Origin of the sequence: Paraburkholderia caffeinilytica, from assembly GCF_051027425.1 — a bacterium.
Lineage (GTDB): Bacteria > Pseudomonadota > Gammaproteobacteria > Burkholderiales > Burkholderiaceae > Paraburkholderia > Paraburkholderia caffeinilytica_A.
In genome coordinates, this window is record NZ_CP186554.1 from 1 (window position 1) to 48,732 (window position 48,732).

53 protein-coding genes and 1 pseudogene are annotated in these 48,732 nt (G+C 60.3%); 17 read left to right on the forward strand and 37 right to left on the reverse strand.

The features are described from left to right. The first annotated feature begins 486 nt into the window (after nt 1-486). From ACOSV0_RS36905 to ACOSV0_RS36935, 7 genes are all read left to right on the forward strand, one after another. Nucleotides 487-1,680, forward strand: a complete 1,194-nt coding sequence (locus ACOSV0_RS36905) for an AlbA family DNA-binding domain-containing protein (protein WP_434116263.1) — start codon at nt 487-489, stop codon at nt 1,678-1,680. Between the two features lie 22 nt (nt 1,681-1,702). Further along, nucleotides 1,703-2,758, forward strand: coding sequence for a TraB/GumN family protein (locus ACOSV0_RS36910; RefSeq protein ID WP_434116265.1), 1,056 nt, complete (start codon nt 1,703-1,705; stop codon nt 2,756-2,758). 15 nt (nt 2,759-2,773) lie between these two features. Next, a complete protein-coding gene (locus tag ACOSV0_RS36915; RefSeq protein WP_434116268.1) occupies nt 2,774-4,648 on the forward strand; it encodes a phage integrase family protein in 1,875 nt (624 codons plus the stop codon). Nucleotides 4,649-4,776: 128 nt separating this feature from the next. Continuing rightward, nucleotides 4,777-5,235 (forward strand): hypothetical protein, encoded by a 459-nt coding sequence (locus ACOSV0_RS36920; protein ID WP_434116270.1) that lies wholly within the window; start codon nt 4,777-4,779, stop codon nt 5,233-5,235. Next, complete coding sequence (locus ACOSV0_RS36925; RefSeq protein WP_434116271.1) at nt 5,222-5,497, forward strand: type II toxin-antitoxin system RelE/ParE family toxin; 276 nt, start codon at nt 5,222-5,224, stop codon at nt 5,495-5,497. The genes ACOSV0_RS36920 and ACOSV0_RS36925 overlap by 14 nt, the downstream gene beginning before the upstream one ends. Nucleotides 5,498-5,763: 266 nt before the next feature. Next, complete coding sequence (locus tag ACOSV0_RS36930; RefSeq protein WP_434116273.1) at nt 5,764-6,252, forward strand: helix-turn-helix domain-containing protein; 489 nt, start codon at nt 5,764-5,766, stop codon at nt 6,250-6,252. Nucleotides 6,253-6,546: 294 nt separating this feature from the next. Further along, nucleotides 6,547-6,864: a hypothetical protein gene (locus ACOSV0_RS36935; protein ID WP_434116275.1), complete on the forward strand. Its 318-nt coding sequence runs from the start codon at nt 6,547-6,549 to the stop codon at nt 6,862-6,864. Here the strand turns inward: ACOSV0_RS36935 and ACOSV0_RS36940 are convergent. Beyond that, nucleotides 6,861-7,049: pseudogene (locus ACOSV0_RS36940) on the reverse strand (SOS response-associated peptidase family protein); the annotation flags it as partial. The gene ACOSV0_RS36935 and the pseudogene ACOSV0_RS36940 overlap by 4 nt on opposite strands. A gap of 239 nt (nt 7,050-7,288) precedes the next feature. On the opposite strand from ACOSV0_RS36940, the gene istA reads away from it, so the two are divergent. After that, nucleotides 7,289-8,839 carry an IS21 family transposase gene (gene istA / locus ACOSV0_RS36945; protein WP_434116276.1) on the forward strand — a complete coding sequence of 517 codons (1,551 nt, stop codon included), beginning with the start codon at nt 7,289-7,291 and terminating at the stop codon, nt 8,837-8,839. A 15-nt stretch (nt 8,840-8,854) separates the two neighbouring features. After that, the gene (istB, locus tag ACOSV0_RS36950) at nt 8,855-9,604 is read left to right on the forward strand and encodes an IS21-like element helper ATPase IstB (RefSeq protein WP_434116278.1); all 750 of its coding nucleotides are present in this window, start codon (nt 8,855-8,857) and stop codon (nt 9,602-9,604) included. Nucleotides 9,605-9,619: 15 nt separating this feature from the next. Here istB and ACOSV0_RS36955 read toward each other — a convergent pair whose 3' ends face one another. Continuing rightward, nucleotides 9,620-10,441: an SOS response-associated peptidase family protein gene (locus ACOSV0_RS36955; protein WP_434116280.1), complete on the reverse strand. Its 822-nt coding sequence runs from the start codon at nt 10,439-10,441 to the stop codon at nt 9,620-9,622. A 99-nt stretch (nt 10,442-10,540) separates the two neighbouring features. Here ACOSV0_RS36955 and ACOSV0_RS36960 point away from each other — a divergent pair, with 99 nt between their 5' ends. After that, nucleotides 10,541-11,152: a hypothetical protein gene (locus tag ACOSV0_RS36960; RefSeq protein WP_434116282.1), complete on the forward strand. Its 612-nt coding sequence runs from the start codon at nt 10,541-10,543 to the stop codon at nt 11,150-11,152. A 228-nt stretch (nt 11,153-11,380) separates the two neighbouring features. After that, nucleotides 11,381-12,208: an FkbM family methyltransferase gene (locus ACOSV0_RS36965; RefSeq protein ID WP_434116283.1), complete on the forward strand. Its 828-nt coding sequence runs from the start codon at nt 11,381-11,383 to the stop codon at nt 12,206-12,208. Nucleotides 12,209-12,227: 19 nt separating this feature from the next. Here the strand turns inward: ACOSV0_RS36965 and ACOSV0_RS36970 are convergent, their stop codons facing one another. The 9 genes from ACOSV0_RS36970 to ACOSV0_RS37010 all read right to left on the reverse strand — a co-directional run bounded on the left by ACOSV0_RS36970 (nt 12,228) and on the right by ACOSV0_RS37010 (nt 16,108). Then, the gene (locus ACOSV0_RS36970) at nt 12,228-12,494 is read right to left on the reverse strand and encodes a hypothetical protein (protein WP_434116285.1); all 267 of its coding nucleotides are present in this window, start codon (nt 12,492-12,494) and stop codon (nt 12,228-12,230) included. Further along, the gene (locus tag ACOSV0_RS36975; protein ID WP_434116303.1) at nt 12,491-12,973 is read right to left on the reverse strand and encodes a DUF2778 domain-containing protein; all 483 of its coding nucleotides are present in this window, start codon (nt 12,971-12,973) and stop codon (nt 12,491-12,493) included. Before ACOSV0_RS36975 ends, ACOSV0_RS36970 begins: the two co-directional genes overlap by 4 nt. A gap of 245 nt (nt 12,974-13,218) precedes the next feature. Next, nucleotides 13,219-13,536, reverse strand: coding sequence for an XRE family transcriptional regulator (locus ACOSV0_RS36980; RefSeq protein WP_434116287.1), 318 nt, complete (start codon nt 13,534-13,536; stop codon nt 13,219-13,221). A 19-nt stretch (nt 13,537-13,555) separates the two neighbouring features. Continuing rightward, the gene (locus tag ACOSV0_RS36985; protein WP_434116289.1) at nt 13,556-14,098 is read right to left on the reverse strand and encodes a hypothetical protein; all 543 of its coding nucleotides are present in this window, start codon (nt 14,096-14,098) and stop codon (nt 13,556-13,558) included. Between the two features lie 346 nt (nt 14,099-14,444). Further along, nucleotides 14,445-14,855, reverse strand: coding sequence for a hypothetical protein (locus ACOSV0_RS36990; RefSeq protein ID WP_434116291.1), 411 nt, complete (start codon nt 14,853-14,855; stop codon nt 14,445-14,447). Continuing rightward, entirely contained in the window at nt 14,852-15,076 is a 225-nt protein-coding gene (locus tag ACOSV0_RS36995) for a DUF3717 domain-containing protein (protein WP_179743684.1), read from the reverse strand. The genes ACOSV0_RS36990 and ACOSV0_RS36995 overlap by 4 nt, the downstream gene beginning before the upstream one ends. Nucleotides 15,077-15,119: 43 nt before the next feature. Continuing rightward, on the reverse strand, nt 15,120-15,314 hold the full coding sequence (locus ACOSV0_RS37000; protein WP_434116293.1) for a hypothetical protein: 195 nt from the start codon (nt 15,312-15,314) through the stop codon (nt 15,120-15,122). Continuing rightward, nucleotides 15,311-15,625 (reverse strand): hypothetical protein, encoded by a 315-nt coding sequence (locus ACOSV0_RS37005; RefSeq protein WP_434116295.1) that lies wholly within the window; start codon nt 15,623-15,625, stop codon nt 15,311-15,313. The genes ACOSV0_RS37000 and ACOSV0_RS37005 overlap by 4 nt, the downstream gene beginning before the upstream one ends. Nucleotides 15,626-15,694: 69 nt before the next feature. Then, the gene (locus tag ACOSV0_RS37010; protein ID WP_434116296.1) at nt 15,695-16,108 is read right to left on the reverse strand and encodes an antirestriction protein; all 414 of its coding nucleotides are present in this window, start codon (nt 16,106-16,108) and stop codon (nt 15,695-15,697) included. A gap of 221 nt (nt 16,109-16,329) precedes the next feature. Here ACOSV0_RS37010 and ACOSV0_RS37015 point away from each other — a divergent pair, with 221 nt between their 5' ends. Continuing rightward, a complete protein-coding gene (locus tag ACOSV0_RS37015) occupies nt 16,330-18,318 on the forward strand; it encodes a ParB/RepB/Spo0J family partition protein (protein ID WP_434116297.1) in 1,989 nt (662 codons plus the stop codon). Between the two features lie 267 nt (nt 18,319-18,585). Here the strand turns inward: ACOSV0_RS37015 and ACOSV0_RS37020 are convergent, their stop codons facing one another. Further along, on the reverse strand, nt 18,586-19,071 hold the full coding sequence (locus ACOSV0_RS37020; RefSeq protein ID WP_434116298.1) for a conjugal transfer protein TraD: 486 nt from the start codon (nt 19,069-19,071) through the stop codon (nt 18,586-18,588). Between the two features lie 218 nt (nt 19,072-19,289). On the opposite strand from ACOSV0_RS37020, the gene ACOSV0_RS37025 reads away from it, so the two are divergent. Both ACOSV0_RS37025 and ACOSV0_RS37030 read left to right on the forward strand, forming a co-directional pair. Next, nucleotides 19,290-22,118 carry an AAA family ATPase gene (locus ACOSV0_RS37025; RefSeq protein ID WP_434116299.1) on the forward strand — a complete coding sequence of 943 codons (2,829 nt, stop codon included), beginning with the start codon at nt 19,290-19,292 and terminating at the stop codon, nt 22,116-22,118. Nucleotides 22,119-22,978: 860 nt separating this feature from the next. Then, complete coding sequence (locus tag ACOSV0_RS37030; RefSeq protein WP_434116301.1) at nt 22,979-23,746, forward strand: replication initiation protein; 768 nt, start codon at nt 22,979-22,981, stop codon at nt 23,744-23,746. Between the two features lie 188 nt (nt 23,747-23,934). Here the strand turns inward: ACOSV0_RS37030 and ACOSV0_RS37035 are convergent, their stop codons facing one another. The 10 genes from ACOSV0_RS37035 to virB11 all read right to left on the reverse strand — a co-directional run bounded on the left by ACOSV0_RS37035 (nt 23,935) and on the right by virB11 (nt 33,222). Continuing rightward, on the reverse strand, nt 23,935-25,239 hold the full coding sequence (locus ACOSV0_RS37035) for a DUF1173 domain-containing protein (RefSeq protein WP_434116302.1): 1,305 nt from the start codon (nt 25,237-25,239) through the stop codon (nt 23,935-23,937). A 15-nt stretch (nt 25,240-25,254) separates the two neighbouring features. Beyond that, the gene (locus tag ACOSV0_RS37040; RefSeq protein ID WP_434116221.1) at nt 25,255-25,785 is read right to left on the reverse strand and encodes a PH domain-containing protein; all 531 of its coding nucleotides are present in this window, start codon (nt 25,783-25,785) and stop codon (nt 25,255-25,257) included. Then, nucleotides 25,782-27,437, reverse strand: coding sequence for a type IV secretion system DNA-binding domain-containing protein (locus tag ACOSV0_RS37045; RefSeq protein ID WP_434116223.1), 1,656 nt, complete (start codon nt 27,435-27,437; stop codon nt 25,782-25,784). Before ACOSV0_RS37045 ends, ACOSV0_RS37040 begins: the two co-directional genes overlap by 4 nt. A 2-nt stretch (nt 27,438-27,439) precedes the next feature. Further along, on the reverse strand, nt 27,440-28,654 hold the full coding sequence (locus tag ACOSV0_RS37050; protein WP_434116225.1) for a hypothetical protein: 1,215 nt from the start codon (nt 28,652-28,654) through the stop codon (nt 27,440-27,442). A gap of 272 nt (nt 28,655-28,926) precedes the next feature. Beyond that, nucleotides 28,927-29,511 carry a phospholipase D family protein gene (locus ACOSV0_RS37055; protein WP_434116227.1) on the reverse strand — a complete coding sequence of 195 codons (585 nt, stop codon included), beginning with the start codon at nt 29,509-29,511 and terminating at the stop codon, nt 28,927-28,929. After that, nucleotides 29,501-30,466, reverse strand: coding sequence for a hypothetical protein (locus tag ACOSV0_RS37060; RefSeq protein WP_434116229.1), 966 nt, complete (start codon nt 30,464-30,466; stop codon nt 29,501-29,503). The genes ACOSV0_RS37055 and ACOSV0_RS37060 overlap by 11 nt, the downstream gene beginning before the upstream one ends. Nucleotides 30,467-30,473: 7 nt before the next feature. After that, nucleotides 30,474-31,121 (reverse strand): hypothetical protein, encoded by a 648-nt coding sequence (locus ACOSV0_RS37065; RefSeq protein WP_434116231.1) that lies wholly within the window; start codon nt 31,119-31,121, stop codon nt 30,474-30,476. Next, a complete protein-coding gene (locus ACOSV0_RS37070) occupies nt 31,118-31,465 on the reverse strand; it encodes a hypothetical protein (RefSeq protein WP_434116233.1) in 348 nt (115 codons plus the stop codon). The genes ACOSV0_RS37065 and ACOSV0_RS37070 overlap by 4 nt, the downstream gene beginning before the upstream one ends. Continuing rightward, nucleotides 31,455-32,225: a lytic transglycosylase domain-containing protein gene (locus ACOSV0_RS37075; RefSeq protein WP_434116235.1), complete on the reverse strand. Its 771-nt coding sequence runs from the start codon at nt 32,223-32,225 to the stop codon at nt 31,455-31,457. Before ACOSV0_RS37075 ends, ACOSV0_RS37070 begins: the two co-directional genes overlap by 11 nt. Beyond that, on the reverse strand, nt 32,212-33,222 hold the full coding sequence (virB11, locus tag ACOSV0_RS37080) for a P-type DNA transfer ATPase VirB11 (RefSeq protein WP_434116237.1): 1,011 nt from the start codon (nt 33,220-33,222) through the stop codon (nt 32,212-32,214). Before virB11 ends, ACOSV0_RS37075 begins: the two co-directional genes overlap by 14 nt. On the opposite strand from virB11, the gene ACOSV0_RS37085 reads away from it, so the two are divergent. Further along, a complete protein-coding gene (locus ACOSV0_RS37085) occupies nt 33,197-33,514 on the forward strand; it encodes a hypothetical protein (RefSeq protein WP_434116239.1) in 318 nt (105 codons plus the stop codon). The two genes, virB11 and ACOSV0_RS37085, sit on opposite strands and share 26 nt — an antisense overlap. Here ACOSV0_RS37085 and ACOSV0_RS37090 read toward each other — a convergent pair. The 10 genes from ACOSV0_RS37090 to ACOSV0_RS37135 all read right to left on the reverse strand — a co-directional run bounded on the left by ACOSV0_RS37090 (nt 33,484) and on the right by ACOSV0_RS37135 (nt 42,596). Further along, on the reverse strand, nt 33,484-34,737 hold the full coding sequence (locus ACOSV0_RS37090) for a TrbI/VirB10 family protein (RefSeq protein ID WP_434116240.1): 1,254 nt from the start codon (nt 34,735-34,737) through the stop codon (nt 33,484-33,486). The two genes, ACOSV0_RS37085 and ACOSV0_RS37090, sit on opposite strands and share 31 nt — an antisense overlap. Continuing rightward, on the reverse strand, nt 34,734-35,510 hold the full coding sequence (locus ACOSV0_RS37095; protein ID WP_434116242.1) for a TrbG/VirB9 family P-type conjugative transfer protein: 777 nt from the start codon (nt 35,508-35,510) through the stop codon (nt 34,734-34,736). The genes ACOSV0_RS37090 and ACOSV0_RS37095 overlap by 4 nt, the downstream gene beginning before the upstream one ends. Before the next feature lie 17 nt (nt 35,511-35,527). Further along, on the reverse strand, nt 35,528-35,896 hold the full coding sequence (locus ACOSV0_RS37100) for a TrbG/VirB9 family P-type conjugative transfer protein (RefSeq protein ID WP_434116244.1): 369 nt from the start codon (nt 35,894-35,896) through the stop codon (nt 35,528-35,530). 43 nt (nt 35,897-35,939) lie between these two features. Further along, nucleotides 35,940-36,647, reverse strand: a complete 708-nt coding sequence (locus ACOSV0_RS37105) for a type IV secretion system protein (protein WP_434116246.1) — start codon at nt 36,645-36,647, stop codon at nt 35,940-35,942. Further along, entirely contained in the window at nt 36,641-37,732 is a 1,092-nt protein-coding gene (locus ACOSV0_RS37110) for a type IV secretion system protein (RefSeq protein ID WP_434116305.1), read from the reverse strand. Before ACOSV0_RS37110 ends, ACOSV0_RS37105 begins: the two co-directional genes overlap by 7 nt. 1 nt (nt 37,733) lies before the next feature. Next, nucleotides 37,734-38,042: a hypothetical protein gene (locus tag ACOSV0_RS37115; RefSeq protein WP_434116307.1), complete on the reverse strand. Its 309-nt coding sequence runs from the start codon at nt 38,040-38,042 to the stop codon at nt 37,734-37,736. A 186-nt stretch (nt 38,043-38,228) separates the two neighbouring features. Beyond that, nucleotides 38,229-38,879, reverse strand: a complete 651-nt coding sequence (locus ACOSV0_RS37120; protein ID WP_434116248.1) for a type IV secretion system protein — start codon at nt 38,877-38,879, stop codon at nt 38,229-38,231. 302 nt (nt 38,880-39,181) lie between these two features. After that, complete coding sequence (locus tag ACOSV0_RS37125; protein WP_434116249.1) at nt 39,182-41,701, reverse strand: hypothetical protein; 2,520 nt, start codon at nt 41,699-41,701, stop codon at nt 39,182-39,184. Nucleotides 41,702-41,900: 199 nt separating this feature from the next. Further along, nucleotides 41,901-42,185 (reverse strand): VirB3 family type IV secretion system protein, encoded by a 285-nt coding sequence (locus tag ACOSV0_RS37130; protein ID WP_179741880.1) that lies wholly within the window; start codon nt 42,183-42,185, stop codon nt 41,901-41,903. Nucleotides 42,186-42,194: 9 nt separating this feature from the next. Continuing rightward, nucleotides 42,195-42,596: a mating pair formation protein gene (locus tag ACOSV0_RS37135; protein WP_252889399.1), complete on the reverse strand. Its 402-nt coding sequence runs from the start codon at nt 42,594-42,596 to the stop codon at nt 42,195-42,197. Between the two features lie 210 nt (nt 42,597-42,806). Here ACOSV0_RS37135 and ACOSV0_RS37140 point away from each other — a divergent pair, with 210 nt between their 5' ends. Continuing rightward, nucleotides 42,807-43,664, forward strand: a complete 858-nt coding sequence (locus ACOSV0_RS37140) for a helix-turn-helix domain-containing protein (protein WP_434116252.1) — start codon at nt 42,807-42,809, stop codon at nt 43,662-43,664. Between the two features lie 8 nt (nt 43,665-43,672). Here ACOSV0_RS37140 and ACOSV0_RS37145 read toward each other — a convergent pair whose 3' ends face one another. The 3 genes from ACOSV0_RS37145 to ACOSV0_RS37155 are packed head-to-tail and all read right to left on the reverse strand — an operon-like array spanning nt 43,673 to nt 47,012. After that, nucleotides 43,673-44,704 (reverse strand): glycosyltransferase family 9 protein, encoded by a 1,032-nt coding sequence (locus ACOSV0_RS37145; protein ID WP_434116254.1) that lies wholly within the window; start codon nt 44,702-44,704, stop codon nt 43,673-43,675. A gap of 23 nt (nt 44,705-44,727) precedes the next feature. Next, entirely contained in the window at nt 44,728-46,524 is a 1,797-nt protein-coding gene (locus ACOSV0_RS37150) for an ATP-binding response regulator (protein WP_434116255.1), read from the reverse strand. Beyond that, complete coding sequence (locus ACOSV0_RS37155; protein WP_434116257.1) at nt 46,521-47,012, reverse strand: molybdopterin-dependent oxidoreductase; 492 nt, start codon at nt 47,010-47,012, stop codon at nt 46,521-46,523. The genes ACOSV0_RS37150 and ACOSV0_RS37155 overlap by 4 nt, the downstream gene beginning before the upstream one ends. A gap of 203 nt (nt 47,013-47,215) precedes the next feature. On the opposite strand from ACOSV0_RS37155, the gene ACOSV0_RS37160 reads away from it, so the two are divergent. Then, on the forward strand, nt 47,216-47,488 hold the full coding sequence (locus ACOSV0_RS37160) for a hypothetical protein (RefSeq protein ID WP_434116258.1): 273 nt from the start codon (nt 47,216-47,218) through the stop codon (nt 47,486-47,488). Nucleotides 47,489-47,599: 111 nt separating this feature from the next. Here ACOSV0_RS37160 and ACOSV0_RS37165 read toward each other — a convergent pair whose 3' ends face one another. Then, a complete protein-coding gene (locus ACOSV0_RS37165) occupies nt 47,600-48,247 on the reverse strand; it encodes a hypothetical protein (protein WP_434116260.1) in 648 nt (215 codons plus the stop codon). Next, nucleotides 48,244-48,555 (reverse strand): hypothetical protein, encoded by a 312-nt coding sequence (locus ACOSV0_RS37170; protein ID WP_434116261.1) that lies wholly within the window; start codon nt 48,553-48,555, stop codon nt 48,244-48,246. Before ACOSV0_RS37170 ends, ACOSV0_RS37165 begins: the two co-directional genes overlap by 4 nt. Nucleotides 48,556-48,732 lie beyond the last annotated feature (177 nt).

A 48,732-nucleotide genomic window follows, 5' to 3' on the forward strand; every position in this document is an offset into this window, starting at 1 on the left:
TTGTAGCTTTGTAGCTTTGTAGCTTTGTAGCTTTGTAGCTTTGTAGCTTTGTAGCTTTGTAGCGCTTTGCCGTTACAACGTTATAGCGCTACAACCCTATAGCGTCATAGCGTTATAACCTCGCGAGTTTTGAGACACGCTGGGCACAGCCTGGATTGATCCGCGGAGGGGAGCGCACGGAGCTGGGCCTGCAGGCGCGGACGCGCGCGTTACCGACGGGAAGGCGTTCGTCTCAGTCACCTGCGGGAGAGTGTTGGCCCCGAGGCGTTGCCTACTAGCCCCGTCAACAGAAACGGAGGATAACCGGGTCGCGCGTTGCGCCCGGCTGAGAACGGCAGAGCGGGCAGGGTGGAGCAGCACCCTTGTCTGATAACTCCCATTATCAGCCTTGCGTTTAATGCCTATAATCTGCCGAATGCGCGTTACACCGCCCTGCCCGCCCAGTTTTATAAGGGTTTACCCTATAACCCCACCCGGAGCCCCGCCTTGATCCCCCGTGCCCGCCTCGACGCCGTCACCGAAGCCGACCTGCAGGCCCTCATTGACCACGGCGTGCGCGAAAGCCGTACGCTCGACTACAAGCGCGACTGGCCGGCCGACCGCGACGCCCGCCTCGAGCTCGCCAAGGACGTGTGCGCGTTCGCGAACTCGCTCGGTGGCGACCTCGTCTTCGGCATGCGCGAGGAGGGCGGCGCCGCGGTAGAGGTCGTGCCGCTGCGGCTCGCCAACCTCGACGCCGAACTGCTGGCGCTGACCAATGCGCTGCGCGACCTGCTCGAGCCGCGCGTGAGCGGCGGCCTGCACCCCCATCCCGTGCCGCTGGCCAGCGGTGGCCACGCGATCGTGCTGCGGGTCGCGCCAAGCCCTGGTGCACCGCATCGCGTGACGAAAGACAACCATTTCTACGCCCGCACCTCGGTCGGCAAGGAACCCATGGACATCCACGGTATCCGCAATGCGTTTGCGGCCAACGTGTCGCTGGCGCAGCAGGTGCTGGCGTTCCGCGATCAGGCGCTACAGCGAATTGTCCGACACACAGGGCCTGCTCCTGAACTCGCATTGCCGGCCTTCGTGTGCCACGTGGTGCCGGTCTCAGCGATGACCCGTCCCGATGGCCACGACGTCGACGCGCTGCGCGCAGCGGCCGTGAAACTGCAACCAGCGTCACCCAGCGGACATGCGCTGGAGCGGCCCATCATCAATCTGGATGGCGTCGTCTGCATGGCCGATCGCAATGCCGATGAGATGCAGACCGGCTATGCACAGCTGTACCGGGACGGATGCGTCGAGCTCGTCGATGGCGACCTGTTCCGCAGCGGCTACAGCCAGCGCGAGAACGAAGAACAGCCGGTGGTGTTTCCGGAGATCTACGAGCGGCCGCTCGTGCGTTATGGATTCCGGGCGATCGCCGACACACTGGCAACGCTGGGCGTCCCCGCGCCGGCCTATCTGATGCTGAGCTGGGTCGTGGCGTCCGGCACGCCGATCGCCGTGATGCGCAACCGGCATCACGCGGATTTCAGGCCGTTGCCAATACACCTCACGCAACTCGTGGCGCCCCCTGTCTACCTGGAGGATTTCGATGTTGACCCGCTGACCGTGTTGCGCCCCGCCTTCGATGTGTTGTGGAACGCCGTTGGCGTGGCGCACACGCAGACGGATTTTGAAGCGGCGAACTGACTGCCCACACCCGGAGACATGCATGCGCAAGTGGTTCATGAAGCTGGCCGGTGCCAGGCCTCACGCAGGAAAGACAACCGTCCGGGAGGAGCTCTGCACGCGGGAAACGGCACACAAGACCCAGCCGTGGCGCCCGGCCACCCTGATCCTCGGAGCGGCACTCGGATGGCTCGCGGCCAGTCCCGTGCAAGCGGCACCACCGGCCGGCGCCGATGCTCCGGCCTCTGAGCCGAAGCCCGCGACTGCGGGCGTCTGGGCGCTGTCGGTGACCGCGCCTAACGGGCAGAAGGACATCCTGATGGGCTCCATGCACGTCGCTGATCGGCACCTGCGGCAACCTGACCGGCGCGTGATCAGACAGGCCCGGGTCGTGGTCACCGAGCACCCGGGATTCGGCGACGCCACGGTGCCCGCTACACCGTGGCGCAAGGGGCTCGAACCCGCCGATATCGAGGCCCTGCGCGAGCACTTCAGCTGCAAGCTGCCGATCCGCGACGACACGCTGGTCAACACCATGATCGAGTGGCACCTCGCCCAGCCCACCCCGGTTGCGGCCGCGCAGCTGGCGGCCGACGGGTGCGATTCGGTGGGGTATGAGTCCCGCGACACGATCATCCAGCTGGCGCAGCAGCGCTACGGGGTCACGCTCAGGCATCTCGAGACGGACAGGGACGCCGTCGGGTTCGAGAAACGCGTGCCTTGGGACACCAGCGCCCGCAGCATCCACTTCGCACTGTCGAACGGATACGCGATCCTGCAGGCCGATGTGGTCGACGCGCTGAACAACGGCGACTACACGAAGGTGGACAGGATTGTGCGGCGGTCCCTCGCGGCCGCCGGCATGGACGCCGGGACGTTCTACAACGTGATGGTCCGCGAGCGCAACGCGGCCTGGATGCGGACCCTGCCGCCGCTGCTCGATGCCGGCGGCGCATTCGTGCTGGTCGGGGCCGAACACCTGCCTGGTCGCGACGGCCTGATTACTCTCCTCAGGCAGCGTGGCTATACCGTACAGCCCGTGCAGCTGCCCTCCGGAACCGGCACCACGGCCGAGGCCTACGGCCCGGATCCGGATTAGGCCCGGAACACTGCCATGGCAAACCAGCCCCAGCTGCTGACCGTCCCGCCGCGGCGCACCTATACCCGTGCCGATTTCACGGCGCTGCGCGCGTTCGTCCAGCAGATCCCGCCCGCGACGATCGCGCGCCTGTACTACGATCCCGACATCGCGCCGCACGCGGCTACGCCCGAGACGATGGCGCATTTTCTGCGCACCATGCGTGACGAGCTGGTGCAGCTCGCGCTGCTGCACGGCTCGCCGGTCCTGGCCGATCACCTCAAGACATCGATCCGCAAACACGGCAGCGCGAAACTCACCGCCGTCTCATTGCGTATGGTCGAGGACGCCTCCCGGCTCGCAGCCGCAATGCCGGCGCCGCTGCACGCCGTCGGTTTCTGGTTCCGGCCACTGATCGCGCAGCGGCTGGCAGGGGAGGGCATCATGACCCTGCAGGCGCTGGTCGACTACTGCAACACGCACGGCGGCAGCTGGTGGCGATCCGTGCCGCGCATTGGCCCGCTGCGCGCGCGAATCCTGGTGGCCTGGCTGCGCCGGCATGAGGCAACGCTCGGTATGCGGATCGCAGCCGACGTCGACACGCGATCCGGCTGGCCCATCGTGTCGGCTAATGAGACAGTGGTCATCGGCGGCGATCCGGCCGCGCCACGGCTCGCCCCGTTCGAACGGATGGCGGTGCCGACGGAGCTGTCCGGCGGCGACGGCCCCGGTGGTGTCAGTGCGCGCGGCACCAATCGCGCCGGGGCCTTCGCGTTCATCAGCGCGCCGCACGATCTGGCCGCCTTGCACGCGTACCTGCATCGGTACCGCGACCGACCGGCAACCTTGCGCGTCTATACACGCGAGCTCGAACGTTTCGTGCTGTGGGCCGTGATCGTGCGCGGGGTGGCAGTATCGTCGGCAACTGTTGAGGATTGCGAAGCGTACAAGGATTTTATGGCGCAACCGTCACCGGCGTTCACCGGCCCGAAGCGGCCGCGCACCAGCGGCCGCTGGCGGCCGTTCACCGGCACGCTCTCGGCCGACAGTCAGGCGTACGCGGTGCGCGTGCTGCGGGCGGCGTTCCGGTGGCTGGTCGAGGTGCGCTATCTGGCGGGCAATCCGTGGCATGCGGTCCACGATCCTGCGACCGTCACCCAGGAGCTGCGCGTGCAGGTCGATCGCGCCCTGCCGGCGACACTCTGGGCGCAGCTGCGACACGCGCTCGATGACGCCTGCGCGGACACGTCATCGGTACCGGCTGCGACACCGGACGCGCGGCAGTGGCGGGCCGCCCGCGCGGCGATCCTGCTGATGGGCGACTCGGGTGTACGGCGTAGCGAGGCGGCCCAGGCCACCCGCAAAAACCTGCAGCCGGCCGACGCCTCCGCCGGCAGTGCGGCCGGTGATTCGGCGCGGATCTGGACGCTCACCCTGGTCGGCAAGCGGCGCCGGCAGCGCACCGTGCCGGTCAGTCCCGACACCGTTGCGGCGCTGCGCGCACACTGGCGCGATCGCGGCCGCGACTTCGACGCCCGCGACGCGCACGGCCCGTTGATCGCGCCGCTGGTCGTGCCAGCCACGCGCGATGCGCAGCGCAGGCACACGGACATCAATGAAATGCCCTACGCGGTCGACGCACTGGGACGCCTGGTCCGGACCGCGATAAAGCGGCTGGCGGTGCAGGGCACGCTCCCGGCCACATGCTCGACGGACGATCTTGCCCAGCTGGCCACCACGTCCGCGCACGCGTTCCGGCATACATTCGGCACCCAGGCAATCAAGCAGATGCCGCCGAACGTCGTACAGGCGATTCTCGGCCATACGTCGCTGCAGACCACTTCGATCTACACGCGCGCCGAGCGACGGCAGATGCTGGATGCTGCCGAGCGGTTTTACTCAGCTGACTGAGTAGACATCGCCCAGTGGGGGCGCCAAGTGGCCGTATCGGGAGTGTATGACCAGCAGACGTCGGACTCGACAATGATTCATTCCACGATATATTATTAGTCGTGGAAACATTATTTATAGGTTGCGACATGAAAACGCTAGATGTGTCCCAGGCTACGGCCGCCGCTCACGCTGGTGGCGTCCTGTCGGCCATCCTGAAAGCCGAGGGTGATTCCTTCTATGTCGAACTGGAAACCAGAACGGCCGGCACCGCCGTGCTGGTCACCTCGAACAACCGTCGCCCGCGCGCGTTCCGCAACCCGGTCAAGGCGCTCGAAGTGATCCGCGAACTCGGATTGCAGAGCGGGCGGTTTTCGCTCGAAGCCTGGCGGCCGGATGAAATCGCGTTAGACCGGCAGGGCAGGCCCGATCGTGCCGAGGCGATGAAGGCCACGCATGCGAGCGCCGCCGCTTACGACAAGTGGGTGCGCCAGCAGGTACAGGAGGCGATCGATGACCCGAGTCCGACGATCGCGCACGACGACGTAATGAAGAAGGCCGACGCACGCATCGAGGCGATGCGGAAGGGCAAGCGTGCGAAGTCTTGAATGGAAGGTACAGGCAGAAAACGACCTGTTTGACATACTCGACTACATCGGTCGCGACAACCCCGATGCGGCCGTGGCGCTTGTGCAGAAGATCCGCACCAAGGTTGACGGCCTGCGCGAGCGCCCGACGCTGTACCGCGCCGGGCGCATCCGCGGCACCCGTGAAATGATCGTTCATCGCAACTACATCGTGTTCTATCGCACGAGCGATGAAGTGGTGACGATCCTGCGCGTGAAACATGCACGCCAGCAGTGGCCGTGATAGGGAGGGGCGGCCGTGGATGCTGGCCGGGGCGGCCTGAACGTCTACACCGGGAGGTGCCAGTACCCTGCCAGGGGAAGCACCGAAGGCCTCCCAAAGTAAATGCTATACGGAGCAGATACACCTGAGTAGACGCAATGGCGAATACTCAGCAGATAAGGCGGGGGGAGTCCTGCCAGACGCCCCCTGTCCTGTCCCGAAGGCTTGTCAGATGAAGGCGGCGCCGCGATACTTCACTCAACGCATCTGACGCAGGGGAAAACGAAATGGCCGCAGCCACCAAACCACTAGCTACAACCGCTATCGACAAGAGCGTGGCGGCAAAGTGGTCCGCGCCGCTCGCAAAGGCTGGCTGGACCTCGTTTCCCAACATCATTTTCGAACGTCAGCAGGCGCTCGGTCTGACGCCGCTCGATATCAACATCCTGCTGCATCTGGCGGGTTACTGGTGGAAGCCCGGCGAAAACGCGCATCCATCGAAAGCGACGATCGCCAAGGCCATCGGCGTTTCGCCCAGGACAGTGCAGAAGCGCATTGCGGCGATGGAGGCTGCCAAGTTTATCCAGCGTATCTACCGCAAGACCGGCGTGGGCGACAACGACACGAACGAGTACGACTTTAGCGGCCTGATCGAGGCGGCCAAGCCCTTTGCCGAGGAAAAGATCGCTGAGCGCGAGCGTCGGCAGAAGGAGCAGGCAGACCGCCTCACGCGCAAGAAGCCCCTGGCAATCGTCAAGGGCGGCAAAGCAGATTAACGATTACACGGTGTAGCTCAATGGATCGAGCGCCGGCGCTTATACCGCTCGCGGAGAGCGGCTGTTCGATGAGTTGGTTAGCACCTCCATCGTACAGCGTCGGAGATCCGGGTTCAAATCCCGGCATCGTTTCCCTTTTCACTGCCTCCAATCGGCCTCATACAGCCGAAAAGTCAATGAAACGGACGGACACATACGCCCTGTGTCGCACCCATGAAAACGTTTCGCTGGTAACCAAGCACTATATCGTGCGCGCAAGCACGCGATCGACCTTTCGTAACCCTGAAAAACAATATGGACAACAAAGATCTGAACCTTCGTGCGGGCCTGGGTGCCTTCGCGGATGAGAATGGCAACACCTCGGTAGACCTTGAAACGTTCGACGTGGTGAATCGTAACGAAGACCTCATCCTGTTGCTGATAGCAACAGGTATCTCTTTTACCCGGCCCACAGATGAATTGATTGGCGCAGAAGCGGGCATGCAACACCCGCCCATTGAAGAGCGGATCGTGGACGACGATCTGCTGGCCGCAGCCCGGCGCGTCGCAGCGAGGGTCGCGGCCAGCTGGGTAACGGACAAAGACGTTAAGCGCTATAAGGCAAGAACCTAAGCAGCCAGCCGATGCTCGTAGTAGGGTCGCTCGCGATCATCGAGGATCGCATATTGCGCGGCAAGGTTCGCCGGATCTGGACTGAGCCACGCGTCGACGTTCCCGGGCTTGATTGGGACGATGCAGCGATCGTGGCCAGCAGCGGCTACCTCTGGCGGAGGCTCGTCAGTGATCGCGGCAAAAGACTGCGTATTTCGGCGAAGCCGAACAGGGATTTCGGTTGATGACGAACAAGGTTTTTGCTGGATGACGAACAGTCATTTCGGTTGAAGCCGAACAAGAACGCAGGTGTTCCGAAACGGCTGTTCGGCTTGCCGAAATGAGCGTTCGGCAGACCGAAACGGATCGTCGGTTTCAGGTTGGCGGTGCTGCGTGTGGACCAACCCGCTGGCATTAAGGTAGCTCCCTTTGGGAGATATCGACGATGCCGGCTCACCGGACAACCATGCGCAGAATCAAGGAAGTACTCCGCCTGAAGTGGGCATGCAATCTCACTCACAGACAAATACAGGGCGCGCTGGGCGTCGGCCTTGCGACGATCACGCAGTACCTCCGGCTTGCCAATGCCGCCGGACTCGACTGGACAGCAATCGAGCCGCTGGACGAGGATGAGCTTGAGCGGCGGGTGCTGTCGCCGGCAGCACCGCCCGTCGTGGCGAAGCGGATCGAACCGGATTGCAGCGCGATTCATCGCGAACTGCGCCGCAAGGGCGTGACGCTGCAACTGCTGTGGGAAGAATACGTCGAGGCCCATCCCGGCGAACGCACGTACGGCTATACGCAATTCTGGCGGCGGTACAAGGACTATGCGCAGACGCTCAAGCGCTCGATGCGCCAGCAGCACCGCGCCGGCGAGAAACTGTTCGCCGACTTCGCCGGGCAGACCATGCCGATCCTCGATCGCACCGGCGGCGTCGCGTTTGAAGCCCATATCTTCGTCGCCGTACTCGGCGCATCAAATTACACGTATGCCTGTGCGACGCGCTCGGAGACAACATCGGAGTGGATCGGCGGGCTGATCGACGCGATGGAATTCTATGGCGGCGTTCCTGAGATGCTCGTCCCGGACAATCCTCGGGCGCTAATTGCAAAGCCAGATCGATACGAGCCGGGGCTCGGCAGAACCGCGCAGGACTTCGTCAATCACTACGCAACCGTGATGCTGCCAGCACGGCCGCGCAAGCCACAGGACAAGGCAAAGGTCGAAGTCGGCGTGCAGATCGTGGAGCGATGGATTCTCGCCCGGCTGCGCAATCATCGCTTCTTCAGCCTCGCCGAACTGAACCGGACCATCGGCAAGCTCATCGCTGATCTGAACCAGCGCCCGTTCAGCAAGCTCGAAGGCAACCGTCGTCAATGGTTCGAACGACTGGATCAACCGGCATTAGGCGCGTTGCCGGCCCGTCGGTATGAAATCGCCTCGTTCCAGAAGTGTCGCGTCAACATCGATTACCACGTCGAGGTCGACCACCACTACTACAGCGTGCCGCACGGCCTCGTTCGTCAGGAGGTTTATGCGCGCGTCACACGCCATGGTGTCGAAGTCCTGCATGGCGGCAAACGCGTCGCCGCCCACGCGCGCAGTCGTCTCAAGGGCAAGCACACCACGCTGCCTGAGCACATGCCGGTGGCCCATCGCGCCCACATGGAATGGACGCCCGGTCGCCTTCTGAACTGGGGCGCATCAATCGGTCCCGGCGCCGAGACGATCGTCAACCACCTGTTGACCAATCGACCGCATCCCGAGATGGGTTACCGGGCCTGCCTCGGACTGCTGAGCCTCGCCCGCAAGTATGGCAAGGAGCGGCTGGAGACTGCCTGCCAGCGGGCGCTCGTCATCGGCTCGCCGACGCGCCGCTCCGTACTGTCGATCCTCAAATCAGGCCTGGACCGGCAGTCGGCGCTCCCGTTACAGCTCACCTCATGGCAATCCCCCGAACACGAGAACGTGCGCGGGTCCGACTATTACCACTGACCTCAGGAGGTCACGATGTTGATGCAGCAAACCCTCTCCCAGCTCAAAGCTCTCAAGCTCGACGGCATGGCCCGTGCCTTCGAGGAGCAGGTCTCGCTGACCGCCAGTTCGAGTCTGTCCTTCGAAGAGCGCTTTGGTATCGTCGTCGACCGCGAACTCGCGTGGCGCGACACGCGGCGGCTCGAACGCCTGATGAAGGCGGCAAAGCTGAAGAACCCGCAGGCCTGCATTGAAGACATTGAATACCGTCAGAGCCGCGGGCTCGATCAGCGCATGGTCGCAACGCTTGCCGGCTGTGACTGGATCCGCAACGCCCAGAACATCATCCTGAGCGGCCCGACCGGTGCGGGTAAAACGTGGGTGGCCTGCGCGTTTGCCCAACAGGCTTGCCGGCAGGGATTCTCCGTACTCTACGTGCGCGTCGCCCGTCTGTTCGAGGAACTGAAGATCGCGCATGGCGACGGCAGCTTTACCCGGCGGCTGGCACAACTCGCGAAGATGGACGTCCTCTTGCTGGACGACTGGGGTTTGCAGGATCTCGATCAGGGAGCCCGCAACGATCTGCTCGAGGTGCTCGACGATCGCGTGGGCACACGCTCAACAATCATCACCAGCCAGTTGCCGCTCGAACACTGGCATGCGTGGCTGCAGGATCCAACACTGGCCGACGCCATTCTCGATCGCCTCGTTCATCAGGCACACAAGCTGCCATTGAAGGGAGAATCCATGCGCAAAAAGAACAAACCCGATGACACCGTAGCCTGATTCCGAACACTCACGCTACAATTCATGCACTACGCAGTACCGCCCTCCAGCTTGTTCGGCTTCGCCGAAACGCCTGTTCGCCATCCCCGAAATACGCACAAAAGACCAAAGATCAGGTTCGCCTGGTATCGCCGTGCGCGACCATAGGCACGCGACCAGCATCTGTTGCGCCGGCGTCGGATCGAATTGCAAAACCAGCTTTTCCCCATTGCGATCGACATGCTCGTAGAAACGATTGACGATCATGATGCCGTGGTTGTAGCCGAAGAGCTTTCCCCAAACCCGCTGCAGGTTGTTCCGTCGGGCATTGTAGGTCCCTGGCTTTTCCTTCTCCATCTCCTCGGTCCAGCCCGGCAACCGGCAGCGATAACGCATCGGGACCACAACACGCTGACCATCCTGAACGATCATGACCGGCGCATACCAGCCAGGATAGATCCGCGAATCGGCATCCTTCAGGGTCGTGCGCTTCAGGTCAGCGAGCCGGCGCACCGCGGCGTCGATCTTGCTGGAGGCGATCCGTTTGCTTTCAGCAGCGGCTTTGGTCGCCTTCGTTTCCAGACTTCGCTCCGCCTTGGCGAGTCGAGTACGCTGCTCAAAAACCTCCTGTTCGAGCCTGGTTTTCCGCTGCGCATTGTTCCCGGCAATCAGCGCCTGGACACGCCGCTCGCCATCGGTCTGAGCCTGCGAAAACGCCACCTCCATGGCCAGCGGGGCCTTCATGTCGCGCCCGCCGTGTTCCCAGTACAGCTCTGCGAACTCCCGCAAGCTCAGGACTGCGCCGAACATCTTGACGTACTTTTTGTAGTCCGCCTCGATCTGGGCCGAATAGCACACAGCTACCTCCACATACGGGTATGCGAACTGATGGTATCGCATTGAACTCCGGGGAGATTATACTGTATATTTGTACAGTGTTTTTTTTCAATCATCGATATGTCCCGCAAGCCTGAGTGCAAGCCTCCCACAATCTACGAGCTGCGCGACCTCTGGCACCGCTACCGCGGCAATGGTGTAGTCCAGCGTCTGATCCTCGAGATCCAGCACCTGCGTGGATTCGTGTGCGAGATTCAGGCACTTTACGAGGTCATCCAGCGATGCTGGTACGAAGAGACGGGCGAACAGCTGGTTGCACTGGGATGTCTACGCACTGAGTTGCAGGCGGAACTCTTCCGCGCCGGTGTCGTCACCGACGCACCGAAACCCCGGCCGCTGCCGGCATTCATACCGCCATCCCGGTATGACCTGCGCGGACTGTCCGAGCACTCTCGCGGCGACGAATCCATCCAGACCCTGATTGAGGAGATCTGGCACGCGCGTTCGTTCGTCCTGCGTGTGGAGGAGCTGCGCCTGGTCATCGAGCGCTGCTGGCGTGCGGAAACGGATTGCGACCTGGCCGCGCTGGTCGAACTACGGTCGCGCATCGAGGTTGAAAAAGAACGCGCCGGCGTTATCGTGTCGGCCGAGCCTGCGCAGCGTGAACAACACGGATTGACCGCGCGCATTGCTCTCGATTTTGACGGCCTACCTGAGGAGGGCCGCAGCTGATGCAGACACAAATGCGTTGAATGAAGACGCCGCCCCGCCCGCGGTTTGTCCAGATATTTTCATTGCCGTTCTTACTCTTTGGACTCCCAAATGGATCCCGACCCGCCCGCATGACAGAATAGCGCCCATGCGGAATAGGGAATCTCATTTTCACCGCTAATTTAGCGGCAAAATCTTCGGCGCCGAATAAAGTGCCGTAACACGACAACATTTTCAGGGCCACAGATCATGTCCTTTCCGCTCCGTCCCATCGCTTTTGTTCTTGCCGCATCCAATCACGGCAGCATGATCGTGAATCGCAATGACCGTCACGTCGACGACAAGAGCCGCCCCTATGGGGTTGGCTTCCAGATACTCGACAAGTCAGGCTTTGATGAAAGCGAAGTAAGCCTGATGCTGGCATTGCTGAACTGCCGACACAAACATTTCGGCAGCGGTGTCGTCGCGGTGGACGGAGGCGCCAATATCGGTGTGCATACGATTGAGTGGGCACGCCATATGTACGGCTGGGGGCACGTCCTGGGATTCGAGGCGCAAGAGGTTTTGTATTACGCCCTGGCGGGTAACGTGGCGTTGAATAACTGCATGAATGCGCGCGTCAAGCTTGCTGCGCTCGGCGGGCAGTGCGGCGAGCTGGTTGTACCGCAGCCAGACTATTTCATGCCCGCGAGCTTCGGCAGCCTGGAACTGCGCCCCAAGCCTGACAACGAATTCATCGGGCAGCACATTGCTTACGATGCCGCAGCCGGCAACGCCGTTCCGATGGTCAGCCTGGATTCCCTTGGTTTAGAACGCTTGGACCTTCTGAAACTGGACGTCGAGGGAATGGAGCTCGAGGTGTTGGGTGGTGGCCGGTCTGTGCTTGCGAAGCACCGCCCGATCATGCTTATCGAAGTCCTGAAATCTGATCGTGCGGCAATCGAAGAATTTCTCCGCGGCTTTGGCTACCGTGTTTTTCCCGCTGGGCGCCTGAACATCGTCGCAGTGCACGCGGCGGACCCGACACTCAATCAGATCACCGTCAAGAACGGTGAGCCAATTGTAGCGACGGAGTAATGAGAGCCGCCGAGCGGTCTCAGGCAGACCGGCGCCTCACCGCAATGCTGGCGATCGCGACCAGAGTCAAGGCTATAAGAAAGCTGATGAACAACATCGTCGCAATCAGAATATTTCCATCGCCCGTAATGCCTATTGCGTTACAGAATCTGAACAGCGGCTCAAACGCAGCCCAGCCGCGACCGTCAAGGAACCATTCGTTGACACGTCCATTGCGCGCTATACCCAAATAGACGGGGAAGGTCAGAACCAGGGCGGCCGCGCCGCATATAGTCGCCCGTTTCATCGAACGGTTACCCTTCCGTAGTAATCGATCTGCGTGCCTGGTATCTTCGCCGGCGTCTGCGACTTGAGGTATGCACGCAATTGATTGAACTGCAAGGGATGCGGCAGCGTGATGCATCCCTCGCTAATCCCCCAGTACCCGACCGGATGCAGCCGGAAATTGCCACGCCGCACACCATTGACTACGGTGAAGTCATCAATCACACCATCGTTTCTATACAGCGAAAACCACTCTGCCCGATGTGTGCCATTCAGGGTGTCCGCGATTATGTCGTTCACAGGACCATGACGACCGCCGCTTTGACGGGCAACGATGTAATAGGTGCCCGTTGGCAACGGCCCGTCCTTCGCAACCGATGTCGACCCCGGATCGTTGACATATCGCCCATTGCCGGAAAATGCTGGGACGCTACCGAAACCGGGACAAAATAGGGCCGACATGTGTTGTCGATTAAGTGTGAAAAAACATTCGGCCGGCACGATTCCTCCGCAAGGTGTATTGGATACATCAGACGAAACAAGAATAGCAGACCAGTTCAATCTCGGAAAACTGGTGTCTTTCCGGGCCTGTTCAGCGCATCGCATCGACAGCATGTTCGAGTATCCTGAAAGCCTCTCAGGTTCTGGCCGGCCTCGAAATATAGCCAGGACGTTCAGCCGGCGCGTCTCAGTGCGCCGGCTCTCTTTTTTCGCGTAACATGGTGACAGCAAAACGTAACGCCTTGTCATTCGTCATCGGGCGCTGATTCAGCCATACCACTCAACCCCAATTCAAGAGTTTTGCCGCGCCAGATCGCGCCAAGGCCCGCCATATCACAGAGGATTGCCCACGCTATGTAGGGAACTGGCGTTTCTCCGCTTATCCAGCGTCTGACCTGGCGGCCGCCATGCTCACTCAAGCCGAGTACCCTGGCAAGAGCCCGGCCCGACAGACCGATGCGCCGCACCACCTCCTGAACTTCAGCGCCTCGAGGCCGCTCCCAGCCCTCATCCGCCGGGAGCAAACACTCGGCCCGAATGGGTGTATGAATATCAATCGTCATTTTTCTATCGCCTTTTTTCTTAGTCGTACTTCCTGGATCGGGCGGATCTTCGCGCCCGGTCGATCGCGTCCGCAGCGACCTTTTCCTCCAGCCGTAATCGATGCGCGCGGAACTCATGTTCTGGCCACCGCTCTTCGCATTCCCCGAGCGCCTTGACTGCCTGATCGCGAGTCATCGGGTGCGTGTACCCCGGCCATTGTTCGTACACATCGCCGCCGGCACTCGCCGCCGCCCGTATACGTACGACACGCTGGATGATCCAGTCGTCCGTCCAGATTACGGGGGCCGCCGAAGCTTCAATGGCATCAGCGCCAACCTCCGGCAGGTTGCGCTCATCAAAGTGTCGCTCTCCGGTCGACGTGTCGAACAGCGTAACGATCGCGTCGCCGAATCGTTCCTGCAGGTCAACTGCATCTCGCCATGCCTTCCCTGGATCGTCGTATTCCGCCGGCGTATCGCCAAGCTGCGCGTGCCTGAACCCGACCGCCCCCCACTGGTCAAAGCTGAGCACCACATCGACGTAGCGGTTCGCGTCGTCATCCCAGACCTGCACTCGAAACATGGTGCCCTCCTGATCCTGATCGATTCATTGCTGCGTCTGTCCTCGATCCAGCCCCCACGGCTTCGCCGCGGTGGAAACACGCAGCCTACGGCTGCTTGACGACCCCGCCCACAGTTACACTGAGCCTCACCGGATCGCCCCTCCGCTACCGCTGCGGGTCGGCGCTCTCCCCACGCCTACCGGCGCGGGTCCCCGTGCGCCTCGATCCGGGCGCGCAGGCGCGCGCGATGCGCTCCCGGCCAATACAAGTCCTGGTTTAGCAGGAAGGGGGTTGCCCGGCACAGATGCTTGCGATCGGGCTGGCGAACCAGAGCCTGTCAGCCTCGGACACAGACACACCTAGCCATTACCAGCCAACGTAGTTCAGCAAAAGCTCCGCGATCAACTTGCGGCGAACTAGATCCAGCCCCGACAGGTCGGAGAAGCCCCTGATGCCCGCTTTCTCCCACAGAAGAACGCTATCGTGCGAGTTGTAGAACGAATACAGCGCGGCAAGGAAGGTGCGCTCGCCACTGCTGAGAACACCGAAGGCATCGAGAATGAGCGCGCCATTGGGCGCAAGCGCCCATTTGTCTTTCGCGTTCTCAACGGCCTCTCTGGTGCCTTCTCCGAAATACACCGGACCGGCCAGCATGACAGCCTGTTTCCATGCCTCAAAAAACCGCGCAGGCGCGGCGGTAAAGTGGGCGTCGCTTTCCTCCTGCTCGCGGCGAAACTGTTCGAGCACTTCGGGGGGGAATTTCGATTCGTCTGTCATAGCGGCAACTCCTGTTGATAAAGGGCAGTGGTCACAGCTTCCACCTGCTCGGCAGACAGCGAAGACACGTCGATGGCTGTTGCGTGTGCGTAAATCATCCCGCCATAGATATCGGCAAGGTGACGCGCTTTCGGGCACAGCGCCGCGTCTTCTCCTGACGCCTGGCGGTTGCGCCATATATTGATCGCCTGTTCAATCTCGGCAATTGTAAAGGTTGGCATGGCAGGCTCCGAAGCCCGCGCGTGAGCACGCGGGCAGTTCAGGTTATCGGGCGAACAACACTTCGTAGAGTCCGCTCCGGTTGATCGACATTTCGGCATCCGGCAACTTCGCCACACCGCAGATGAAGTCGAACGGGCCGCAGTACGGCAACATTTCAAGAACCGTCTGATTGCCGAACCATGTGCGCAGCACGTCGCCGCGCTTCAGATCGCAACCCCGTTTCAGTTCTGTCGTCATGCGGCACGCTCGCGAGTGTGGCGGACCGCTTCGTGAACCGCGACCAGCGGCGCGCGGGGTGGTACGCGATCAAACTCCGAAAGCGCGGCACGCGCGATCGCGCGAAGCTCTTCGCGGTGCATGTCGATCGCATGACCGTCCCGGTCGAGCATGTTGGCGATGCGGTGCAGCGCGTCGGCTGTCTTCGCCGCCGCATCCGCCGACAGCGCCATACGGAACAGTTCAGCACGCACGATTTCACGGTCCCCGTACTGGTAGACGGCCAGCAAAGGCAGTAGTGCGGTCAACCAGGTTGGGCGAATTTGCGTCATGTCCATTTCTTCCTCACTGATTTTCAGGGAAGGTAAGGGAACCCCAGCCCGCAGGCCGGGGCTGGTTGATTAGTCGATAGCGCGGAGAATGTTCGCAGCCTCTGCGTGCTGCGTCGCGTAGGCGCGCAGTTCGTGGTAGTGCTCAATGATGCTGTCATCGAGACACTTTTCCGCCAGATGGCACAAGGCAAACAGCGTGACGACGATGCCGAAGGCGTCCGCGCCCATCATGTCGCTGTAGCCGTTCATATGCCACCGCACATGCACCCGTCCGCAGTTCGAAGGGGCCATATAGAAGCCGCCGTTCGACAACTGGAAGAAGTCCCACGAACCGCCGTTGTAGGCACTCGAAAGGCGCGCAGCCCAGTCGTACACGAACGCCTCGCCCTGGAGGTATTGCGCGCCCAGGTAGTGAGGAAGGAAATTCAGGCGCAACTCATCAACAACAACGTTTGAAGAGATTCTGGTTTCATTATCAATCACGGTTATCTCCGGTTATGGCCATCGCAACATGCGAGGCACAACTTAATTATAGTGACATTTTATCCTAACAAAATGATATTTTTATTTTTATTTTAAATCACTTTTATTGTTTAATAAAAAATTTCAAATGATATTCAACAATATAAGCTTTAATTAGGTCATTTTGTCCGTATAATGGTTGTGTGCCTCGCATGTTGCGATGGCCATAACCGGAGATAACCGTGGATCAAATCGTTGAAAATCGTGCAATCGAAACCGTTGTCGAAAGCCATTTCGGCAACGACACCCAGATCGAGTACGTGCCGCTCGGTCTGCTATGCAAGTCGCTGCACAACGTGCGCCGCAAAGCGCCTACCGGCATCGAGGCACTGGCCGAGAACATCGCTGCGGCAGGCGTCATGCAAAATCTCGTCGCCCATGAGATGAAGGCGCGCGGCAAGCAACGCAAGCTGGGCGTATGCGCGGGCCAGCGCCGCCTGCTTGCACTCGAACTGCTGCGCGCTTCGGGCAAGGCCGATAACAGCTATCTGGTGCCCGTCAAGATCGTGAGCGAAGCCGACGCCGTCGCCGTGTCGCTGATCGAGAACCAGCAGCGCGAGCCAATGCATCCGGCGGACGCCTGCGAAGCATTCCGCCTGCTGGTCAATGAAGGCCGTACGGTGGACTACATTGCGGCGTTATTCTCGCTGTCTGAAATCCAGGTGCAAAGGCACCTGAAACTTGCGAACGTGTCGCCTCGCCTGATCGACGTCTTTCGCGATGACGACATGACGCTGGAACAGATCCGCACGCTTGCACTGACGGACGATCACAAACTGCAGGAACGCCTGTGGTTTGACGCCGCCCAGGCGTGGCAACGCAACCCGGCGCAGCTGCGCGCCGCGATCACGAACAGCGAGATCGATGTGTCCGACAGCAACCTGGTTGCGTTCGTTACGCTCGACGCGTATGAGGCGGCAGGCGGCCACGTTCGCCGGGACCTCTTTAGCGACGAGCAAAATGCCGGGTATGTGACCGACGCCGAACTGCTGCATCGCCTGGTGGCGGAAAAGCTGGTTTCAGTCGCGCAGACCTTGAGCAACGAGGGCTGGCTTTGGGTGGAGACACGCGTGCGCCGGGACTTTGGCGAAATGGCCCGCTTTGGCCGGTTGCCGTCGGCATCGCGCGAGTACACGAAGAAGGAAAAGACCGAACTTCGCGCGCTAAAGAAGGCGAGCGAACAGGCCGCAGCGGAACTGAACGCGTACTACGTTTCCGAGGACGAACCCGAAGACGACGCCCGCCGCGACGCACTGGAAACCGCAGCGGACGCCGCTTCCCAGGCGCTGGACGACTTTGCTGAACGCCTCGAAATCTGGAGCGACGACCAGAAGGCGCGTGCCGGTGCATTCGTGACGCTCGACCATGACGGCAAAGCCGTGATCGAGCGCGGACTGGTCAAACCCGAAGACCGGGCCAACGTGAACCGCGAAGGTGTGACGGGTGCTGACGAACTGCCAGCGCCAGCAGGAAAGCCGCTGCACGGCAAAGACCTCAGCAGGCGATTGACGGCACACCGCACCGCCGCCGTCCAGATCGAACTTGCACGGAACCCGGTGGCCGCACTGGCAGTACTGATGCACCGCCTGATCCCGGTTGTGTTCGATGACCGCTATGTCTGCGTCTACGACCAGCATGCCGCCGACGTGCGGGCCACATGCTCACACAACCGCCTGTTGCAGACAGCGGACGACATGGAAGCCAGCGCTGCATGGAAGGAGATTTCGGCCGAGCGCGAAAAGTGGGCCGCGCTGCTGCCGAAGCGTTTCAGCGATGTGCTGCCCTGGCTGATGACGCAGAGCGAAGACGTGCTGAGCAACCTGTTCGCCTTCTGCGTGGCCGCGACCGTCAACGGCGTGAGCGAATCGGATGGCGCACACCCGGTGAACGTGCTGATGAATCTGCTGAACGTCGATATGACGCAGTACTGGATGCCGACGCGAACGAGCTATCTGAACCACGTTTCGAAAGCACGCATCGTTGACGTAGTAGCGCAAGCGCTCTCCCCCGAAGCGGCGGCACCGCTGGAGAAATTGAAGAAAGACGCAGCGGCAGAGACAGCAGAACGGTTGCTGGCTGATGCACGCTGGTTGCCCGAGGTGCTGGTGAGCCGGGAAACGCCGGTCGTATGGGATGACGACGAAGATGAGGAGGAGGAAGAAGCCGCCTAAGCGAGCCGAGCACCGCGCCCCGGAAGAAGCTGTGCCGGGGCGCTGATCGATACCGGCTCATTTTCCAGAATCCCTTTTTATGCCTCCGGCGCGTCGTTCCCCACGACGCGCTTTTTCTTTTTCTGCAAGCCCGAAGCCACGCAGACCGCTGCAATATCGCGCGCGCCTGCGCGCCCGGATTGAGGCGCACGCGGACCCGCGCCGACAGGTCGGGGAGGCGCCAACCCGGAGCGCTGCGCAGGGGCGATCCGGCTGGGCACCCACACGCTACGCGGGGGTTTGCTCCACCGCAGCCGCTTTAGCAGCTACCTCCGCGCTGGCCTGCGACTCCACCTTTTTCTCATTTTCGCGCTCAGCGATGAAAGCATCGCCACGTTTCTTGAGCGTGTGCTGCAAGTCGTCGTCCGTCCTGAACTGATCGAGTGCCCATAGCAACGCGCCAGTCAGCGTGCCGCGATCCACCGGAAAATCAACCATCGAGACGATGCCGCCGAGTTCGATCAGTTCGCGCGTGCGGGCCTTGCGTTGATCTTCGCGCCGCGCGCTCAGCATGCGGGCTGCTTCGGCCTTCATCGCGTCGGCCTTCTGGTTAATCTTTTCAAGTCGGACCAGCTTGTCTAACTGGCGGGACTCCTGCGCGGTCGGATTCAGAATCGCGGCCAGTTCGACCAGCAACGATTGGGTAGCGGTGGGCGACTTCAAACCCTTGATGTACTGGACGTGTTCCGTGAGCCATTCTGCCTTTGCCATCATTTCTCTCCTGGATCAAATTCACGTTGCATCGAGCGACAGCGCAGACCGACCATCGACCCCTTTCTGCCAAGCCATTCCGGATTATGAAAACCACAAAAACGAGCTATCAAGGAAGCGCCACCCGGCAGTATCTGGCGAGCAAAGTGAGTCAAAGCGCGCTTCCGCGTTTCTATGCTAGCATAGAAACAGCTTATGATAAGACCAAAGCCCAGTCGCCAATGCCAACGTACCATCTAAGCGTGAAAGCAGGTGGGAAAGCCGCCGCAGGGGAACACGCAAAGTACATTGCGCGGGAGGATCACTACGCCTACATTTCTCGCGGTGGGAAGTTCGAGGAGCGTGGCGACCTGAAGATGACCGAGAGCGGGAACATGCCGGCATGGGCCGTGCACGACGCGAGCATTTTCTGGCAGGCAGCGGACACCTACGAGCGGGCGAACGGCCGGCCGTACACGGAGATCGAGGTTTCGATTCCGCGTGAACTGGACGATGAACAGCGCGTCGCGCTCGTGCGAGAATTCGTTGAACACACACTCGGCGAGCGGCACGCGTACACGTGGGCGATCCACAATCCGGCAGCGAGCGACGGACTGGAACAGCCGCACGCGCACATCATGTTCACGGAACGGGTAACCGACGGCATCGCACGCGATCCAGCGCAATACTTCAAACGCTGGAATTCGAAGGAACCTGAAAAAGGCGGCGCAGGGAAAGACCGCTATCTGAGCAGCCGGCAGTTCGTCCGTGATGTGCGGGAAGAATGGGCCATCACGGCCAATCACTTCATGGCGCGGGCTGGCATCGAGGCTCGCATCGATCATCGCAGTTACCGGACCCTAGGTATCGATCTGGAGCCGTCGCTGAAAATCGGGGTTGCGCGCTACGCGGGTGAGCGTGGCGTGATGGCAGGTGTACTGGAGGAGAACCGTCAGCGCGCGTACCGCAACGGCCAGCGGCTGCTCATCAACCCGGCGATCGGTGTCGCCGCGCTGACGTTAAATCAGTCTACCTTTTCACGTCGCGACGTCGAACAGTTCGTGTTTCGCAATACCGATGGTGCCGATCAGTTCCGGCAGGTTTACGCGCGCCTCATGAATTCGAAGGAACTGCTTGCACTGAAGGATTCTGGACGGGCGGGAGAATGGTTCACGTCGACGGATCTGCGTGCGATTGAGGTGCGGCTGGTCGATCGTGCTCGCGCAATGAGTCGCGCCAGCGACAGCGCGACGGGCGACGCCGCGGTGCGTGAAATGTTGCGCGCAACCCGGAAGTTCAATGCGGGACAGGATGCCGCGTTTGTCGCGCTCGCCAGCGGCGGCCAGCTGGTGGTGGTGAATGGCGCAGCGGGTACCGGGAAGAGCTATGTGCTCGCGGCCGCACGCGAAGCGCTCGAGGCGGACGGCCTGCGCGTGATCGGCGCAGCGCTGCAGGGCAAGACTGCCGACGACATGCAGCGCGATGCCGGCATTGCGAGCCGGACGCTGCACAGTCTGCTTTCGGGCATCGGACGAGGTACGGTGACGCTGGACGCAAAAACCGTTCTGGTGGTCGACGAGGCCGGCATGGTCGGATCGCGGCAGATGGAAAAACTGCTGGGCCACGCGCAGACGTCCGGGGCGCGTGTGCGCCTGGTGGGCGACGCGTGGCAGCTGCATGCGGTCGACGCGGGCGATGCTTTCCGCGCCGTGTCGCGTGAGGCGGCCGCCGCAAACCGGCTCGAAAGCCTGACCGAGATCAAGCGGCAGGACGAGGCCTGGCAGCGCGAAGCAACGTCGGCGCTGGCCCGGCACGATGTGCCAAAAGCCGTTTCCGCCTATGCGGAGCGCGGTGGCGTTCAACTGTACTCGACCGTCGCCGATGCGCGCGAGCAGCTGATCGCGCAATGGCAGGATGATCGCCAGGTCAGTCCCGGGAAGACCCAGCTGCTGCTGACTCACACCAACGAGCAGCGCGAGGCGCTGAATGCGCGCGTGCGCGAATTGCGACGGGCTGCCGGCGAGCTGGGCGCCGAACAAACCGTGCGGACCGAGGAACGGAACATTACGATCGCCGTCGGCGAGCGGATCATGTTCCTGCAGAACGAGTACGTGATGCAGGTGAAGAACGGAACACTGGCCACCGTCGAACGGATCGACGCGCCGGCGGACAGGAAAGCGGCGGGCGCCGTGCTTCACGTGCGGCTCGATGATGGCCGGCGACTGGCGGTCGATACAGCGCAGTACGGCCATTTCGATCACGGCTACGCGCTCACGGTCCACAAGAGCCAGGGCGTGACGGTCGATCGCGCGTACGTGCTGGCCACGAAGAGCATGCACGCCGAGCTGGCCTACGTTGCGATGACGCGGCACAAAGAGAAATTGATCGTGACGGCCGGACGCGACGAGTTTGCGGACGGCGCGGCGATTATGCGCAGCCTGTCGCGTGCCGACGAAAAATCGTTCAGTGCGCAACATGAGCTGCAGCCGGAGCGCGATCGCCGCCCCGAACTGGGCTACCGGCACACGCTGAACCAGCGCCGTGCCGAATTCTCCAATGCGCCGCGGCCGCAACGTGCGGAAAAGACGCTCGGCCGTGCAGTCGAGCAGTATGCCGATGCCCTCTCCGCCGCGTCGGCCGCAAACCGGACCGGCAAGCCGGTTCCGGCGAAGGATCGTGCGGCGCTGAAGCGGGCGGGTGTTGGACTGAACCGGCTCGATCCGGCGATGCGCCGCGAGATCCGTCAGGTGGTCGAGCGGGATGATCGCGCTTGGCGCGCGCTCGTTGAGCTCAGCGGCTCCGCGCGCGCGGCTGCGCTTGTCAATGAGGTAGCACAGGCCCGAGCGCAGCGCGCCGGCATCGACACGCCAGCAGCGGGACACCCGCAACGGTCGTTGCCAGCCACCGAGTCCCGGCGTTTCGCCGACCTGACGTCAGAAGAACGTCAGGAGCGGCGCAACGAGTTCAAGACTCAGCTGCGCGAAGCGGCTGGCCAGCCGGTTGAGCGGCATAAGCCCCCGCGTGAGCGCACGGCATCGCGTGGTCGTGGCGGGCCAGAAATCGGTGATTAATTCGATTATCAGGATAATTGCTCAACTCGGAGTGGACAAATTGATTTACTCACAGCCCTATGTTTGGGCGAATGCCCCATCGCCGGCTCGGAATGCTGTTGTTTTACAGCCAGCGCTTAATCAGGCGCGAGCTTTTTTATTGTTGTTTCCGGCTAAAAATATCTAGTACCACTTGATATTGTCGCGATAGCGGATTACCGCCCTCTTTGTAGACTTCTTGGGCCTTCGTGGGCGATAGTGCTGGCAGGGCAATCAGGCGAGCACGCGAGCGCGTTGATTTACGGGTGCGTCGGAGGCGCGCCCGTAAATCTTTTATCGCGCACTTAGGGATTCGGCGGCCGTAGGCCGGCGTAGCCCTTAGTGCCTGCCCCGCAGAAGCCTTGGTGAACGGGTTTGGTTCCTTCGATCCTCTTTGAGGACTGGATAGAAGCGTGCGTAGCACGCGCAGGCCGACGCGTAGCGTCGGGGCGGAGGACCGTAGGTCCGTAGGGTAGGCGCTTTTTGAAGCGTGGCTGAAATGATGTCGCGTAATTATGTTCAAACCTGCGGTGAAGGTGGTACGTAGTGTTTGTAAATAGGTTTGTAGAGGTTTGTATACGCGCGAAAGCCTTGCTAGGAATGGGTTTGCGGCGTATTCATCTGACATTTTCCCACTGAAAAATGACGTTTACCCACTTAGTCGGGCGAATTCCCACTGTTGTCCACAGGCGTCTATTCTGACGTTTTCCCACTGGCAGGGGATATCTAGCGAATTCTGACGTTTTCCCACTGAACCCAATTTCTGACGGCATCGGATGTTGACAGAATGTGGGTTGTCTGCCATTGTCGAACCGTGTCAGGTTGAGTTGGGAAATGTCAGAATGAAAGCACCGGCAACACTCCAAGAAATGCCCGATAACGCTCTCTCCGAGCGGTTCGTTAACATGAGCAATGCCCTTACGCGTGCAGCCCAAGGCCTCAAACTGATCGAGAAGCGGCTGATATCTGCCGCGATCGCCCAGAGCGACTCGGTCGAGCTGCGCAAGCTGGCGGCCGCCCTGGGACCAAACGAAGGGTGGCGGGTAAAACTGTCCGCGCAGGAATACGCAGCGGCCTTCGCGGTGGATCAGGCGACGGCTTACGGGCAACTTCGCGAAGCCGCGGAGTCCATCTTCAACAAGTACATCCGCACCGTAGAGCAGACACGTCGAGGCGAAAAAGAGCGCAAATACCGGTGGACCTCCGGAAATACGTATCACGAAGGCGAAGGGTGGGTCGACGTCAATTTCTCGCCTGAGGTCGCGCCGTTCCTATTGGGCCTGCGCAAGGAATTCACTACCTACAAGCTCAAGCATACCGCCGCGCTGCGCTCCGTCTACTCGTGGCGCCTGATGGAAATGTTCGCCCAATATCGGGACACTGGGCTGGTTCGTATTAGCTTCGACGACTTTTGTCATGCGATGGATGCGCCTCCGAGTTGCGTCAAAGACTTTGGCCAGATGCGCCGGCGCGTAATCGACGTCGCTGTCGACGAGCTGACCGGCAAGGATGGCCTGCTTATTGAATGGAAGCCAACCAAGCAAGGCGGCCGAAAGGTCACGGGCCTGGAGTTCCGGTTTAAGCCGAATCCGCAACTATTCCTTATCTGACGTGAACGGATGACGCCCGACTAAGTGGGTAAACGTCAGAATAGGGGCTCCGAGCGCTGCGGAAACCCCTACTTCGTTTCTTCGATAATCTGGCGTGCATCTACGCTATCAGTGCATGGCCGGAACCCTTTTTGCACTTTCGCGCATCCGTGGGGGGCTTAGCCCAACACGCCAGAGCAAAGCGATCCTCATTCCCATGCAGACTCCTGCGCGGCCGACGACGTGACCGCATCCGCTGCAGCCGCATTCGCTTCGTCCAACCTGTTTCTCGAGTGCGGTGATGACTTCGCTTCACGGCTTACCGTCGGCGGCGGCAGTTCCGGCATCTCTTCCCCCGCACGCCAGATCCACGACGGCATGTCGCTTTCCTCGATCAGGCTCGACAATGCATCCTCGTCTTCCTGCTCAACACCCGGCGGCTGCACATACAGCGCAACGGGCTTCGGCAATACGTCGGCTAGAACCGCACACGCGAGTGGCTTGTTCTCCGCCAGGTTATACCGAAGACCCTTCACGAAGCGCCGTTTGTGCACCGTAAGTGCATCGAGCATCAGCTTGTCGTATGCATGCTCGAAGGGAATCCAGTTGGACGACACGACCATGACGGCAAGCGTCTCGATGGACGCGATGCCGGTCGGGCTCAGGCCGAATGTAGCAATGGAAACGAGATGCGAATCCTCAATGCTGTCCCACAGCGCCAGTTCGTTCACAAACCGTTTCTGGAGCCTTCGATGCAAGTCCTCGCTCAACATGAACGGAAAGTCTGGAAGGTGCTTTGTGACGATCTTGAAGCCATAGCGCGACTCCGCAATCTCCTTCACTTCTCCGATCGCAATCATCAATTTGCGGGCTTTCTTGCTGGTAGCCAGCTCGGCCATGTGCGCAATGCGTCGCTGCGTAATGCCTGCCGCCTGTTCCAACGAGAACGACTCGGGCACATACAGTGACCGCCCCAGCGGCTCCCCCTTTGAGACCTTACCGGCTGCGGCCTGCAGAAGGAATTTGCGCACGACGTACCAACTGCGCTTGCCCTCCATCGCCGGATACCAGCGATTCAGGCCAGCTTCTTCCCACAGATAGTGCAAGGTGCCGCGCAGCGTCAGTTTTGCCCCGTCTGTGCGCACCGTATCGGCCGCGGCGCCTGATGGCGCTGGGGCTGCCCTACCCCCTGTTTTCGAGAGGCTGAAATCCAGCTTGAGTGTGGTGATGCCATCCTCGATGTTCTCCTGTATAGCCTCACCTTTCACCTCGCCTAGCCCGGACAGTTCCGCTGGCGGCTCGTATGACACGCAGTCCGGCGCATGTGCGCCTCCCGTGTTCGGCATGCGTTTGATCACATGGTGCTCGCCGACTTTTGCAACGTACATCGGGACACCTACCGGCGTACACATGCACAGCGGCCGCACCTTCTCGCCATGCGCATCGGCCAGATAAGCCTGCAGGTCATCGGCATTAGCCGCGACGATTACATCGTCAAATCGATATTCATGCATGGTGCCCTCCACGTGTCAGACCCGCCCCATATTTACTTCCCGAATACCCTTGTAGTCGCGCAGCGCGATCGCAGCGCGGTTGAGCGCGGTACGCATCTGTTCCGCGTTGACCATGCCCGGCAGACACCAGCGCGGGTTGTTCGAATCGCTCGTCAGGATGACGACCATCCCCACGTTAAACACGCGCTGCCACCACGGATGAAGCGAGATCACATCCTGAATGCGGAACAGCTCGAGGCTCGAGACCTTTCGGCTCAAAATTCCCTGTCGGCAGGTAATCCGCTCCATGTCGATCACGATTTCCGTGAACGCCGTTTCGACGAATACAAGCGCGAGCCGCGCCAGGCAGACCAACACAGGCGCAATAACTATGACGGGAGACACAGTCCACCTCGAGGCTGCCCATGAAAAGACGACGGCCAGCCCACCGATCGCGATGCTGGTGCCAAACAGGTCCGGCATGTTGATAACCTGCGACGGCGTGCCGTGAAAAATCACGGTGGGCTGGGCAGATGCCGGCATGAGGTTGGTCGTGCGCCCGGTCATGATCTAATGGCACCGATAATGATTGCTGCTGGGCCGCCACCCTCTGGCGCAGGCGCTGGAATGACCGGCGCGGGGATCGCGATCGACAGCAGGGTCTCGTTCGGCTGCGCCTCGATGTAGGCAGGCACGCGCACCGGATAGTCGCGCGCACCGAACCTGATTTTCGCCAGCGGCCAGTCCTTGCCGTATTTCAGATACCCGTTCAGGTCGGGCAGATTCGAGAGTTGCGACGACGTGACGACGAGCTCCGGATCGCGCTTGCGCTCGCGTGTGTTGATACGCCACTGGCCCTGCACGCCGATCGGGTGGCGCTCTACTTCGTGCCAGCCGATCATCTCCGCAACGTTTTTAGTTGTCAGTGCGTTGGCCCCTCCCAACGCAAGCAGACTGCGAAAACACGAGAGCGTCGCTTTCGCAGGTAGATCCCCCAGTTGCTGATGCAACTGAATCAGATCCTGTAGGTCCCCCACGACACACAGGCCATGCTTGCGGCCCTTCGATACTGCAGCCTCGAAACTGTAGAGACGACCAAGGGATGCGAGTTCGTTCTTGAACACCCACAGCCGCCGGTCGAACGTCGGCGCCTCACTCAGAATCATCGCGTAGATCAGGTCGAGCCAGACTGGGATCGTCGGGCCCAGAGCCGTGCGCTGATCCTCACGCCACGTAATCCAGATGTTCCCTCCGTTTTCGTCGCCCATCCAGCGCCGGATCGAGAAATCGCCATCAGGAATGCGACGCAGCGGCCGGATGTACTTGTTCAGCGTAAAGATGATGCTGGCCGTCGCCCTATCCGCATCCTTTGCGAAGAAACCCACTGAATCCGTATCCTCAAGGTACTTTTGCAACACTGGGCGCTGTTCGCGCACCAGCAAATCAGTGAGCGTCACCATGTCGCGCATGTCGTCGCCGGCGAGCTTGTTCATCGTGTCCGCGAGCAGCGCGCGTGCATAGCCCGCCCACTCTTCGGCCTGATCGCCGTTCTGCGGTGGAATCGCCGAATGTGCGAGCCGTTCGAAGTCGAAACCGTGATCGACCTCGTTGAACAGCGACCAGCCGATGCACCGGGCATCGTACGGGTTGATCACGATGTCGCCTGGTAAATAGAAGCGCGACATGAGCGAGCCGTTCGGATCAACCACCACCATGCGGTCATCGCGGCGCAGTGCCGATGCGATCAATCCATTAATCGCCTGACTCTTGCCGGAGCCTGGTGCACCCACGACGATCAGGTTCTGCGTTTCGAGATCCGTCGGCATCTCGACGCCACAAACGGCGACTGGCGCGCGCGGCGCATCGCCGTGTTTCACGGCCTGTTTGCGATACTGATTGTTATGTCGCGCGATGCGGCTGCTCAGCTGGTGCCGGTTTTCCATCTTCGTGCCACGAATGAATCTGGCGTACCGGTAGCCTTCGAAACCATTGAACAGGTATTCGTGGCATGCCCATGCGGCCCCCGCTGCGAGCGCCGCACCCGGCACCGCGCCCCAGAAAAGCAAAGGATCATGCACGGCCGCCATGAAGCCGTGAATGATCCCCGCAGGAAACGGCAGTGGCGGATAACCTGCCAAAGTGAAGGACACGCAAAGGCCAAGAACGAGCGCGAGCACCGCGCCCGTCCACTGCATCATCACGATTTCGTGCTTTTGCATGATCAGCCGATCCCGTGCCCTTCACGTTGCTTTCCCGGCCTGACGGCCTCCTTGGCCCGCTCCGAGACTGCCTGCTTGCCATCGCGCGTAAAGCCGGCCGACTCGCGCAGGTTCCCGAAGAACTCGGCGCGGCGTTCAAGCTTTTCATGCGCATTCAGCTCCGCAAATTTCTTACGTGGTCCTGCATCGACACGCGCGACGCTGGCACCTTCCGCCCTTTGCACTTTGCCCGCCTCCGCCGACTTGTCCGCAGCTGGAGCGTCCCGGTCGGCGGCATCCTTCGTTTTGTTTCGACCAAGTTTCTTGAAACCCGCAACCCCGTCGACGGATTTCTTCGCCTCCGGTGTCTGGCCGCTGCTCTCAACTGCCGCAGCAGACGGCGTTCGCTTGCCGGTTCCCATTTCGATAACATTGGACTTTTGCGTGGCCGGTTTCTCCGCGGCCTTCTCTGCTACGTTCTCGACCGGTGCCGTACTCTTCCCACTGCCGCGCGAGAAGAACGCATTGCGCGCAGCTTCGATCGCGGCCTTGTCAGGTGTCCCCGCTGCAGACACCCTGCCCGCGTTGGCTTCCCTCATTTCGCGCAGCATTTCGAGTGTGGCTTTGGCCTGTTCCGCACTGACCCCCGAGGTCTTCGCGACCGTATCAACAGTCGCCGCAAATTTAGCCGGATCTTTCAAGGTCTCCAGCGACGTATCAATACTGACGCTCTCTTTCGCGCCCGCTGCCGCAGCCTTGCCCGCCGCTACTTCGACCGTGCGCTCTGCGGTCTTCTGCGCGACCTGCTCCGCGACGGGCTGCGCTGCGGTCTTCTCCGGCCCCTCAATCGCGCGACGCACCTGCGCCCGTAATGCCTGCTCCTGCGCATCGAGCTTGATCTCGGCAAGCTCCAGCTCACGATTGCGGGCTTCCAGCGATTTCGCCCAGCCATCGAGCGTCTTGGGGTAGGTGTGCGTGGCGCCCTTGTCGTCGACGCGCGCCTGCGCTTTCGCGAACATTTCGGCAACTTCCTGCCGGCTCCACTCACGCTGCACATTCAGATCCTTGTTCGCGTGCAGGATCTCGGCGGTCTTCCTCGCGTCGATCAACGCCAGCTTGTTCAGACCCGACAGAAGCGACGCCCGATCGGTGATCTGCTCAGCCCGCTGTGCCTGCTCGACTTCTTTTTCTGCTAACGCCTGCTCGAGCGCGCCGCGCATCGCGGCCGTGTCGATCAACTCACCGTCTTTCAGGCCGAAGCGTGTCTTGAGCGCTTTGGCATCGGTCGCGAGTTGCCTGTCTTCACGGCGCTGCTGGTCCTCGCGCTCGACTGCCTGCGCGACTGCGTGAGGCTCCCTTTTAAGCCAGTCCTGCCGGTATGCGAGATTCTTCTGGCGCGCCTCGAGACTCGCACGGCGCTGCGCGAGCGCCTGTTCCTGCTCCGCAAGCTGTTGCTGACGCTCCTTGTCGCTAAACCGCAATACGGTGTCTTCAAACATAAAAACCTCCGTCAGTTCGACGCCTGCCCGGACCAGGGGCGCCCTTGGTTAAACCGGCTTTGCCAGTGCTGCTGATACGCCTGCGCGACCACCGGCACATGCCACATCACCACAGCGTTTTCGCTGTTGTACCTGGCTGCCGACGTCGTGTAATTAAAGCTACCCGTCTCCACTGTTTCGCCGTCGATCACCATGAATTTGTCGTGATGGATTGGATACACGTCGATCGTACGCACCCGCACGCCGGCGGCCGACAGAAGATTCAGCGCCACGCGGGCGCGGCCGTTGCGGTCCTCGACGAGGTTGCTTTTTTCATCGGCCACCACCGCCACGTCAATGCCACGCTCACGCGCGGCAATCAACGCCCGTACGATCGCCGACGAAGTGAAGGTGTACGCCGCCACATGGATCGACTGATGGGCCGAACAGATGCCATCGAGTACCAGTCGCTCGGCGGAACCCTCCGGAGAGAATCCTGTATCGATCGATGGGCCGACCGGCGCCGTGCATGCCGCCCACGCGTCATCTGCCTGCCCAGTGAGCAGCAGGCCGGCCATGACCACCGTTCCCAGCAGCGACCGGTATTTATGGAGCAACTTCGCTATCCTCATCTGTTTTTGATGCGATGGATAATCTGACGGGACTACGGGCGCGCAGATAATCGAGCCAGCCGGCTTCGTGGCCGTTCCACCATCTGACGTGCCGCACGGTATAGCGTGGGTACGGGTTCGGCTGATGCACGGTCGGCAGGCCAGCGCGTGCGCATGCATACCCCTCGTCGTACGCGCCATGTCCCTCATCGACGGTGTATTGCTTCGCCTTGCCGCGGATATCGAACTCGCTCTCCGGAAACATGTCGATCAGTCCCGCCCAGTACGCCAGATCTGTACAACGGTAGCCAGACGGCGCGACCGGCTCCATCGCGTGCGCCACGAGGTTGCGCAGGTAATGGTTCCGCGTCGCATCTGGCCACCCGCATACATCGCGAAGGTCATACCGCCGTATCGCCACCAGCGCAGCGGCAGCATCCGGCGACATATGGGCAAGAATCCGTTCGGCCCGCTCTGTGGCATCAAGGCCGCGTATGGCATGCTCGGCGAGCTCGAACACCACATGGAAAACCGTTTCGAAAACGCCAGAGTCCGGCTCGGTCACCGCGCCACATTCGGCCGCACGAATGGAGAAGGCAAGTTCTGTTGCGCGCCGGTGCAGTGCACTGAGCAGCATCAACTGATCGTCGCCCTGCGATTCCAGCTCCCTGATACGGTCAATCAGGCTGGCACGCGGCGTCGCTTCATCACTCAACCATGCTTCGTACTCTTTGTTTCCAATATCGTCAGGCTGCGGCACCGCATCGCGCTGCTGGTCGCGGGCGTGAGCGCGCATTGCAGCAGCACGACTGGCAAACGGCCCTCGCACATCGTCGCCATGTCGCAGCAACTGCCCCGGCTTGCCACCGATAACAGCCGCAATGATCTTCCACCCGCTCAGGTGAGTCAGTTCGTAAGGGCCGGTTTGTGTCCAGCCCTGCATGAGATCGGCGTCCGACATAACTTCCTCAGTAGTGAATGCGCGTCTGGAACTGGCCGGCTTCGTACACGTCAATCGCATTTGGTGATTGCGGCGGCTGCCAGACGATGTGGTCATACACCGTGACGGTGACTGGATCGCCGTCGTATCCACCACCGTCACGCCCATTTCGCCAGCTCACCGCTGACGCATCGCTCGAGGGATCGCCATACACCTGATACGCGCCGACCTGGCTGCCTACACAGGCCTGCGGCCCGTAGTACGCGTAACCGTTAGTGAGATCCGCCACGGAAGGCTTCGGCGTTCCGACCAGTGCGAAACCGCTCATGCCGCTGTACGGACGGGCACCGGCCTTACGTTGCCCTTCGGCCACCCAGGCGCCAGCCGTCGCGGCCGTCGTGCCAGCAGGGCACGGATCGTAAGGCGTGTTGTTCTGGCGGACGGTCATGTCCGAGTCTTTACACTGCGGCCAGCCGCGGCCGTGGCGGAGATCGTCCATCAGATGATCCATTGCCGGTCCGCAGGTAGACGGCGCCCACGGCCCGCCATTCGATGAGGGGTTACCCAGACAGATCACAATGCGGCATCCGTAGTCGTCATCGGCACGGGCCATGCCGGCGTGACCGCCAGCAGCGAGCACCGACATCACCAGCATCAGCCTGATTCCATTTTTCATCGCCATACCCCACCCCCTTCCAAAATAGGCGCCCTGCGCCCGACCCTCATGGTTCGCCAGGCACTCCACGTGTTGCGCACGGCCAGACCCAGCAAACAGAACGGCGACGCAGCCACCGCACCCAACCACATCAAGGCAAGCACGGGCGGCAGCAGGACCCAGCCGCCGCTCTCCCGCACCAGCCGGGCCATCAGATAAAAGGACATAGGCACCATGAGCGCCGCGAATTGCGCGCCGGCCCCTGGCTGGTGATGCCACCATTGCGACGCCGCCACGGCCGCCGTGACGGCATAGCCGTCCAGCACCAAGGCGGCAGCAAGCATGCGAAACTGGTTACTGGTCATCGACGGCTCCAGACGCCTTTACTGCCTTGCGCGTATCGCTCGCCTGCCCGTTGGCCTGACCGTCTTCGTCGTCGTCCCCATAGGTCGTGAACCAGTCGTCTTTGGCCGCAGACTTTGCGGCGCGCTCTGGCCGTGCCGCCGCGCGTCGTGCGGGTCCACCTGCAGGGCGAACGTCCGGAACAACATCGATTGGCTGCGCTCCCTGCACACCGGACGCCGGGACGGCAGCCGCAACTTTTTGGGCATAAGCGGCGCCCCTAGTCAGATCGCCGCTGTAATAGCAGGAGAGCGCCGCACGTACCGCGTCATCAGCCTGCGCAAATTGCGGTTTCGCGCGGGCGTAGCACGCTTTAAGAATCGCGGCACCGGTCTTTAGGTTCGTGCAGGGCTCGAAAATGCTCTCTGTGGTCTGTCCGTAACGCGCCAGATTGTGTACGTTGACCTGCACCAGTCCCATGCTGTAATTCCAGCCTCCGGCGTCGAGCGCCTTGACGGTGGCCAACGCTTCCGGAAGGTTCTTTGGCTGGCGTGCAAGATGGCCGCCGACGACGCCGATCGCGAACGGATTGCCGCTGCTCTCGACTGTCGCCACGCGCCCCAACAGCGCGTGATGAACATCAGGGGCGCACTCCTGGGCCAGCGAGACAAAGGAGGCTGCAACCGGTGGGGAAGCGACCTGCAAATCCGTTTGTGACGCTTGAGCGGACAGCAGCATCACACCCAGCGCCAGAGGCACGACGAGCGATTTAATGGGGGACATAGAGCACCTTGCTGATTCCCCGCACCCCATCGTCATAGCGATGCATCTGCACCACGACGTCGATGAGACTGCGGGCATAGTCGATAATCTCGGCACGCTGCAAAGTCGAGCCGAAGCGCATGACCATCTGCGCGAGTCGTTCGAACATGTGCTCGGGGCTAGTTGCGTGCAGGGTCGTCATCCAGCCGCCGTGCCCGGAATTCAGCATTTCCAGCGCGACGTATGCTTCAGCGCCACGCAGTTCGCCCGGAATCACGCGATCAGGCGACAGGCGCAACGACGCTTCCATCAGTTCAACTGGCGTCACATTTGCCGTGCCCTGATTGCCCCGCGAATACAGCAGGTTCACCGTATTGGCCTGCGGAGGCCGCAGTTCGCGCGCGTCTTCAATCGTCACGATCCGCTCCGCCGGCGAGATCTCTTTCAGGAGCATGTTGATGAACTCCGTCTTGCCAGCAAAAGTCGGTGCACTCACAACGATGTTCTTTTTCGCCTTGACGGCGAGCCGCAGGAAGGCTGGCCAGTTGCCGTCGCGGTATAGCATCGCCAGCTTCCTGCCAGTGTCTTCCGCATCGGGCAATGGTTCATTGACTCGCCTGAAAGCGCCGCTCTCCTCGTAGTACTGCATCGTCAAATCAAGCGTTGACGGTTTGCGGATCGCAATCGCGATCGTGCCAGGCGGCACCGCTGGGGGTTGAACAACCTGAATACGGAAATCGCGATTCCCCGGCCCCGTCAGTTCCGAGGGGATCGAGGCCGCGAGAAGCGGGCGCTTCGCATCCGTCTCCTGGTCAGAGTGATGCGCCACCAGTTCGGCAAAGTCTCGTAACGTGCTTTCGGTCAATACTGGCGTATCCACCCGCTCCATGAAACGCATGCCCTTTCGGCCGGCCCATACGACACCCGGACCATTCACAGCGATCTCCGAGACATCGACGTCATCAAAGAGCGGACGGATGGACTCGGTGCGATTGAAGAATGCCGGCACGATCGACATGTCAGCGCCCCCGGATGCGTTCGGCGCGAGCCACCGCGCCGGCCTGCTGCACAGACGGACGATTGAGGCACACCTGCGCATCGAAACACTGGCGGGCAACGGCCTTAAGCTTTGCCTGCGCGAGCATCAGATACCGTCCGTCATCCCGGGCAAAGTCCCTGAATATCTGTGCCTGCAACGCGTCGGCAACCGCGTCGTCCAGCTGGCGGCGCAGTTCGCCTGCGGCGACTTCGCATGGAACGTGCGAGATATCCGTTGTCATCATTCCTCCCCGTCGCCCGATTTGCAGTAGTCGGAGAAGTCCAGCTCGTGTTCGACCTGAATGCGCACGCGCGTGCCCTGGTCGTTTTTGAGTGTCGGCGGGATGTTGACGTAGCCGCCGAGCAGCTGCTGCGAAGACTGCGCCATCGACTGCTGCACACCCGCGCGGTACATCGCCATCGAGTTGTTCTGGTCTGACGACGACACACCGTAGGTCGATGAACCCGCGCCGAGCAACGACAGCGCAGCGCTCATACCGAGGATCTGGCCAACGTGGTTATCCACTTCGGCGTCGATGCCCGCCGACCCGAGCTGATCGGCAACCGGTGAGTCGACGTGGATCTTGACGCCATCCGGACGCAAGGCGACGGCGCTTGCAATGAAGGTTCGTTCTTGCCCCTTGCGCACAGACGAATTCGGTTTGCCTGTAATGCGCGTACCCCACGGCAGCAGCGCAATCCTGCCCTGCTCCCCATAAGCATCCCGATCCAGCATGATCGTGATTGAACCTGGTAGGTCCGAGATAATGCGCGGCACCAGGTGGCCCTCGAGGATGGCCCCCGGCTCCATCTTGCATTGCAGGTTGTCGATCTTTTGCGCCTTGACCGTCGAATCGTCGGCGTTCGCAACGCCGCGCGCAAAGGCCGAATTCGGATCATTCGGACCGTCACCGCCAGAACGGCGTCCCAGCCCTGCCTCACCCTGCTGTGCATCGGCGGAAGCGGCGCCTGCATCGTCTGAGCCATCGCCTCCCGTGTCAGAACCAAAGATGCCTGATTTCATCCGCGCCTCTTGCATTGCCTCGGCTTTTCTGCGTGCCTGCTCAGCTGCTGCGGCCGCCTGGCGTTGACGCTCCGCAGCCCGTCGCGCTTCGTCCGGATCCACGCTCGAGCTTGCCGCTGGTGCCGACGCAGCTGCCGCCATCGACGCCGGAAGTTTCTGCCGACCAGCATCCAGCGGCGCGGCCTTCGCCGTGTCTTCGTCGATCTTCGGCTTGTCGGAACTACCCGATGACGTCGGCGCATCATGCTTCATCGCGTAGAACCCACCGGCACACAGCAGGAACAGAATCGCGCCGGCGACCGTGAAAAAGGTCTGCCGCCGGCCGCGCCCCGGATCGGCCGCGAGCGACGTCTGACGCAGCGCATCAGCTGCGCGCCGGCGCTCGTTCGGGCTATCGCCTGCATCGCCCGGCTCGCCCCCTGGCTGCCCGCTGTCACGAGGCAGATCATTCGGGTTATCAGGCGTATTCAATTTCCGCCTCCCCAGGGTGAGCGCTGCGCCTGTGTCGCCGCACCCTGTTGCGACCGGCTCACACACAAGGTGCGATCGCCATCGCGCAGCGTAAAGCGGTCAGCCATCTGCTCGATCACCAGGTATGGCCCTTCCCTGCGCATGGGCGCAAGCGCCTCGGTGCCATCCCGGTCAACAACATAAATGCTCGGCTTGGGCTTGCCGATCGTGGTCAGAAAGTAAGTGAACTGCCCGTCGTCAAAAACGCGCTGCAGGCCGAACGAATTTTCGTCACCCGACACCTGATAATTCTTGTTGACCATGCGAGGCGGCGAATAGGATGCATCGGAGACGCCGCCCGAATCGTCGCCCCATCCATCGTTTCCATCAGCCGGATACAGGAAGCGCACCGCATAGGTCGCGCGTTCCGGATTCTTCGAACTGGACAGGCGGAAGTAATAGACGTGGTTGCTCGTCGTGACCGTCAGATTGGTTCTCGCGTCAGGCTCGACCGGCTTGAGCACAAGATGATTGCGAAACTTCAGAACTTGCCAGCCGATCGAATCGCCGATCGCCTTGTTGAGGATCTTTTCCCCAGGCGCAAACTCGATCGTCGTCGCATAACCATAGACACCGGTGATTTCGTACACCTGATTCGGATCGAACTGAAGCTGGCATACCCGGTTGTCCGTGATCACGCAGCGTGGATTTTTGGCCGCTTGCGCATTCACACCCATAACGGCGCACGCAATACCCACTGAACATGCCAGCATGCCGTGGCGAATCGTTTTCATGTCGTTCCCTCTCCTGGTTAGTACGCCGAGGGCGTCACGAAATGCACGATATGCGCGGCCTGCAATGCATCGTCAATCGACGCTATCTGCAGGTGGTAAGTGCCGCGCGTCGTCGTGACATTCAGCCCCATCTTTTCGCCCGGCCTGTCGGCCGTCACCTGCAGCGTGTCGCCCGTTCGCTGAACATGAAAGACCGGTGCCGTGCTCTGCGCGATGGCCTTGATGTGTTCGTCGCGCGGAAAGTCAATCGCCAGCAAAGTCCTGTCAGCAACGGTCAGGTCGTAGATCTGGTCCGCCATGTACGGCAGGCGCTGCACATTGCCTTCCGTGCCCCGCAGGACAGGATCAGCAGCTGTTACTGCGTGAGCCACGGCCGACAACGCCACTGCTATCGCTACTGCCGTCAAGGCACTCCTGACTGTTCGCATCTCAACCTCCAGATGGGGCCGGCGCACCCGGCTCTGTGTTTGGCTCGAAGCCGGTCACCATGAAACCCGTACCGTTGATGTAGCGGTTCTGCGGCGTTAGCGCCTGCTTCACGAAGTCGTAGCGGAACAGCACATGCCAGTACACCGTCTTGTTGTCGCCGTTGCCGTCGTTGTAAGTCGTGAAGGTTGCTTCGGCCTTGTGGTCGTCACGGTCGAGAATGCGGATGCGCTGATCCTTCACGCGACGAACCGTCGTCTCTGCGATCGCGTAGTACGGGTTGTCCCTGTTCTTCGCGTCCATCTCGTGATTGAAGCGGTCCGCCACGTCCGAAGCTGAATGCAGCCTGACGTAATCAATATGATCCTGGCGAAACGCGCGATCCAGCGTGTAGCGTTCAGTCACGTAACGGGCAAGTTCGCTCTCGATCACGGCATCCTTCGAGCTGAGCACCGCAGGTGTGCCGATCTCGCTTTTTGCGACGTGGTTGTTTCTGTCAAGAGTCAGCACCACAGGTGGCACATACTCCTGATTCGCCTTGTCATAGGCCATTGAAGCCAGTGCGAGGCCAGCGATCGGCCACGCTACCAACGCGAGCAGATATGCGCGATTCCGGGATAAGCGAATCGCCTCATAGGATTCGGCTGGCGGTGCGTCAGACGCTGCCGCCTGACGTACCTTGGATGCTTTCTGGAAAATCGCGCTCACCATTGACCTCCATCAGATGTGCCGCTCGACGGCGCTGTGCCGCCTGGGCCGCCCGGTTGACCGGCACCCGATGGGCTCGACATGCTTGAAGGGCTCGTAGCGCCGCCCGAGGAAAGCGCCCGCTCGATCCGGGCAAGCTGGTTGCCGTGAGCAGTTTGGGTGTTGCTGATACTGGTCAGCGCAGTCGCCGCGCCCGGATTTGCGCCGGCGCCGCCTCGCCCACCACCGGAAAACTTCGACATGATCTGGGACATCATGAAGCCGCCGATCATGTCCGCCATGCCACTGCCGGCGGCGCCGCTCGATGTCAGCGCGGACGCCAGCGGGCGAATGGTAAAGGCCATGAAAAGTGTGATGGCGCCTGCAAGGATGATTGCAGAAAAGGCGTCGTTCGCCGTCATTGCGTTCGGGTCCATCTTCGATACAAACTGGTCAGTGATATCGAAGCTGAATTTCACAATGACGCCAAGCAGGATGCCGACCAGTGCAAATTTCGCCATCGCCGCAAACCAGCTCATACCGAACCCGCGCGTGCTGTTCCACATCAACGTCGGCACGAACAGTGGGAACAGCAGCATCGTGACCGCAAAGCCCATGTCTGAGCCGACCTTCAAAACAAGCGCGACCAGGACCATCGCTGTATTGACAATCTGCAACACGAGCCCAAGAAGCACGATGCCGATCTTGAGCATCGACTGCTTCATCATCTGGCCAGATGCATCGGAAAACTTGTTGTAGGCGTTCTCCAGGTATTGCGTCATGGACTGCCCGCCCATCAACGCATTTACCGTGTCGTCGCGCAGCTCCTGAAATGAGTGAAAGATCTGTCCGGCAAGCCCGCCCCAGTTCAGTGCAGCGAACACGAACATGATTGTGAGCAGCATTCTCACGAGAGGCCACACGTCCGCAGGATCCCGCCCGGAATGAACCCGGATTACCTTCACTGCTACCCAGATCATCGCGAGGTAGAGCGCCGGTTGCGTGACTGCGTGCCCCAGCACCGGGTAATTGGTCGACAGAAACGCTTCCGTTCGCGACGGGATGCTGTCGAACAATGTCTGGATGAATTGATCTACCGGATCAGCCATGTCACTTCCCCGGGCCAAAAAATATCTGCTTGGAGGCCTCCGCGGCAGCGTTGCAGTCGCGTGCTTCCGGGGTGTCAGCAAAGGGACTAATGCCGTGGTTTGTGCAATCGTCTTCGCGCGCTTTCATCTCAGCTCGATGCGCGAGGTAATACGCTTCCGTCTTCGGCTCAAACGCCGGCACAGTCTGCGCAGGGGGTTCGACAGTGCCGCCTCCCGTGCTGCTCGTATGCACGACGTAAACGATCAAACCGCCGCTTCCAACAACTGCGACTGCGAGAAGGAACCAACTGAGTTTGCCTGTCCACGTCATATGCCTGTCTCCAGTTTCTTCACCCGTGAGCCAGCAGGCCCACGGCGCGCTGTCACGCCTGCTGCCCGATAGGATGAAAATCGCACGCGCACGGCGATTTCGATATCGCGCCGGAATGTGCACAGCCAGCCAGACACGTAGCGCCGGCGAGCAGGAGATAAAATACGATGCTTCGCATGTCGATCCTCACTTCGATACGTTGCTGAAAAACTTCTCGCGCTCTGCGGTGGCCTGGTTACTCTCGTTGAGCTGGTTCGCCGTCAGATTCGCGTTGATGGCCTGCAATTTCGTCTGCGCGGACTGGGCCATCCCCAGCTCAGCCGACATGCGGTTCTGCAGATCGGCTGCATCCTTGACGTTCTGCGTTGTGTCGACCTGCTGCGACAGGTTCTGGAAGTTACGCAAGTGCGTTTGCGCCTCGTCGTACAGTGACTCTCCGCCGGCCAGCGCCGAGCGAACCGAGTCGGTACTCATCTTGTAGTTCGCGCCCTCGCCCTTGTCTGCGAAGTCATCGGGTGACATCGTGTTCATCACCTTTTCATACGTCGCCTGTCGGCTACCGTAGATGCCGCTCTTCTGCTGCGATACAACGTCCTGCCAGCTGCCCGGCACAATGGACGACGCGTCAATTGCATCGGTCAGCCCCTGCCCACCGCGCCCGTACGACCCGGTTACCGCGCCGTATTGCTGCTTGAGCGTATCGATTTCCTGCTTGAGCTGCGCACCCTGCGCGGCCAGCGCTGTCCAGGTCCCTACATCGCCCACCGGAACGCCCGTTGCGAACGCTGACGTCGATATGGCCATCACTGCGATGGCCGCTACGAATGGCCCTTTCATTTCTGCACCTCCACTTCCGGTTGTAAGGTCGATTCCACCAATCGCGCTGCGCCCCTGGGCTTTCCAATCCAGTACAGCCTGATGCCTCGCGACCACGACCACGCATACACAAAACAAAGCGCGAGCACGCCGTACTGCTGCGATTCCCACGCCATCCAGAACCAGAAAGGTTGCCCTGCAAGCCCACAGATACAGGCCCACTTGCGCCAGTGTTCGCGTCGGTCCTGCGACAGAAAAATGCTAGCCGCACCGAGTACACCGATTGCAATCTGTCCGATCACAGGTTCACCTCACCACTCAACTCAAAGGTTGTGCGTCCGTTCAGATAGCGCACGTTTCATGAACACTGGAACCCATCGGCTCGGGTCCGTTGTGCCCAACTCGGCGCGGACACGGTTCATCAGCTCAACCGACTTGTCATTCGACGACAGGACGGCCACGAGCTCAGGCATGTCCGACATATCAAACGAGGCGCGCACACTGACTCCGCTGCCTTTCTTGATGAGCACCTTGTAGTCGGTGGGCGCTGCGCGCTCGATGAATTCGAACTCGCTCTGCGAAAAGTCCAGGTTATCGACGTAGTCCCGTCGATCGGCCTTGTCATTCGCGAAATAGAAGCTCGTCACTGCCTGATTCTTGACGGCCGCCACCGGTCGGTAGAGAGCGCTCGGCTCGGGCGTAATGAAGAGCGTCACGCAGTTGCGCCGACGGAATGTCTCGCGATACAACTCGACTTTCTGTTGCCAGAACGGGTTGCGAATGTACGTCTGGGCTTCGTCCCACACGATGATCGCGGGCGACCCGTCAAGCGATTGCTCGATACGGTGCGTCAGGTAGTTGAGCAAGATGGGAAGCTCTGGCCTTCCCTCCTTGTCTTTCATCAGCTCCCGCATTTCGTAGCGGTAGTGACGATGCGTTGTCACATCGAGCGTGTCGTGTTCGTTGTCGAAAACCGCTGCATTCGCGCCATCGCCGTGCCACACTGCAATCGCGCGATACAGTTCCGAATTCTTCGCGCCGAAGCGCCAGGCGAGATTCCGCAGGCGGCGATCCTCGAATTTAGTCTTGCTGTCATCGAAGTTGTCATTGACTGCCGTAGCAATGCGTTCGATATCGTCAACAGTGAGCCTGTAGCCGTAGCACGTCGCCATCATCTGCAGCAGCTCGCGCAGCATCGCGCGGTTCTGTTCCGTGTCGGGCATCTTGCAAGGGTTGCCAAGGGAGCGTGACAGGCTGAGTACGATGTCGGCACCGTTCATTGCCTGCATGAACACCGTCGCGCCGTTCTCACGGTCAAACCAGTGCACCCGGGGCTCCACCTTATCGGCCTGACTGGTAACCATCGCGACAAACAACGTCTTGCCCACCCCCGTTTTCGCCGCGAAATTGCCATGCCCTGGCACCATCCCGGCGCGTTCCTCATGAAAGTTCAGGTAATAGCCGGTCTGACCTTCAGTCGGCAGGACCATGAGGCATTCACCCCACAGGTTTCCGTCGAAGCGCCCTTGCGGAAAGCTATGCAGCGATGCAAAGGCGGCAAACTGGAGCGTCTCGACCTTGCCGACCCGGCCGTTGTGCCGCTTTCTGGCACCAGGTATCTGCGACCATACGGCACGCTCCATGCCGGTCGTCTCGACAACCGGTTTCACGCCCCAGCTCTTGAAGCACTCGCCCGTTTTACCAACGGCATCATCCAGCGCTTCAAGCGCCTTCAGTGCCGCCTCCTGCGAGCGCCCTTCTACCGGCACATGAACGAGGACGCTCATGTGGTGGGTGCCAAGCACTGCCTTGTTGGCAGCCTGTCGCATACGCAGTGCCGTAATTTCCGCCGACATACCGGCAGTCGTCCGGTCATGCGATAGCCGGGCCTCACTGGTCGACGTCGCCATGCTCGCGTCAAGCTTGTCGATCGGGAAAAACTTCTGCGTGACGATCAGTTCGGCGGGCAACCGCTGGAACCGGTCTGCCATCCCGGCGACAGCGCCATCCGGCCAGCGCGACATGGCCAACACCTGGCCGATGCGCCGGTGGTTGAGCCCGTTGACCTCAAAAACATCTTTCCCAAGGATCGGGTTGCGGCCGAAATGCAGATACGCGCTCGCGATCGCCTGGGCCAGGTTGTATGAGTCAGCCAGCACCGGCCCGTCTTCCTGTGTGAGCAGATAGCGCAGAAAGCGCGCCATCTCACAACAGGGCCCGATTTCCGTTTCGACGCGGCCCAACCGACGAGGCGCGTAATGCGCCAGCGATTTCATCAGCGAATTGACCTTCTCTTCAAGGTCACGCGCCTGTCTCGACTCCGTTTCAAGCTTGTCGTTGGTGCCGGATGGATTGAAGGCATTGAATACGCGATCGAGCCGCCCGACTACCCCGCTGTAATGCCGGTAGCGCACGACGGCAATATAGATTTCGTGCTGATACAACGAGCGCGTCTGGAAACGTGCCTTCAGCTTTTCATTAAGGAAATTCGGAAACCAGTTCGAATACTTGCCGGCGGGCCACCGGTTGGCCTTGCGCCGGATCTCGTACACGTAGATGCCCACATTGCTGTCAGCGATGGACTCCAGCGCGGTGTTCCGCTGATGCTTGTACGCATCGACGCCGGTGTCATCGAGCATTTCCGCGTAGAGGCCCTGGAGACGAACAATCTGCACCAGTCCGCTGTCGAGCGTGCGCAACGTATGGTCGTTGTAGTACGCGTTCAGGCCAAACGGAAGTTCGCGCGAGGCGTGCAGATCAGCCGCATCATCCTTGTCTGACTCGCTCCGCTGAACGAATGGCGACGCGCCGAAATGACGGTCAAGAAAGGTGGAGAGAGACATAGTGCCGGGCTCCTCCTATCGCTTCGGGCCGCGAGGGGCGCCCGCCTGCATGAGCAGCGCCGGCACGAAGAACGTCTTGCCAGTGCCACCCTCTGCCCAAAGGTTCGTGTGTCCCACACGGCGCGACGGCATCGACAGAGCCGGAAAATTGTCCGTCGGCTGCGACGCAGGCGACACACGCCGGCGAGAGCGTGAAGATTTATCGTGGCGCATAGGTCTTGGCTCCGCCCCAGTATTTGAGGCTACGTGGCTTCGCCGTCGCGCCAAAGCTCTGATACGCGACCGAGAACGCGAACATGTCTTTCGCGGTAATCAGATAGGAGCCGATGACCAGAAAGGGCACGGCGAGCATCACCGGCCACCATTTGAGGAACATAAAAACAACCGCGGGCAATACGAACGAGCCGAGGAACAGCTCAGCCAGGCAGCCCCATATCATCCAGGGTTGAACCATTCCTTTCGGGATTTCGTGTACTTCACGCATGGCCTCACCTCAGATCTGCGAGGAAGCGACCGACGCCGCATAGCGGACGATGGAAGGGACCGCGAAGAATACAAATGAGCAGATAACTGCGATCACGGCACCCTTCATCGGAATCCAACCCTTCGGCACCCCGAGCACACAGATGCCGAGAATCGCCATGAAGACATAGGGACCCGCGTCGACGAACAGCCAGCTAACGAAATCGCGAACCAGGCCCGTGCCAGTGCTGTAGTCCATCGCATAGGCGAATTCAGGGAAAACAGCTACGCACAGCAAAGCAACCAGCAGTGACATGCGCCGCGATGTGCTCGCTTCGACACTGCAGAAAACCGCCAGTACGTCGCGTGTCTTCGCGCAAATGAAGGACAACAGGCGCTTCGCAACACTCTTACCCACAACGGCGTCTGCCATATCAAGCCTCTTCAGTGATTCGTGGTTAGGCGGGTGCCGCGCCGTCAACTCCTGCCCTCGCGCGTCATCCAATGGAATGAAGATTACCTACCGCGTCACTTTACTAGCCGCAATGAGCGTGTCAAGTCATGTTTTGCAAAATATTTCCAAAACCTTGCGTGTCAGGTCAGTTATGGATAAAGTCGGCAACCAAAGGAGGGGTATCTAGATATGCCTGATAACGACATTCAGACCGACTCAACGGCCATCGCCAGTCGCGTTCGCAATTTGATGGAGCGACACGGCGTTACCAAACGCGCTCAGGCGAGCGAGCTAAGCCGGATACTTAATCTCAGCTTCTCGGCTGCAAGCCGCAAGATGAAAGGCCAATTGCCATGGGATCTGAAGCAACTCGGGGCAGTTGCTACGCACTTCGGCGAAACTCCGAGTGTTCTGGTGGAAAACAACGAAGATTTTGAAGACTCGACCACGGGCGAGGGGATGCTGATGGTTAGCCCGCGTCCACTGCCCTGCTCAGTGCTAATTGGTGAGGAACTGAGTGGCGACAGATCAGCCGACCTGGTAGCGATACAGTCGGGCGACATGTGGAACGTATATCCAGCCGAAATTGCCCCGGCCGGGCGGATATTCAATGTGCTGTCGGTCGAAATACGCCCCGACCTCCCGCACCTCGATAAGCCGGCTATCGCGGTTCTCGACGATGATACTGATACACAGGCGGCCGACAATGTCTGTGACTATCTTAACGACCACGGTCTGAACGCCACACCGTTCTATGATCTGGCCAGCTTTCGCGAAAGCCTGAAGAGCAACGCGTTCGACGCTTTCATAATCGACTGGCTCATCAACGATGACACCGCCGAGGCCGCGATTGTCGATATCCGAAGGGCCGATAATCCATCGACACCGATTTACTTGCTGACCGGGCAGTTGCAAACCGGTAAGGCCCGTGTTGACGACATTGCCCGGGTGGTTAAGCAATTTGGCTGCAAGTGGATCGAGAAACCGGTGCACATGCCCATATTGTTTTCGCAAATCTCTAACGAACTGAGCGGCACCTCGAGCTAACCACGGAGCTACAACGCCCAGTTGCTCGCGATCAGTTTCTGATACGCACGGTCCACTATCTCCAGATCACCCGCTCGACCGCTTGCCTGTACTCCCTGAAGCTCTGTGAGAGAAAGGTCTATAGCCGTGCAGCTCGCATAGTCGCGCACGCGCAGCTCGGGCGGGATCGTTGTGAAAAATGCCACTGTAGGCACATCGAAGCCCGCTGCAATGTGAACAGCCGCCGTGTCCGACGTCACCAGAAAGCGTGCATTTTTCACCCACGCGAGAAAGGCAGCTGTGTCCACCGATAAACTACTAATGTCCATGTAGTGCTGGTGATCGACCTCGCCGAAGCCCAGCACGGGGAGGTGAAATTTCTCCCAAAGTCGATTCACAGCCTCGGCCCGAAACGAATTCGGAATACTGCGCACCGGCGTACTGGCGGTCGGACAGAGCAACGCATATTCCTTCGATGTCCATTCCGTGCTCAACGCCGGCAGGTTTACGCGCTTAAGCCAGTCATTCGACTTGTGGTCCGGGCCTACGTCATCTGGCGGGATCCCGAGCGCCCAGAGGAAAAAATCTACCATGGGCATCGACGAGAAATTCGGCCAGAACAAATGGTTACCCAGATCGATCCTGAGTTCATCGTCGGGCAGGGAATCGACATCGACGGGAAGATCCACGACAGCCCCAAGCATCGGCGCCGCCAGTTCGTAGAGCTGCTTGACGTATGCGGGGGCGCGACTCGGACGGTAGATAACGAAGGAAATTCCTGGGTGCTGCCTCTTGATCGCCGCTAGCGCCGTGAGTCCAATAATCGAGTCCCCCAGCGTGACACCCATTCCGTTGATGACATGAACGCGCGTTAGACGCGAGTAGTCGACTTCAAACGGTGCAACATTTGCATTCTTGATTGCCTGCACAGCAGAAAGCGCGCGATAGCCTTCTGCGGTCACGTCGGATACCTCTAGGTCATAGGAGGCAACAATCTCACCATCGCGCGATAGCAGAGAACCTGCATTCGTAAGCGCCGAAACCTCATCAAGGATAGTCATTGATCGATCACGTTCGGTTGAATTCAGTGCGGCTTGTCAGCTGCGAGCGCATCCAGTAGCGCCTGCTTTAATACCGAGTTTCGCACAGGCTTGTGCAGGTGTTGTGTGAAGAGTTCAGCGCCACTGTCTTTCAGCAGCTCCCTGGAAAACGCACTGATGCCGATGATAGGAACATCCCTATTCGGTCCCGGTGTCGCTCGCACCTTACGAGCGACGGCGATTCCGTCTTCCCCTGGCATCTGCACATCCAGCAATACTGCGTCATACGTCACCTCACTCAATGCAGTCAAAGCCTCGCCTGCGTCGGTAGCAACATCCACATGCGCACCAAACGATGACAGCACGTCCGCAAATGACTCTCTTGCAGACTCCTGATCATCAACGATAAGCACCCTCTTTCGTTCGATGATCGCCGTAACTTGCAGCTCTGTTCCATCGGCCTCTGTAGCAGCCGCAGCTGCTTTGACGGGCAGCGACACTGAGACTTTCGTTCCTCGCCCCGGTTCAGTTTCGATGTTGATCGATCCGCCGAGCAGATCGATCAACCCCTTGACGATCGCGAGGCCAATGCCTGCGCCGTCGTGCTTCCTCGTATTGGACTGGTCCAGTTGCGTGAAAGGCTGAAAGAGCTGACTAACAGATGCCGCAGGTATGCCGGGTCCGGTGTCTTCAATAGTGATGTCAAGGACGGCCCCACCCCTGGACGGCGTCACATCGAGACGCACAAGAATTCGACCGGCATCCGTATACCGAACCGCATTCGATAGCAGGTTTCCAACTATCTGCCTGATGCGATCGGGGTCCGACAGATACCAGCCCTCGCCGTTGTTGACCAGTGCGACGACCTCCAACCCCTTGCTCCTGGCAGACGTCGTCACGTCGTCAATCATCGAACCTATAACGTCGGCGGGTTGAAATTCCCGCTCCCGCAACGTGAGGCGTCCGGCGTCCAGTCGCGCGAAGTCGGTAAGATCTTTCATCTGTGTTTCTAGCCTACTTGCGGCTACCGCCAGCCTCTTGATCAACGTCGCGTCGCGTTCGGCAAATCGCCGATCCAAAAGTGTATCGGCCACGCTAACGATACTTTGCAGCGGTGTCCGCAGTTCGTGCCCGATCATCCCGAGGAATGCATTTTTGGCGCGGACCGAGTCCTGTTCTGCCTTGATCGCCGCGTTCTGCTGACGCGTTAGCCGCTTTCGATCGACGCCTAACATCAGGGCGAGCACAGCCGTTCCCGCCAGGAGTGTCAACAGTAGCAGGCTGCTCAGGAAAAAAAGGTGCCGCTTTCCGATCAAGTCTTCATAGACTGTATCGCGCCGGCCTATCTCGGCCTCGCTCACGTGATCCGTGATGACTGCCAGAGGCTCATCTATTTGCCCTAGGCTAAGCGACAGGTCCACGGCCCTGCCAGGATCTTGCGGCAGCTGTTCGACGGCAGGCTTCACCCTCTCGATCACCGCACCTATTTGTGCGATCGCATCTCGAAAGGACGCATTTCCATTAAATATCTGAGTGGCATCGGACGGTGTGGCCAACACGGCGTATTTCGATTGCAACACGTCAAAGCGCAACTGCACCGACCGAAAATCCGATCTGCCGGCGCCGTACAGGAGAAAGGCGTTCTTAGCCTTGTTGGCTGCGATTTCCAGTTGCGCCACGGGCCAGTAGTAATTCTCTTGAGGACCAGCCAGCGCCTTGAGACTCGCTGGTGACAGGAGCAGCGAATACGCGAAATAGATCCAGACCGCGGATACGCAAAGCAGGAGAGCAATCGCGACGCCGAGGACTCTTCTGACGCCAAGTCGGCGAAGGAAAATCATTCAACGACAATCTTATAAATTTGCCATACAAATCGAGCCTCGATCGACGCCCGGTTCAGGTCCTCCTGGTGGTCATCGCGTGGATAAATCAGCATCAGCGGCCCAAATCCCTTCTGTTCCAGCGGCTTGCCGTCCCGCTCATATGCCACGATCACGCCATATTGCTTCGCATCCGAAAGCGGAACATCGTGCTTGTAGTCATCGAGCGCATACACGTGCAGAACCTTCCCACGCGCGCCAACTTTCTGCAGAATGCTCTCCAAGGTCGGGCCGCGCCACACACTCACTGGCGTCCAGTTGGTCGATGTCTTGATTGTCTTGGTACTAAGCGCAAGCAAATCGGCACTGGTGAAATGGTACGTGTGCGTACTGGCATCAGTTACGTTCGCAATGTTTCCTGTCACGTCCAAGCCCCAAGGGACAGTCTGGGCATGCGCCTGAGAAAGGCTGGACGCAAACAACAACAATGCAATTCCGAGATATCTCACCACAGCCTCCATTTGTGTTTGTGTGCGGACGATGTATGCCGGGCCCAGGAGCATCTCGCGCCACTTACCCGACATTTCGCAGCAATATAAGGCATCTGCGACGCCTCGGCCCGCTCTAGCTCGGCAAGTTGCGGCACAAGGGGACATTTGAGGGTATCTGCTACCATCAAATCACCACCACAAAGTTAAATTCAACACCCTGCATGCCAAACGACAGATCACCGACCCACGAAAGCTTAAACCGCATCCTTCAGGACCTCCGTGCATGTCAGGATGAAATCACGGCTGCCCGCGCAAAGGGTGTGACCGTTGATAGCGTGCCGATGTTGGCGCGTATCGATAGTCTCGCCAACCAAGGCCACGCTTTGTGGCCGCAAGACGAGGAACATCGCGGCCCTGAGTTTGAAGACATCCTGCACGTCAAGGCAGACATTCAAAATTTGGCGATCGAGTGTAGACGCGCCGTTTCTTCCTGAGAAGATCGACGCACATTCGCATAAGAATGTCGCCCCGGTTGGGGCGGCCGGGAAATCCAACGGTCCCATGTAGTCCGCACAGCACAGGCGGCTAAAGATACCGCGCGGCGCTCATGCAGCGCCGACTGTACTGCTTTCATCCTCTGCCCTCTTTGCAGCGTGCAAACTGAAGCTGGAGATCAGAATATCGAAAGTGTGCCGAGCCGCATTACGTACGGTGGTTGAAGGGCTTTCCAGCGACGCGCCCAACAATTCGGCCGTTGAATTGACGAACCATACTGGCCTGTCGATCACCCGGCCGGGGAATGCCTGTTTAAGTGCATCAATCAAGCGCTGCGCGGCCTCCTGAGCATGCTTGTTAGTTGACCATGCTGAAGGGAGCGCTATTGAGTCAGGCATCGTCTCGAGGTCACGGGCAACCGCCTCAAGATCCTCTTCGGACGCTCGGAACGGCAGGATTGTAAGGTGCGCCTGCTCTGCCATTGCCTGGTCGAAGGCTGGCCTGTTACCACCACCGTCCACAATCAGCCAACCGTTTTTCGTACTCTGGCTCGCAGTGATGATCTGCGCCAATACATTACCGTCCCTTCCGTCCAGCACCCCGTATGGGCGGCCATCGGCCTTAACGCGTCTGTGCGGATCGGTAAGCACGTATGCAGCTGGTTGCTTTCTCAGGATCGCGCCAAGGCACATCAAATGCGACGTGGTGGTCTTGGTGGTCCCGCCCTTCTGCCCGCCAACATAGACAATGCTGCTCATAGCCCCCCCTTCTCCAAGATTTCGAGCATGATTTCCTGAACCGTCACGACCCTCCCCTCCAGCTGACTTCTTTTCGCAGCTGCTGCGACATAGCGCGCGTTGAGTGCCCGCGTTGGACGTATGGTTAATTGCATCGTGTCCACCGGCTCTTTCTTTGAAGCGATCTTCCGTTCTCGCTTTGCCGGCGCTGGTGTGGGGACCGGCTCCGACATAGTCGGTGCCGCTGCTGCCTGCGGTGCAACAAGTGGCGTCGCGTTGGCACTCGTCAGGCGGGCAGCCAGATCATCAACCCCTTTCACGGCCTTCATTTCACAACCTCATAAAGTTATAACGCTACGAAACTATAGATGTACAACATCAAAACCTCAAGACGTTTTAACTCTATAACACCATACAGTTATACCGTTATCACGCTATAGTACTGTGACGTTATGACTGCATATAGTTTTAGCTTTGTAGCTTTGTAGCTTTGTAGCTTTGTAGCT

Coding starts and splice junctions, on each gene's coding strand:
- ACOSV0_RS36995 (WP_179743684.1), bottom strand. CDS start 15,076: ATGCCAACCTTTACAATTGCCGAGATTGAACAGGCGATCAATATATGG.
- istB (WP_434116278.1), top strand. CDS start 8,855: ATGTTGATGCAGCAAACCCTCTCCCAGCTCAAAGCTCTCAAGCTCGAC.
- ACOSV0_RS37030 (WP_434116301.1), top strand. CDS start 22,979: ATGAAAGCACCGGCAACACTCCAAGAAATGCCCGATAACGCTCTCTCC.
- ACOSV0_RS36965 (WP_434116283.1), top strand. CDS start 11,381: ATGTCCTTTCCGCTCCGTCCCATCGCTTTTGTTCTTGCCGCATCCAAT.
- ACOSV0_RS37000 (WP_434116293.1), bottom strand. CDS start 15,314: ATGACGACAGAACTGAAACGGGGTTGCGATCTGAAGCGCGGCGACGTG.
- ACOSV0_RS37135 (WP_252889399.1), bottom strand. CDS start 42,596: ATGGCAGACGCCGTTGTGGGTAAGAGTGTTGCGAAGCGCCTGTTGTCC.
- ACOSV0_RS37170 (WP_434116261.1), bottom strand. CDS start 48,555: ATGAAGGCCGTGAAAGGGGTTGATGATCTGGCTGCCCGCCTGACGAGT.
- ACOSV0_RS36980 (WP_434116287.1), bottom strand. CDS start 13,536: ATGACGATTGATATTCATACACCCATTCGGGCCGAGTGTTTGCTCCCG.
- ACOSV0_RS37125 (WP_434116249.1), bottom strand. CDS start 41,701: ATGTCTCTCTCCACCTTTCTTGACCGTCATTTCGGCGCGTCGCCATTC.
- ACOSV0_RS37005 (WP_434116295.1), bottom strand. CDS start 15,625: ATGACGCAAATTCGCCCAACCTGGTTGACCGCACTACTGCCTTTGCTG.
- ACOSV0_RS37110 (WP_434116305.1), bottom strand. CDS start 37,732: ATGGCTGATCCGGTAGATCAATTCATCCAGACATTGTTCGACAGCATC.
- ACOSV0_RS37140 (WP_434116252.1), top strand. CDS start 42,807: ATGCCTGATAACGACATTCAGACCGACTCAACGGCCATCGCCAGTCGC.
- ACOSV0_RS37045 (WP_434116223.1), bottom strand. CDS start 27,437: ATGCAAAAGCACGAAATCGTGATGATGCAGTGGACGGGCGCGGTGCTC.
- ACOSV0_RS37040 (WP_434116221.1), bottom strand. CDS start 25,785: ATGACCGGGCGCACGACCAACCTCATGCCGGCATCTGCCCAGCCCACC.
- ACOSV0_RS36915 (WP_434116268.1), top strand. CDS start 2,774: ATGGCAAACCAGCCCCAGCTGCTGACCGTCCCGCCGCGGCGCACCTAT.
- ACOSV0_RS36985 (WP_434116289.1), bottom strand. CDS start 14,098: ATGTTTCGAGTGCAGGTCTGGGATGACGACGCGAACCGCTACGTCGAT.
- ACOSV0_RS37065 (WP_434116231.1), bottom strand. CDS start 31,121: ATGAAAAATGGAATCAGGCTGATGCTGGTGATGTCGGTGCTCGCTGCT.
- ACOSV0_RS37160 (WP_434116258.1), top strand. CDS start 47,216: ATGCCAAACGACAGATCACCGACCCACGAAAGCTTAAACCGCATCCTT.
- ACOSV0_RS36935 (WP_434116275.1), top strand. CDS start 6,547: ATGGACAACAAAGATCTGAACCTTCGTGCGGGCCTGGGTGCCTTCGCG.
- ACOSV0_RS37150 (WP_434116255.1), bottom strand. CDS start 46,524: ATGATTTTCCTTCGCCGACTTGGCGTCAGAAGAGTCCTCGGCGTCGCG.
- ACOSV0_RS37115 (WP_434116307.1), bottom strand. CDS start 38,042: ATGACGTGGACAGGCAAACTCAGTTGGTTCCTTCTCGCAGTCGCAGTT.
- ACOSV0_RS37145 (WP_434116254.1), bottom strand. CDS start 44,704: ATGACTATCCTTGATGAGGTTTCGGCGCTTACGAATGCAGGTTCTCTG.
- ACOSV0_RS37060 (WP_434116229.1), bottom strand. CDS start 30,466: ATGTCGGACGCCGATCTCATGCAGGGCTGGACACAAACCGGCCCTTAC.
- ACOSV0_RS37035 (WP_434116302.1), bottom strand. CDS start 25,239: ATGCATGAATATCGATTTGACGATGTAATCGTCGCGGCTAATGCCGAT.
- ACOSV0_RS36910 (WP_434116265.1), top strand. CDS start 1,703: ATGCGCAAGTGGTTCATGAAGCTGGCCGGTGCCAGGCCTCACGCAGGA.
- ACOSV0_RS37025 (WP_434116299.1), top strand. CDS start 19,290: ATGCCAACGTACCATCTAAGCGTGAAAGCAGGTGGGAAAGCCGCCGCA.
- ACOSV0_RS37070 (WP_434116233.1), bottom strand. CDS start 31,465: ATGACCAGTAACCAGTTTCGCATGCTTGCTGCCGCCTTGGTGCTGGAC.
- ACOSV0_RS36930 (WP_434116273.1), top strand. CDS start 5,764: ATGGCCGCAGCCACCAAACCACTAGCTACAACCGCTATCGACAAGAGC.
- ACOSV0_RS37120 (WP_434116248.1), bottom strand. CDS start 38,879: ATGAAAGGGCCATTCGTAGCGGCCATCGCAGTGATGGCCATATCGACG.
- ACOSV0_RS36960 (WP_434116282.1), top strand. CDS start 10,541: ATGTCCCGCAAGCCTGAGTGCAAGCCTCCCACAATCTACGAGCTGCGC.
- ACOSV0_RS37165 (WP_434116260.1), bottom strand. CDS start 48,247: ATGAGCAGCATTGTCTATGTTGGCGGGCAGAAGGGCGGGACCACCAAG.
- ACOSV0_RS37075 (WP_434116235.1), bottom strand. CDS start 32,225: ATGTCCCCCATTAAATCGCTCGTCGTGCCTCTGGCGCTGGGTGTGATG.
- ACOSV0_RS37130 (WP_179741880.1), bottom strand. CDS start 42,185: ATGCGTGAAGTACACGAAATCCCGAAAGGAATGGTTCAACCCTGGATG.
- ACOSV0_RS37020 (WP_434116298.1), bottom strand. CDS start 19,071: ATGATGGCAAAGGCAGAATGGCTCACGGAACACGTCCAGTACATCAAG.
- ACOSV0_RS36970 (WP_434116285.1), bottom strand. CDS start 12,494: ATGAAACGGGCGACTATATGCGGCGCGGCCGCCCTGGTTCTGACCTTC.
- ACOSV0_RS37095 (WP_434116242.1), bottom strand. CDS start 35,510: ATGAAAACGATTCGCCACGGCATGCTGGCATGTTCAGTGGGTATTGCG.
- ACOSV0_RS36920 (WP_434116270.1), top strand. CDS start 4,777: ATGAAAACGCTAGATGTGTCCCAGGCTACGGCCGCCGCTCACGCTGGT.
- ACOSV0_RS37105 (WP_434116246.1), bottom strand. CDS start 36,647: ATGGTGAGCGCGATTTTCCAGAAAGCATCCAAGGTACGTCAGGCGGCA.
- virB11 (WP_434116237.1), bottom strand. CDS start 33,222: ATGTCGATCGTGCCGGCATTCTTCAATCGCACCGAGTCCATCCGTCCG.
- istA (WP_434116276.1), top strand. CDS start 7,289: ATGCCGGCTCACCGGACAACCATGCGCAGAATCAAGGAAGTACTCCGC.
- ACOSV0_RS36990 (WP_434116291.1), bottom strand. CDS start 14,855: ATGACAGACGAATCGAAATTCCCCCCCGAAGTGCTCGAACAGTTTCGC.